57 protein-coding genes and 2 tRNA genes (1 of these 59 cut by a window edge) are annotated in these 56895 nt (G+C 58.4%); 21 read left to right on the forward strand and 38 right to left on the reverse strand.

Annotation, left to right across the window (positions count from 1 at the left end; genetic code table 11):
* The 7 genes from murA to AO068_RS06690 form a co-directional block, all read right to left on the reverse strand.
* A protein-coding gene (gene murA, locus AO068_RS06660; protein WP_058400834.1) for a UDP-N-acetylglucosamine 1-carboxyvinyltransferase crosses the window boundary here: on the reverse strand, positions 1–5 show its 5' end (the start). The gene continues 1261 nt to the left of window position 1, outside the view; the window shows 5 of its 1266 coding nt (coding positions 1–5); the start codon lies at positions 3–5; its stop codon lies off the left edge, out of view.
* 23 nt (positions 6–28) lie between these two features.
* On the reverse strand, positions 29–268 hold the full coding sequence (locus AO068_RS06665) for a BolA family protein (RefSeq protein WP_002555079.1): 240 nt from the start codon (positions 266–268) through the stop codon (positions 29–31).
* 114 nt (positions 269–382) lie between these two features.
* Positions 383–688 carry an STAS domain-containing protein gene (locus AO068_RS06670; RefSeq protein WP_005744995.1) on the reverse strand — a complete coding sequence of 102 codons (306 nt, stop codon included), beginning with the start codon at positions 686–688 and terminating at the stop codon, positions 383–385.
* The gene (locus AO068_RS06675) at positions 685–1335 is read right to left on the reverse strand and encodes an MlaC/ttg2D family ABC transporter substrate-binding protein (RefSeq protein ID WP_058400705.1); all 651 of its coding nucleotides are present in this window, start codon (positions 1333–1335) and stop codon (positions 685–687) included. Before AO068_RS06675 ends, AO068_RS06670 begins: the two co-directional genes overlap by 4 nt.
* A 19-nt stretch (positions 1336–1354) precedes the next feature.
* On the reverse strand, positions 1355–1822 hold the full coding sequence (mlaD, locus tag AO068_RS06680) for an outer membrane lipid asymmetry maintenance protein MlaD (RefSeq protein ID WP_002555082.1): 468 nt from the start codon (positions 1820–1822) through the stop codon (positions 1355–1357).
* Positions 1822–2619, reverse strand: coding sequence for a lipid asymmetry maintenance ABC transporter permease subunit MlaE (gene mlaE / locus AO068_RS06685; RefSeq protein ID WP_002555083.1), 798 nt, complete (start codon positions 2617–2619; stop codon positions 1822–1824). The genes mlaD and mlaE overlap by 1 nt, the downstream gene beginning before the upstream one ends.
* The gene (locus tag AO068_RS06690; protein ID WP_004656592.1) at positions 2619–3428 is read right to left on the reverse strand and encodes an ATP-binding cassette domain-containing protein; all 810 of its coding nucleotides are present in this window, start codon (positions 3426–3428) and stop codon (positions 2619–2621) included. The genes mlaE and AO068_RS06690 overlap by 1 nt, the downstream gene beginning before the upstream one ends.
* A 304-nt stretch (positions 3429–3732) precedes the next feature.
* Between AO068_RS06690 and AO068_RS06695 the strand changes: the two genes are divergently transcribed.
* The 10 genes from AO068_RS06695 to AO068_RS06740 all read left to right on the forward strand — a co-directional run bounded on the left by AO068_RS06695 (position 3733) and on the right by AO068_RS06740 (position 10773).
* Positions 3733–4707, forward strand: coding sequence for a KpsF/GutQ family sugar-phosphate isomerase (locus tag AO068_RS06695; RefSeq protein WP_005734538.1), 975 nt, complete (start codon positions 3733–3735; stop codon positions 4705–4707).
* Positions 4707–5246 carry a KdsC family phosphatase gene (locus tag AO068_RS06700; protein ID WP_058400704.1) on the forward strand — a complete coding sequence of 180 codons (540 nt, stop codon included), beginning with the start codon at positions 4707–4709 and terminating at the stop codon, positions 5244–5246. The genes AO068_RS06695 and AO068_RS06700 overlap by 1 nt, the downstream gene beginning before the upstream one ends.
* A gap of 8 nt (positions 5247–5254) precedes the next feature.
* Positions 5255–5827 carry an LPS export ABC transporter periplasmic protein LptC gene (gene lptC / locus AO068_RS06705; RefSeq protein ID WP_002555087.1) on the forward strand — a complete coding sequence of 191 codons (573 nt, stop codon included), beginning with the start codon at positions 5255–5257 and terminating at the stop codon, positions 5825–5827.
* On the forward strand, positions 5814–6362 hold the full coding sequence (gene lptA, locus AO068_RS06710; protein WP_002555088.1) for a lipopolysaccharide transport periplasmic protein LptA: 549 nt from the start codon (positions 5814–5816) through the stop codon (positions 6360–6362). Before lptC ends, lptA begins: the two co-directional genes overlap by 14 nt.
* Positions 6363–7088 carry an LPS export ABC transporter ATP-binding protein gene (lptB, locus tag AO068_RS06715; RefSeq protein WP_002555089.1) on the forward strand — a complete coding sequence of 242 codons (726 nt, stop codon included), beginning with the start codon at positions 6363–6365 and terminating at the stop codon, positions 7086–7088.
* A gap of 182 nt (positions 7089–7270) precedes the next feature.
* Entirely contained in the window at positions 7271–8764 is a 1494-nt protein-coding gene (locus AO068_RS06720) for an RNA polymerase factor sigma-54 (RefSeq protein ID WP_058400703.1), read from the forward strand.
* 75 nt (positions 8765–8839) lie between these two features.
* Positions 8840–9148, forward strand: a complete 309-nt coding sequence (hpf, locus tag AO068_RS06725; protein ID WP_002555091.1) for a ribosome hibernation-promoting factor, HPF/YfiA family — start codon at positions 8840–8842, stop codon at positions 9146–9148.
* Positions 9149–9159: 11 nt separating this feature from the next.
* Positions 9160–9624, forward strand: a complete 465-nt coding sequence (gene ptsN, locus AO068_RS06730; RefSeq protein ID WP_057403086.1) for a PTS IIA-like nitrogen regulatory protein PtsN — start codon at positions 9160–9162, stop codon at positions 9622–9624.
* A 2-nt stretch (positions 9625–9626) separates the two neighbouring features.
* The gene (gene rapZ, locus AO068_RS06735) at positions 9627–10484 is read left to right on the forward strand and encodes an RNase adapter RapZ (protein ID WP_002555093.1); all 858 of its coding nucleotides are present in this window, start codon (positions 9627–9629) and stop codon (positions 10482–10484) included.
* Positions 10485–10500: 16 nt separating this feature from the next.
* Positions 10501–10773 carry an HPr family phosphocarrier protein gene (locus tag AO068_RS06740; protein ID WP_002555094.1) on the forward strand — a complete coding sequence of 91 codons (273 nt, stop codon included), beginning with the start codon at positions 10501–10503 and terminating at the stop codon, positions 10771–10773.
* Positions 10774–10957: 184 nt separating this feature from the next.
* Here the strand turns inward: AO068_RS06740 and AO068_RS06745 are convergent, their stop codons facing one another.
* From AO068_RS06745 to pmbA, 5 genes are all read right to left on the reverse strand, one after another.
* Entirely contained in the window at positions 10958–11569 is a 612-nt protein-coding gene (locus AO068_RS06745; protein ID WP_058400702.1) for a superoxide dismutase, read from the reverse strand.
* Between the two features lies 1 nt (position 11570).
* A complete protein-coding gene (locus tag AO068_RS06750) occupies positions 11571–12032 on the reverse strand; it encodes a tetratricopeptide repeat protein (protein ID WP_005744988.1) in 462 nt (153 codons plus the stop codon).
* Between the two features lie 34 nt (positions 12033–12066).
* Entirely contained in the window at positions 12067–13443 is a 1377-nt protein-coding gene (locus tag AO068_RS06755) for a class II fumarate hydratase (RefSeq protein WP_058407955.1), read from the reverse strand.
* The gene (locus AO068_RS06760; protein WP_005744985.1) at positions 13436–13831 is read right to left on the reverse strand and encodes a hypothetical protein; all 396 of its coding nucleotides are present in this window, start codon (positions 13829–13831) and stop codon (positions 13436–13438) included. The genes AO068_RS06755 and AO068_RS06760 overlap by 8 nt, the downstream gene beginning before the upstream one ends.
* A gap of 316 nt (positions 13832–14147) precedes the next feature.
* Positions 14148–15494 (reverse strand): metalloprotease PmbA, encoded by a 1347-nt coding sequence (pmbA, locus tag AO068_RS06765; protein ID WP_058400699.1) that lies wholly within the window; start codon positions 15492–15494, stop codon positions 14148–14150.
* A 107-nt stretch (positions 15495–15601) separates the two neighbouring features.
* On the opposite strand from pmbA, the gene yjgA reads away from it, so the two are divergent.
* The gene (gene yjgA, locus AO068_RS06770; protein ID WP_058407956.1) at positions 15602–16123 is read left to right on the forward strand and encodes a ribosome biogenesis factor YjgA; all 522 of its coding nucleotides are present in this window, start codon (positions 15602–15604) and stop codon (positions 16121–16123) included.
* A 48-nt stretch (positions 16124–16171) separates the two neighbouring features.
* Here yjgA and tldD read toward each other — a convergent pair whose 3' ends face one another.
* From tldD to mreB, 8 genes are all read right to left on the reverse strand, one after another.
* The gene (gene tldD / locus AO068_RS06775) at positions 16172–17611 is read right to left on the reverse strand and encodes a metalloprotease TldD (protein ID WP_002555101.1); all 1440 of its coding nucleotides are present in this window, start codon (positions 17609–17611) and stop codon (positions 16172–16174) included.
* A gap of 2 nt (positions 17612–17613) precedes the next feature.
* A complete protein-coding gene (locus tag AO068_RS06780; RefSeq protein ID WP_058400697.1) occupies positions 17614–18459 on the reverse strand; it encodes a carbon-nitrogen hydrolase family protein in 846 nt (281 codons plus the stop codon).
* Between the two features lie 48 nt (positions 18460–18507).
* Positions 18508–22323, reverse strand: a complete 3816-nt coding sequence (locus tag AO068_RS06785; RefSeq protein WP_058407957.1) for a YhdP family protein — start codon at positions 22321–22323, stop codon at positions 18508–18510.
* Between the two features lie 181 nt (positions 22324–22504).
* The gene (rng, locus tag AO068_RS06790; protein WP_004666200.1) at positions 22505–23962 is read right to left on the reverse strand and encodes a ribonuclease G; all 1458 of its coding nucleotides are present in this window, start codon (positions 23960–23962) and stop codon (positions 22505–22507) included.
* Positions 23959–24561 carry a Maf family protein gene (locus AO068_RS06795; RefSeq protein ID WP_002555105.1) on the reverse strand — a complete coding sequence of 201 codons (603 nt, stop codon included), beginning with the start codon at positions 24559–24561 and terminating at the stop codon, positions 23959–23961. The genes rng and AO068_RS06795 overlap by 4 nt, the downstream gene beginning before the upstream one ends.
* A gap of 67 nt (positions 24562–24628) precedes the next feature.
* Positions 24629–25120 (reverse strand): rod shape-determining protein MreD, encoded by a 492-nt coding sequence (gene mreD / locus AO068_RS06800; protein ID WP_003364106.1) that lies wholly within the window; start codon positions 25118–25120, stop codon positions 24629–24631.
* The gene (gene mreC, locus AO068_RS06805; RefSeq protein WP_058407958.1) at positions 25113–26180 is read right to left on the reverse strand and encodes a rod shape-determining protein MreC; all 1068 of its coding nucleotides are present in this window, start codon (positions 26178–26180) and stop codon (positions 25113–25115) included. The genes mreD and mreC overlap by 8 nt, the downstream gene beginning before the upstream one ends.
* Positions 26181–26411: 231 nt before the next feature.
* Positions 26412–27449 (reverse strand): rod shape-determining protein MreB, encoded by a 1038-nt coding sequence (gene mreB, locus AO068_RS06810; RefSeq protein ID WP_002555108.1) that lies wholly within the window; start codon positions 27447–27449, stop codon positions 26412–26414.
* 205 nt (positions 27450–27654) lie between these two features.
* Between mreB and gatC the strand changes: the two genes are divergently transcribed.
* The 6 genes from gatC to AO068_RS06840 all read left to right on the forward strand — a co-directional run bounded on the left by gatC (position 27655) and on the right by AO068_RS06840 (position 33024).
* Positions 27655–27942, forward strand: coding sequence for an Asp-tRNA(Asn)/Glu-tRNA(Gln) amidotransferase subunit GatC (gene gatC / locus AO068_RS06815; RefSeq protein ID WP_058400693.1), 288 nt, complete (start codon positions 27655–27657; stop codon positions 27940–27942).
* A 14-nt stretch (positions 27943–27956) separates the two neighbouring features.
* Positions 27957–29408, forward strand: coding sequence for an Asp-tRNA(Asn)/Glu-tRNA(Gln) amidotransferase subunit GatA (gatA, locus tag AO068_RS06820; RefSeq protein WP_058407959.1), 1452 nt, complete (start codon positions 27957–27959; stop codon positions 29406–29408).
* A 10-nt stretch (positions 29409–29418) separates the two neighbouring features.
* A complete protein-coding gene (gene gatB, locus AO068_RS06825) occupies positions 29419–30864 on the forward strand; it encodes an Asp-tRNA(Asn)/Glu-tRNA(Gln) amidotransferase subunit GatB (RefSeq protein ID WP_002555110.1) in 1446 nt (481 codons plus the stop codon).
* A 267-nt stretch (positions 30865–31131) separates the two neighbouring features.
* On the forward strand, positions 31132–31500 hold the full coding sequence (locus tag AO068_RS06830) for a septal ring lytic transglycosylase RlpA family protein (RefSeq protein ID WP_002555111.1): 369 nt from the start codon (positions 31132–31134) through the stop codon (positions 31498–31500).
* Positions 31501–31577: 77 nt separating this feature from the next.
* Positions 31578–32609, forward strand: coding sequence for a calcium/sodium antiporter (locus AO068_RS06835; protein WP_058407960.1), 1032 nt, complete (start codon positions 31578–31580; stop codon positions 32607–32609).
* Between the two features lie 31 nt (positions 32610–32640).
* Complete coding sequence (locus AO068_RS06840; RefSeq protein WP_005733046.1) at positions 32641–33024, forward strand: carboxymuconolactone decarboxylase family protein; 384 nt, start codon at positions 32641–32643, stop codon at positions 33022–33024.
* On the opposite strand, the gene AO068_RS06845 is transcribed toward AO068_RS06840, so the two are convergent.
* Together AO068_RS06845 and AO068_RS06850 are read right to left on the reverse strand one after the other, a co-directional pair.
* Positions 33021–33962 carry an AEC family transporter gene (locus AO068_RS06845; RefSeq protein ID WP_058400690.1) on the reverse strand — a complete coding sequence of 314 codons (942 nt, stop codon included), beginning with the start codon at positions 33960–33962 and terminating at the stop codon, positions 33021–33023. The two genes, AO068_RS06840 and AO068_RS06845, sit on opposite strands and share 4 nt — an antisense overlap.
* 105 nt (positions 33963–34067) lie before the next feature.
* On the reverse strand, positions 34068–35642 hold the full coding sequence (locus AO068_RS06850) for an alkaline phosphatase D family protein (RefSeq protein WP_058407961.1): 1575 nt from the start codon (positions 35640–35642) through the stop codon (positions 34068–34070).
* A 157-nt stretch (positions 35643–35799) separates the two neighbouring features.
* Here AO068_RS06850 and AO068_RS06855 point away from each other — a divergent pair, with 157 nt between their 5' ends.
* The 3 genes from AO068_RS06855 to AO068_RS06865 all read left to right on the forward strand — a co-directional run bounded on the left by AO068_RS06855 (position 35800) and on the right by AO068_RS06865 (position 40240).
* Positions 35800–36816 (forward strand): class I SAM-dependent rRNA methyltransferase, encoded by a 1017-nt coding sequence (locus AO068_RS06855; protein ID WP_058407962.1) that lies wholly within the window; start codon positions 35800–35802, stop codon positions 36814–36816.
* A 123-nt stretch (positions 36817–36939) separates the two neighbouring features.
* The gene (locus AO068_RS06860) at positions 36940–39906 is read left to right on the forward strand and encodes a DUF748 domain-containing protein (RefSeq protein ID WP_058407963.1); all 2967 of its coding nucleotides are present in this window, start codon (positions 36940–36942) and stop codon (positions 39904–39906) included.
* A complete protein-coding gene (locus tag AO068_RS06865; RefSeq protein ID WP_177342354.1) occupies positions 39866–40240 on the forward strand; it encodes a DUF2845 domain-containing protein in 375 nt (124 codons plus the stop codon). Before AO068_RS06860 ends, AO068_RS06865 begins: the two co-directional genes overlap by 41 nt.
* Before the next feature lie 147 nt (positions 40241–40387).
* On the opposite strand, the gene AO068_RS06870 is transcribed toward AO068_RS06865, so the two are convergent.
* The 16 genes from AO068_RS06870 to rlmE form a co-directional block, all read right to left on the reverse strand.
* Complete coding sequence (locus tag AO068_RS06870) at positions 40388–40741, reverse strand: BON domain-containing protein (RefSeq protein WP_002555119.1); 354 nt, start codon at positions 40739–40741, stop codon at positions 40388–40390.
* Between the two features lie 288 nt (positions 40742–41029).
* Positions 41030–43135: a polyribonucleotide nucleotidyltransferase gene (pnp, locus tag AO068_RS06875; protein WP_057402164.1), complete on the reverse strand. Its 2106-nt coding sequence runs from the start codon at positions 43133–43135 to the stop codon at positions 41030–41032.
* Positions 43136–43310: 175 nt separating this feature from the next.
* Positions 43311–43580, reverse strand: coding sequence for a 30S ribosomal protein S15 (rpsO, locus tag AO068_RS06880; protein WP_002555121.1), 270 nt, complete (start codon positions 43578–43580; stop codon positions 43311–43313).
* Between the two features lie 159 nt (positions 43581–43739).
* Complete coding sequence (gene truB, locus AO068_RS06885; protein WP_004416157.1) at positions 43740–44657, reverse strand: tRNA pseudouridine(55) synthase TruB; 918 nt, start codon at positions 44655–44657, stop codon at positions 43740–43742.
* A gap of 3 nt (positions 44658–44660) precedes the next feature.
* Positions 44661–45077, reverse strand: a complete 417-nt coding sequence (rbfA, locus tag AO068_RS06890; protein WP_002555123.1) for a 30S ribosome-binding factor RbfA — start codon at positions 45075–45077, stop codon at positions 44661–44663.
* Positions 45078–45236: 159 nt separating this feature from the next.
* Entirely contained in the window at positions 45237–47768 is a 2532-nt protein-coding gene (gene infB, locus AO068_RS06895) for a translation initiation factor IF-2 (RefSeq protein WP_005744974.1), read from the reverse strand.
* Between the two features lie 27 nt (positions 47769–47795).
* A complete protein-coding gene (gene nusA / locus AO068_RS06900; protein ID WP_003418834.1) occupies positions 47796–49277 on the reverse strand; it encodes a transcription termination factor NusA in 1482 nt (493 codons plus the stop codon).
* Positions 49278–49336: 59 nt separating this feature from the next.
* Complete coding sequence (gene rimP / locus AO068_RS06905; protein ID WP_002555126.1) at positions 49337–49795, reverse strand: ribosome maturation factor RimP; 459 nt, start codon at positions 49793–49795, stop codon at positions 49337–49339.
* Positions 49796–49925: 130 nt separating this feature from the next.
* Positions 49926–50002: transfer RNA gene (locus tag AO068_RS06910), tRNA-Met, on the reverse strand.
* 95 nt (positions 50003–50097) lie between these two features.
* Positions 50098–50183 (reverse strand) — tRNA-Leu (locus tag AO068_RS06915).
* A 45-nt stretch (positions 50184–50228) separates the two neighbouring features.
* Positions 50229–50609, reverse strand: coding sequence for a preprotein translocase subunit SecG (gene secG, locus AO068_RS06920; RefSeq protein WP_058407964.1), 381 nt, complete (start codon positions 50607–50609; stop codon positions 50229–50231).
* A 4-nt stretch (positions 50610–50613) separates the two neighbouring features.
* A complete protein-coding gene (gene tpiA, locus AO068_RS06925; protein ID WP_058407965.1) occupies positions 50614–51369 on the reverse strand; it encodes a triose-phosphate isomerase in 756 nt (251 codons plus the stop codon).
* Positions 51370–51435: 66 nt separating this feature from the next.
* Positions 51436–52779 carry a phosphoglucosamine mutase gene (glmM, locus tag AO068_RS06930; protein WP_058407966.1) on the reverse strand — a complete coding sequence of 448 codons (1344 nt, stop codon included), beginning with the start codon at positions 52777–52779 and terminating at the stop codon, positions 51436–51438.
* A gap of 16 nt (positions 52780–52795) precedes the next feature.
* Positions 52796–53647, reverse strand: a complete 852-nt coding sequence (folP, locus tag AO068_RS06935; RefSeq protein ID WP_058407967.1) for a dihydropteroate synthase — start codon at positions 53645–53647, stop codon at positions 52796–52798.
* Between the two features lie 8 nt (positions 53648–53655).
* Positions 53656–55560: an ATP-dependent zinc metalloprotease FtsH gene (gene ftsH / locus AO068_RS06940; protein WP_058400684.1), complete on the reverse strand. Its 1905-nt coding sequence runs from the start codon at positions 55558–55560 to the stop codon at positions 53656–53658.
* 193 nt (positions 55561–55753) lie between these two features.
* A complete protein-coding gene (rlmE, locus tag AO068_RS06945) occupies positions 55754–56404 on the reverse strand; it encodes a 23S rRNA (uridine(2552)-2'-O)-methyltransferase RlmE (RefSeq protein WP_004666214.1) in 651 nt (216 codons plus the stop codon).
* A 103-nt stretch (positions 56405–56507) separates the two neighbouring features.
* Between rlmE and AO068_RS06950 the strand changes: the two genes are divergently transcribed.
* The gene (locus tag AO068_RS06950) at positions 56508–56819 is read left to right on the forward strand and encodes a YhbY family RNA-binding protein (protein ID WP_002555133.1); all 312 of its coding nucleotides are present in this window, start codon (positions 56508–56510) and stop codon (positions 56817–56819) included.
* The last annotated feature ends 76 nt before the right edge of the window (positions 56820–56895 follow it).

Genomic DNA, 56895 nt, shown 5'->3' on the forward strand with positions numbered 1-56895 from the left:
TCCATTAGAGTCTCGACACCAATTTGGCTCAGGAACGCTCGGCCCATGCAGCGCGGCTGAAAAATTTCATGGTCACCGCGTGGATGCTGCCATCGGCAATCCAGGGGTTCAGATGGGTATAAATCTGTTGCTGACGCTTGACCGGACTCAGGCCGGCCAACTCGTCGCTGATGATATTCAGCTGGAAGTTGCAGCCTTCGCCTTCGACTTCCACCTTGATTTCCGGCAGCTTTCCTTCAAGGAAGCTTTTAACTTCTACGGCCTGCATGCTTAACCTCGATCGGCGCTGTACGCGCGCGGGTCGGCCATCATACAAAAAAGCCCATGTTATGCGAAGCCCGACAAGCAGGTCCCGGATAAAGGGCTTCTTCGATGACGCCTGTCAGTGGGTGTCCAGTAGCTCGGTCAGACCTGATACACGGGCTATCTGACGCATGTCTTCAGGCAGCGAGCGGACGGTGATCGACTTGCCTGCTTCCTGTGCATCACGCATGAACGCCAGCAGCAGGGCAAGGCCCACGCTGCTGGACTTCTCGACGCCCGAGCAATCGAGTGTCAGATCGGCCAGATCACCCGACTTGATCAGTGCCGCACCCTGCTTGCGCAACTGCGGCCCGGTGCGGTAATCCAGCACACCGATCAGCCTGAGCTCGCCAGGCCCGACGAGACGGACGGCGGACTCTGTCATTGTGCAGGCTTCTGCGCAGCGTCTACGGTGGATTTGGTCTTGGCAACTTCGCCAGCCCAGTTGTTGATGGTGGTGTCCAGGTCGTTGCCATTACGCTGCATGGCGTCGGCGAACTGATCACGGAACAGTTTGCCGATATTGATACCGTTGATGACAACGTTACGCACCTTCCACTCGCCGTTCAGCTTGACCAGCGTGTAGGAAACCGGATAAAGCGCGCCGTTGTTGCCTTTGACCTGCATATCCACGCTGGTACGGTCATCACCTTCGTCCTTGGCAGGTGCTACGGTGATGCCCTGGTTGTTGAACTCAAGCAGCGCGTTACCGTAGAACTGCATCAGGCTGCGCTTGAAGTTTTCTTCAAAGCGCTTCACCTGCTCAGGCGTCGCCTTGCGGGAGTACTTGACGGTCATGATGCTTTTGGAAATGCCATCGGCATCGACGACCGGACCGACAATACGGTTCAGCGCATCATAGAACGCACTCGGATTGGACTTGTACTGCTCACGGTTGGTAGCCAGATCGCTCAACAGTTCCTTGGTGGTACGCTCCACCAGATCGTGAGCTGAGGGCGTTGCCGCAGCGTTGGCCAGCATCGGCAAGGTGGCCAGCAATATCAACAGACCACGGCGCAGGATAGAGATCATTTAAAGCTCCTTACTTGGCTTACTTGGCGTCTTTGCTTACGGTATTGAGCAGGAATTTCCCGATCAGGTCTTCCAGCACAAGCGACGACTGCGTGTCATGAATGGTTGCACCGTCTTTGAGCAGCTTGTCATCGCCACCGACGCTGAGACCAATGTACTTCTCACCCAGCAGGCCAGCAGTCAGGATCGACGCCGTGGAGTCGGAAGGCAGGTTATCGACCTTCTTCTGTATCTCCAGCGTGACGCGACCGGTGAAGGTGTCGTGATCCAGATCGATCGCCGTCACCTTGCCGATTGTGACGCCAGCCATGCTTACCTTGGCTCTGACAGTCAAACCGGCAATATTGTCGAAGTAGGCATAAAGTTTATAGGTGTCGGTGCTCGCACTGGTGCTCAGACCACTGACTCGCAGGGCCAGCAGGAGCAGAGCCAGTATCCCGGCCAGCAGGAACAGACCGACTCCGGTTTCGATGGCGCGGTTTTGCATCAGAAATCTCCAAACATCAAGGCGGTCAAAATAAAGTCCAGTCCCAGCACGGCCAACGAGGCATAAACGACGGTTCTGGTCGTCGCCCGGCTGATCCCCTCGGAAGTAGGATCGCAATCGTACCCCTGGAAAACGGCAATCCACGTCACTACGAAGGCAAATACGACGCTTTTGATCACCCCATTGAGCACATCGTTCGTGAAAGAAACGCTGTTCTGCATGTTCGACCAGAAAGAACCGTCATAGACGCCCAGCCAATCGATCGCTACCCAGGAAGCGCCCCAGATACCGACCACACTGAAAATCATTGCCAGAATCGGCATCGAGATGAAACCTGCCCACAGGCGTGGCGCAACGATGTACTTGAGTGGATCGACACCGATCATCTCAAGGCTCGACAGCTGCTCGGTGGATTTCATGTTGCCGATCTCGGCGGTCAGCGCAGAACCTGCACGCCCGGCGAACAGCAGGGCTGTAACCACAGGCCCCAGCTCACGCAGCAGGGTCAGTGCGACCATCTGGCCGACCGCCTGCTCGGAACCGTATTTGGTCAGAATGCTGAAGCCCTGCAGAGCCAGCACCATGCCGATGAACATGCCGGACACCACAATGATGACCAGCGACATGACACCCACCGAATACAGCTGCCTTACCAGCAGTTGAAAACTGCTGCCCGCACCGCCGCGGCCAAGCAGGGCGTTTACCAGAAACAGACCGGAACGACCCAGAACAGTAACAATATCAATGGCCGAACGCCCCAACAGGCGTACCCGGTCCATCAGTGACTTATTGCGCATCAGCGCTTCCCCAATAGATCTTCGCGAAAATCCGGCGCCGGATAGTGGAACGGTACAGGGCCATCAGGCTCGCCGGTCATGAATTGACGAATGCGTGGGTTGTCCGAGGACATCAGTTCCTCGGGCGTGCCCTGCCCCAGCACCTGCCCGTCGCCCACTACATAGAGATAGTCGGCAATGCTCGCTGTCTCGCTGAGGTCATGGGACACCACGATACTGGTGATGCCCAATGCATCGTTGAGCAAGCGGATCAGGCGTACGAGCACGCCCATCGCAATCGGGTCCTGCCCGACAAAGGGCTCGTCATACATGAGAATCTGCGGATCGAGAGCGATGGCCCGGGCCAGCGCGACACGACGCTTCATGCCACCCGAGAGTTCATCGGGCATCAGTTCGACCGCACCGCGCAGGCCCACAGCCTGAAGCTTGAGCAGCACGATGTCGCGGATCATTTCTTCCGGCAGTTCAGTGTGCACGCGCAAGGGAAAAGCGACGTTTTCGAAAACGTCCAGATCGGTAAACAGTGCTCCGCTCTGAAACAGCACGCCCATCTGCTTGCGAGCATCGAACAGATCACTGCGCGACAGCTCCGGCAGGTTCTGGCCATTGACCCATACCTGCCCTTCGCTCGGACGCAACTGAGCTCCCATCAAGCGCAGCAAGGTAGTCTTGCCACAACCGGACGGCCCCATGATCCCGGTGACCTTGCCACGTGGAATACGAATATCAACGTTATTGAAAATGCTGCGCGTACCGCGTTTGAAAGACACACCTTTCAACTCGACCGCATAGGCGTCATCAGGACTCATCTAAACTCCTTGCGATACAGCCTCCGCCCTCAGCCGTCGGTTCTTGGAGGCCGACCAGCTGTCCAGGCGCGCCGAACAGGCCGCGAACTATACCACCGCCGCCACCCGCCCCCAAGAAGAGAACCGAGCGGTTCAGGTAATCGTTGAATTATTCTGTACCACAATGTTATGGCATCAGGCGTGGATACAGACCCTCAAGCGCGTAGGAAATTCGTTTAAAAACAACACAACGACGATCAGACGTGAGGGAATCGTTCATTACCGCTATAATCGCCGCCTTTCAGCAGGCTGACCCTTTCCAGACATGAACCAATCCAGTGACCTGATCCAATCGGCGCAACGCACCATTCGCCTTGAGATAGAAGCCATACAAGGCTTGCTTGAACGTCTTGACGGCGATTTTGTGCGCGCGTGCGAAATGATCCTCGCCAGCAAGGGCCGAGTCGTTGTGGTCGGTATGGGCAAGTCCGGACACATCGGCAACAAGATCGCCGCCACGCTGGCAAGCACGGGTACTACCTCTTTTTTCGTGCACCCGGCTGAAGCCAGTCATGGCGACATGGGCATGATCACGCGCGATGACATCATTCTGGCCCTGTCGAACTCCGGCAGCACCCACGAGATCGTGACCCTGCTGCCGCTGATCAAGCGTCTGGGCATAAAGATGATCAGCCTGACCGGCGACCCCGAGTCCGTTCTGGCCAAGGCTGCAGACATCAATCTCAACGCCCACGTCGTGCATGAGGCCTGCCCGCTCAATCTGGCACCGACCTCTTCGACCACCGCGGCACTGGTCATGGGCGACGCTCTGGCCGTGGCGCTGCTGGACGCACGGGGTTTCACCGCTGAAGACTTTGCATTCTCCCATCCGGGCGGAGCGCTGGGTCGTCGCCTGCTGCTCAAGGTTGAGAATGTCATGCACTCCGGCGACGCACTGCCCAGCGTTCAACGCGGCACCCTGCTCAGGGATGCGCTGCTGGAAATGACCCGCAAGGGCCTGGGCATGACCGCGATTGTCGAAGCTGACGGCACATTAGCCGGTATCTTCACCGACGGTGATTTGCGCAGAACGCTGGACCGCCCTGTCGATATTCGCCAGACCATCATTGATGAAGTCATGACCCTTCATGGCAAGACGGCCCATGCAGAAATGCTGGCCGCCGAAGCGCTGAAAATCATGGAGGACAACAAAATCAGTGCGCTTGTTGTCGTAGACCAGTACGACCGGCCGGTTGGCGCTTTCAACTTGCAGGATCTTTTGCGCGCAGGCGTCATGTAATGGAAACCGAAACGATGACCCAGGACCTCATGCAGCGCGGCAAGGCTATCAAGCTGGCCGTTTTCGATGTCGATGGCGTACTGACCGACGGCCGCCTTTATTTCATGGAAGATGGCAGCGAGATCAAGACATTCAACACCCTCGACGGCCAAGGCATAAAAATGCTGATAGCCTCAGGCGTCACAACAGCCATTATCAGCGGCCGCAAGACTGCGATAGTCGAGCGCCGGGCAAAGAGCCTGGGCATTGAACACCTGTTTCAGGGACGTGAAGACAAGCTGGTGGTACTCGACAAACTGCTCGCAGAACTCCAGCTTGATTACGAACAAGTCGCCTATCTGGGTGATGATCTGCCAGACTTGCCAGTCATCAGGCGTGTCGGTCTGGGCATGGCGGTTGCCAATGCCGCAAGTTTTGTACGCGAGCATGCACACGGAATAACCAGGGCGCGAGGCGGCGAAGGTGCGGCACGCGAATTCTGCGAACTGATTCTGAGTGCGCAAGGCAACCTTGAAGCGGCTCACTCCGTCTATTTATAGAAGCCATTATGTTCACTAAAAAAATTCGCAAGTTCCTGCTGCTCGGGGTACTGGCGCTGCTGCTGGCAGCGGTCGGTTACTGGAATATCAGCCCGGAAAGCTTTATGGATCAGCCGGTATCGACCGTTGACGACACGGTCATCGACTACTATGCAATCAATGCGCACAGCGTGCAGTACCTGCCCGATGGCACGCTCCAGTACGACATGACCTCCGACAAGGTCGAGCACGTAAAAGCCACTGACGTGACCCTGTTGACCACGCCCGACCTGCATATGTACCGCGGCGGCGAGTTTCCATGGCACGTACAGAGCAAGAAAGGCGAAGTTTCGTCCGGCGGCGACCAGGTCGAGCTGATCGATTCCGTTCGTGTCGAGCGTACTGATGAAAAACAACGTACGACTATTATCACTACCAGTCGTATGACCGTATTCCCTCAGAAGCAATATGCGCAGACCGAGCAAGACGTTAGAATCGACGGCGCCGGCGGTGTGACTACGGCCAAGGGAATGAAAGCATATTTGAAAGACAGCAGGATGGACCTGCTGTCCAACGTAAGAGGACAGTATGAGGCTCGTTAAAACTCTTCCTTTATTGCTCGGCCTGGGCGCAGCACTGGGAAGCGCGAGCGCCTGGTCCCTGCCAACCGACCGCGATCAGCCGATCCACATCCAGTCTGACGATGCTCAGCTCGATGACAAGAAAGGCGTAGCAACCTACAAGGGCAACGTCATCATCACCCAGGGCTCGATGAAGATCACCGGTAACACTGTGACGATCACGCGTAATGCCCAGGGCGAAGTGGATGTGTTCACCTCTGTCGGCAATCTGGCCTATTACGAGCAGAAGCCTGCCGTAGACAAACCGATTGTGCAGGCCTATGCCGTCACTATTCAGTACTACGCCGGGCAGGACCGTATCGTCCTCATCGACAAGGCCAAGGTCATCAATGATGGCAATACTTCCGAAGGCGAGAAAATCGTCTATGACACGGTCAGACAGGTCGTCAGCGCCGGTCGGGCCAATGGCGGTGCCAAGGTGACCACACCACGTCCGCGTATCGACATGGTCATCCAGCCGAAAAAGAAAACCGACCAACCTCAGAAGGCCCAGTAAATGGCGACGCTCAAAGCCCAGCATCTGGCTAAAAGCTACAAAAGCCGGCAGGTCGTGCGCGATGTGAGCATTTCCATCGACAGCGGCCAGATCGTCGGCCTGCTGGGCCCCAACGGTGCCGGCAAGACTACCTGCTTCTACATGATCGTAGGTTTGGTCCAGGCTGATCAGGGTCGCGTGCTGATTGACGATCTGGATGTCAGCCATCAACCCATGCACGGTCGCGCCCGAGCCGGCATCGGCTACCTGCCGCAGGAAGCCTCGATTTTCCGCAAGCTGTCAGTGTCCGACAATATCATGGCGATTCTCGAGACCCGCAAGGAACTCGATGCCGGAGCACGCCGCAAGGAGCTCGAAAGCCTTTTGCAGGAGTTTCACATCACCCACATTCGCGACAACCTGGGCATGAGCCTGTCGGGCGGCGAGCGCCGCCGTGTTGAAATTGCTCGCGCCCTGGCCACTGCGCCGAAATTCATCCTGCTGGATGAACCGTTCGCAGGCGTAGACCCTATTTCGGTAGGTGATATCAAGCAGATCATTCACCACCTCAAGGCCAAGGGTATCGGCGTGCTGATCACTGACCACAACGTCCGTGAAACGCTGGACATCTGCGAAACTGCCTACATCGTCAACGATGGACAGCTGATCGCAGAAGGCGATTCCGAGACCATTCTGGCGAATCAACTGGTGAAAGAGGTCTACCTCGGCCACGAATTCCGCCTTTAATCGACTGCCCTTTGCGCTTGGCGGCCGATTGATGCCAGTGCAGTGTGTTGACAATATTTTATTTGTCATATCACTCTAGGCAAAGGTACAGGTTTCAGGCATATAATTTGCTTAAGTTGGCGCTCCGGCGCCTGTAGTAGATGGCGCATGCGCGCCGGCGAATAAGGTGTTTAGCCCCTGCCATGAAACCATCGCTAGTCTTGAGAATGGGCCAGCAGCTGACGATGACACCGCAGCTGCAACAGGCAATCCGCTTACTCCAGCTTTCCACACTGGACCTCCAGCAGGAGATCCAGGAGGCGCTGGAGTCAAACCCCATGCTGGAAAGGCAGGAAGAAGGCGACGACTTCGACAACTCCGACCCGCTTGCCGACAACATCGAACAAAAGCCCAATCCCGACGTTCAAGAGCCGACTTATCAGGAATCCGCACCCACTGTGGATAACCTTGAAGATGGCGAATGGAGCGAGCGCATTCCCAATGAGCTGCCTGTCGATACCGCCTGGGAAGACATTTACCAGACCAGCGCCAGCAGCCTGCCAAGCAACGATGATGACGAGTGGGACTTCACCACACGCACGTCTGCAGGCGAGAGCCTGCAAAGCCACCTGCTGTGGCAGTTGAACGTCGCTCCGATGTCCGACAAGGACCGCCTGGTGGCAGTCACGCTGATCGACTGCATCAATAACCAGGGCTATCTGGACGAAACCCTCGATGAAATTCTCGAGTCTTTCGATCCCGAGCTGGACATCGAGCTCGACGAAATCGAAGCCGTACTGCACCGCATCCAGCAGTTTGAACCGGCAGGCATCGGTGCCCGAAACCTGAGCGAATGCCTGCTCCTGCAACTGCGCCAGTTGCCAGCGAAAACACCCTGGCTGGCGGAAGCGCAACGACTGGTCACCGACTACATCGACCTGCTGGGAAGCCGCGACTACGGCCAGTTGATGCGGCGCATGAAGATCAAGGAAGACGAGCTGCGCCAGGTCATCGAGCTGGTCCAGAGCCTCAACCCGCGCCCTGGCTCACAAATCGAATCCACAGAAGCCGAGTACGTCATTCCCGATGTAATCGTGCGCAAGGACAATGAGCGCTGGCTGGTCGAGCTCAATCAGGAGTCCGTACCGCGCCTGCGCGTCAATCCGCAATACGCAGGTTTTGTGCGCCGGGCCGATACCAGCGCAGACAACACGTTCATGCGCAACCAGTTGCAAGAGGCGCGCTGGTTCATCAAGAGCCTGCAAAGCCGCAACGAGACACTGATGAAGGTCGCCACCCAGATCGTCGAGCATCAGCGCGGCTTTCTTGAGTACGGCGACGAGGCGATGAAGCCGCTTGTTCTGCACGACATTGCCGAGGCAGTGGGCATGCATGAGTCGACCATCTCGCGCGTGACCACCCAGAAGTTCATGCACACGCCACGCGGCATTTACGAGCTGAAATACTTCTTCTCGAGCCATGTGAGCACTTCCGAGGGCGGTGAATGCTCGTCCACGGCAATTCGCGCAATCATCAAAAAACTGGTTGCGGCGGAAAATCAGAAAAAGCCGTTGAGTGATAGCAAGATCGCTGGTTTACTGGAGGCACAAGGCATTCAAGTAGCCCGTCGCACAGTCGCCAAGTACCGCGAGTCACTCGGGATAGCGCCTTCCAGTGAGCGTAAGCGGCTGATGTGATGCAGGCCCAGCCACAGCGTCCCAGAGACAGGCGCCATGCCTGTCTCTTTATGCACTGGCAAAGGAGAAAGCTGTATGCAAGTCAACATCAGTGGACACCAACTGGAAGTGACCAAACCCCTTCGTGAATACGTTGAGCTCAAGCTCAAAAAGCTCGAGGGGCATTTTGACAAGATTACCAACGTGCAGGTCACGATGACGGTCGAAAAGCTCAAGCAGAAGATCGAAGCCACGTTGCACATCCATGGTGGAGAGGTCGTTGCCAATGCTGAACATGACGACATGTATGCTGCCATCGACCTGCTCACTGACAAGCTAGACCGACAATTGCTCAAGCATAAGGAAAAGCAGCAAAGCATCCTCAAAGGTGCGGCCGCTCGCTAACGCCCATTTAAATGATCCGAATCGAAAATATCCTGACCCCCGACCGCTCCCTTGTGAACGTGTCGGGTGGCAGTAAAAAGCGTGTACTCGAAGAAATTGCCAAACTGATCGGTCGTAAAGTACCGGGCATGGCTTCGGGCACAGTATTCGCAAGTCTTGTTGCCCGCGAAAAACTGGGTTCAACCGGTTTCGGCCACGGTATTGCCATCCCTCATTGCCGCCTTGCTGACTGCAGCGAGCCTGTCAGTGCAGTCATTCACCTCGCTACCCCCGTGGATTTCGACGCCATCGATGGCGCGCCGGTTGACCTGCTGTTTGTATTGCTGGTCCCGCAGGCTGCTACCGATGAGCACCTGGAGTTACTGCGCCAGATCGCCAGCATGCTTGATGACAAAGATGTGCGTAAGCGCCTGCGCAGTGCCAAAAGTGCTGAAGCGCTTTATCAAGTGGTGCTGGACGTGCAGAACGGAAACTGAACATGCGCATGATCATCGTCAGCGGCCGTTCCGGCTCGGGTAAAAGTACAGCCCTCGACGTGTTGGAAGACAACGGTTTTTACTGTGTCGACAACCTGCCGGCCGGATTGCTGCCGGAACTGGCCGAGCGAGCGCTGATCAATACTGAACTGGCCGAGCCCTTGCTGGCGGTGTCCATCGATGCGCGAAACCTGCCCAGTCACCTGACCCGCTTTCCGCAAATGCTGGATGAAGTCCGCTCACGCAACATCCAGTGCGACGTGCTTTACCTGGATGCGGATGAAGCAACCCTTCTCAAGCGCTTCTCGGAAACCAGGCGTCGTCATCCTTTGAGCACGGCAGATCGTTCGCTGGCCGAGGCGATACGCGACGAGACAACGCTGCTGGGCCCGATCATCGACCTGGCCGACCTGAAGATCAACACCACCCACCTGAACCTCTATCAGTTGCGCGACGCGCTCAAGCTTCGCCTGCTGAACAAACCCGAGCCAGGCACCGCGTTTCTGATCGAATCCTTTGGTTTCAAGCGTGGCATGCCCGTCGACGCAGATCTGGTGTTCGATGTGCGCTGCCTGCCCAACCCGTACTGGAAGCCTGAACTGCGCGACCATTCCGGGCTTGAACAACCGGTTATCGACTACCTGTCGGTGCAGCCCGATGTTGAAGAGATGTTTCAGGACATCTTCGCTTATCTGAACAAATGGTTGCCCCGGTTTGCAGCCAGCAACCGTTCTTACGTTACCATTGCCATCGGCTGCACCGGCGGACATCACCGCTCCGTCTACTTGACCGAACGGCTCGGCCAGGTCTTGCAACAATCACTCAAGAACGTTCAGGTTCGCCACCGCGACCTTAGCTGAAAGGATTTTCACTGCGATGCCCGCTCGTCAAATCACCATCATCAACAAATTGGGCCTGCATGCCCGCGCTGCCGCCAAATTCGTCGGCGTCGCAGGCAAGTTCCCTTGCACGATCAGGGTTGGCCGCTCTGAGCAGACCATGGTCGATGGTAAAAGCATCATGGCCGTGATGATGCTGGCGGCAGGCAAAGGCACCGAGATCCATCTGAAAACCGAAGGCGAATTCGAGCAGGAAGCGCTCGATGGCCTGGTTGAACTGATCAACAACAAGTTTGATGAGGGCGAGTAAGCCCTCAAACACGCCCCTTCGATGATCACCAGCAGTGCATCTGCAACCAGCTCAAACCGTGAGCAATCAGTAACGCCATACCGGCCAACAGCAGCCCGGTGCCTACAACGAGCCGCAACAACCGCACACTGCTGATAGCGAATATTCCTGAGCGCATAAGCTGCCTTGGGCCCGGTTACTGGAGTCAGACCAGAGCGGCCTGATAACGTCGAGACACTTCATCCCAATTGATCACGTTGTAGAACGCGTTGATGTATTCGGGGCGACGGTTCTGATAGCGCAGGTAGTAAGCGTGCTCCCATACGTCCAGACCCAGAATCGGCGTATTGCCATTCATCAACGGGCTGTCCTGATTACCGCTGCTTTCAACCACCAGCTTTTTGTCAGGGGTGACGCTCAGCCATGCCCAGCCGCTGCCGAAACGAGTCAATGCGGCTTTGGTAAACGCCTCTTTGAAGCTGTCGTAGCCGCCCAGCTGCTCGTCGATGGCCAAGGCGACAGGGCCTTTTGGCAAACCGCCCCCGCCTGGCACCATTACCTCCCAGAACAACGAATGATTCGCGTGACCGCCACCCTGGTTGATGACCGCCGGACGCAGGTTTTCAGGCAACTGCTTGATGCTGGCCACCAGTTTCTCGACGGACCAGTCAGCAAACTCCGTACCTTCGACCGCCGCATTAAGGTTGTTGATGTAGGTCTGGTGATGCTTGGTGTAATGGATCTCCATGGTTTGCGCATCGATGTGCGGCTCCAGGGCATCGTATGCGTAAGGCAATGCAGGCAAGGTATAAGGCATTTCAATGTGCTCCGTAGAAAAGTCCGGAAGTGGCTGCCGAGTGGCGCTGCAACGATGAGCGCGTGTGCTCGCTGCTGCTGTTCAGCAACCGATGAGTGCGCGGGTATTCGCCGTGTTCACTGATAAAGCTCAGCAACTCGGCGTAGGTTTTGCTGCTGTGGCGTAAGGCTGCCTCACGGAGCGCCGGAGGAAGACGCTGATCCTGCATGGTCCGCAACAGATGTTGATGAATGGCACACAGGTATTCGGCGCTTTCCTCAGGCTGACCGAGGCTCAGGTGCAGGTCCGCCAGGTTGTGGTGAGAAATCACACAGGCTGCGACGGCTTCGTCGACATCCGCCCAACGCTCGAACAACACTTGCGCCAACGCCAGCGCCTGAAGGTACAGCTCGCGGGCTTCGACCCACTCGCCCAGATTGAAACAGCGATTGGCCTGCTCGATGGTGCGTTTCCAATGCTGCATGGTCATACCTCCAGGGGACGTTGGCTGGCTGGAATCAAATACCGCCAGCGGTGAGTTTTTCAGGGTTGAGCAACACTTCCAGTTCGCTGCGTTGCAAATCGGTGTGCTCAAGGGCGACGTCAATGATCGGACGGCCCTGCTTGTAAGCGGTCTTGGCAATTTCGGCGGCTTTCTGATAGCCAATGATCGGGTTGAGGGCCGTCACCAGAATCGGATTACGCGACAGCGCTTCCTTGAGCTTGGATTCATTGACCTTGAAGCTCGCAATCGCCTTGTCAGCCAGCAGCCGACTGGAGTTGGCCAGCAGCTCGATGCTGCTGAGCAGGTTCTGGGCGATGATCGGCAGCATCACGTTAAGTTCGAAGTTGCCAGACTGCCCCGCCACGGTAATCGTCGCGTCGTTGCCAATCACCTGCGCGGCAACCATGGCGGTGGCTTCCGGAATGACCGGGTTGACCTTGCCCGGCATGATCGATGAGCCCGGCTGCAAAGCCTCCAGCTCGATCTCACCCAGCCCTGCCAGTGGCCCCGAATTCATCCAGCGCAGGTCGTTGGCAATTTTCATCAGCGACACCGCCGTGGCTTTGAGCTGGCCGGATACCGCAACTGCGGTGTCCTGCGAACCGATCAACGCGAACAGGTTCTTGCCGGGCGCGAATTGCATACCGGTCAACGTGCTCAACTGACGACTGAAACGAGCCGCAAATTCGGGATGCGCGTTGATCCCGGTACCGACTGCGGTGCCGCCCTGCGCCAATGATTGCAGACTCGGCTGGAGACCTTGCAGATGCTCGACGTTGGCGCGAATCTGCTGTGACCAGCCGTTGAGCACCTGGCTCATGCGCACGGGCATGGCGTCCATCAGATGTGTACGGCCGGTCTTGACGAAGGCATGGACCTGCTCGGCTTTGTGTTCGGTCACTTGCACCAGATGGGCCAGCGCAGGCAGCAGTTGTTCGTGCAGGGCCAGTGCAGCGCTCACATGAATCGTGGTCGGGATGATGTCGTTGCTGCTCTGCCCGCAGTTGACGTGGTCATTGGGATTGACCTCTTCGCCCAGCACGCGCGTGGCCAGCGTGGCGATCACCTCGTTGGCGTTCATGTTGGTACTGGTGCCGGAACCGGTCTGAAAGATATCGACCGGGAAATGCGCCATGTAGTCACTGGCCAGCAGGTCCTTCACGGCACTGACAATCGCCCTGCTCTGCCCCTCGCTGATCTGCTCCAGCTCCAGGTTCGCCTGCGCTGCGGCCGCCTTGGCCAGCAACAGGGCGCGAATGAATTGCCGGGGCATACGTTGATGGCTGATCGGAAAGTTTTCCACCGCACGCTGAGTCTGCGCGCCGTAAAGGGCCTCGGCCGGGACCTGTAGCTGGCCCATGCTGTCGCGTTCGATACGGGTATTACTCATCGCAATGTCCTTGCACCAGTTCAGAGAGGGAAATCGAGGGCTGTAGCACGCAGGTCGCCAGTTGATGAACACAGGCTTGCCAGCGCTGACGCCGCGCAGGCGTGGAGGCGATTGCCTGTAAATCACGCAGCGGACGCCAGGCCTGATCCAGACACAGGCAGCGCCAGTGCCACGGCAATGCCGTATCGCGTGCGGTGTCTATCAAAAGACGGAAAGTGGTTTCGGCAATCATGGGCTGGGGCGTGGCGGTAAAACGCGCCAGATAGCGCCCTTCGGCGAGGTAATGCTCGATCAGCCGAGGCTCGTCGGGCTCAAGGGCGCAACGAATCCGCAGACTCAATCCACGCCAGTTTTCCAGATAAGACAGCTCGTGCAGAACAGACCCCATGACCGCAGCTCATTTTAGAAATGATATTCATTATTAAATGAGATATGAACTCAATACAAGAGCGCAGATTTTCGGGATCGGGCCTTAAAGTGATATGCATGCCCCGGAGGTGCCGGAAAACAGGCCTGGAGCTGTCCGAGATGAGGTGCGCGATGCGCGCGTGGATGTGTGACGCAGAGCGTCACGAAATGCATTCCTACGCTGGAGCGTGAGGAACGATATTTTCGCAACTATCGTGCCCATGCTCCGCGTGGGTATGCAGGTCTGGACGCTCTGCGTCCAGGGGCACGATAGTCAGGCGAAGGTAGCGGTCAGGTCAGCTACCCGCTACGGTCATACGCTCGATCAGCACCGAGCCGGTACGGATGTTGCTGCGCAGTTCAAGATCGCTGCCAACGGCGACGATCTGCTTGAACATGTCACGCATGTTGCCGGCAATGGTCACTTCCTGAACCGGGAATTGTATTTCACCGTTCTCGACCCAGAAACCTGCTGCGCCCCGCGAATAGTCGCCGGTAACCATGTTCAGTCCGCTGCCCATCAATTCGGTCACCAGCAAGCCACGGCCCATACGTCGAATCAGCGCGGCCTGATCATCCGAACCATGGGTGACGAACAGGTTATGCACCCCTCCCGCATTGGCGGTGCTCGGCATGCCCAGCTTGCGGCCGGAATAAGTGCTCAGCACATAGGAAACCAGATCGCCACCTTCGACGAACGGCTTGGCAAACGTCGCCAGACCATCGCTGTCGAACGCCGAACTGCCCATTGCATGCTTCAGGTGCGGGCGCTCATCAATGGTCATCCACTCAGGGAACAGCCGCTGACCCAGGGCCCCCTCCAGAAATGACGATTTACGGTACAGGTTGCCACCGGAAATGGCACCGAGAAAGCTGCCGAACAGGCCACCTGCCAGTTCTGCGGCAAACAGCACCGGCACTTCACAAGTCGGCACAGGACGCGCGCCCAGACGGCTCGCCGCACGCAACGCAGCCTTGCGACCAATGCTCTGGGCATCGGCCAGCAACTCACCCTGACGATTGACGTCGTACCAGTAATCACGCTGCATCTGGCCTTCGCCCTCGGCGATCATCACGCAACTGAGGCTGTGCCGCGTTGATGCATAACCGCCGATGAAGCCGTTGCTGTTGCCATACACACGGCAGCCCTGATGGGTATTGAGCGTGGTGCCGTCGGCGTTCTTGATCCGGCTGTCGGCGTCGAAGGCCGCGGCTTCGCAGATCAGCGCTTTCTCGATGGCCTGCTCAGGCGTTATGTCCCAGGTGTGATAAAGGTCGAAATCCATGACCTCTTTGGCCATCAGCGCAGCATCAGCCAGCCCGGAGCTTTCGTCTTCGGAGGTGTGCTCGGCAATCGCCAGAGCGGCGGCGACGGTTTCACGAATGGCATCGGCACCCGTGGCCGAGGTGCTGGCAGAGCCTTTACGCTGCCCGACATACAGGGTGATACCGAAACCCTGATCGCGGTTGAACTCGACGGTTTCAACTTCACGCTGACGGACCGATGTCGACAGCCCCTGATCCACCGACACTGCGACTTCGCAGGCGCTGGCGCCCTGACGCCGGGCTTCGGCGATGATCTGCTCGACCTGTTCCTGCAGTTCGGGCAAGGCTTGCGGACCGACGCTTTGGGTTGCACTCATGACTTTCTCCATCAAATTCTTCTTTCAGCACAGGCCGAATACCGACCGGGCCGGACAAGCGGCCCACGACTGGTTATCATGGCGGCGTTTCTTTGCGGACTGCCCCCATGGTTGATTCTTACGACGACTCCCTCGACGGGGAGAAAAGCAAAACCCAGGTCAAACGAGAGCTGCATGCTCTGGTCGACCTCGGCGAGCGACTGACAACACTCAAAGCCGATGTGCTGGCCAAGCTGCCGCTGACCGAGGCTTTGCGCAAGGCCCTGGCCGAAGCGCCCAAGCACACGGCGAACATCGCGCGAAAGCGGCATATTCTGTTCATTGGCAAGCTGATGCGCGATCAGGACCAGGAAGCCATTCTGGTGTTGCTGGACCAACTCGATGCCTCCACTCGCCAATACAACGAACGTTTTCACAATCTGGAGCGCTGGCGTGATCGCCTGATCGCGGGTGATGACGCCGACCTCGAGAAATTCGTTGTCGAATACCCCGATGCCGACCGTCAGCAGCTGCGTTCGCTGATCCGTCAGGCGCAACACGAAGTTGCACGCAACAAACCGCCGGCCACCAGCCGCAAAATCTTCAAATACATCCGTGAGCTGGACGAACTTCAACGCGGTTTGCGTTGATTTCAACCGCGGGGCCGGCAGCAGCAAGCGGCCAGCCCCGACTCACCTTCAGCTACCCGTACCACCCACCGTGATTGCATCGATTTTCAGCGTCGGCTGGCCCACGCCGACCGGCAGCGACTGGCCGTCCTTCCCGCACGTCCCCACGCCGCTGTCCAGCGACAGGTCGTTGCCCACCATCGATACCCTGCTCATGGCTTCCGGCCCGTTACCGATCAAGGTCGCTCCTTTGACCGGCGCGGTGATCTTGCCGTCCTCGATCAAATAAGCCTCGCTGGTCGAAAACACGAATTTGCCGCTGGTGATATCCACCTGACCGCCACCCAGATTGGCGCAGTAAATACCGCGCTTCACCGAGGCGATGATTTCCTGCGGGTCGCTCTGCCCGCCCAGCATGTAGGTATTGGTCATACGTGGCATCGGCAGGTGAGCGTAGGACTCTCGACGACCGTTACCAGTGCGTGCGACACCCATCAAGCGGGCATTGAGTTTGTCCTGCATGTAGCCCTTGAGCACGCCATTCTCAATCAGTGTGGTGCACTCGGTTGGTGTGCCTTCGTCATCGACACTCAGCGAGCCGCGACGCCCTGCAAGGGTACCGTCGTCAACAATCGTGCAAAGTTTCGATGCAACCATCTCGCCCATGCGCCCGCTGTAGGCCGAGCTGCCCTTGCGGTTGAAGTCACCTTCAAGACCGTGGCCAACCGCCTCGTGCAGCAGCACGCCAGACCAGCCGGAACCCAGTACCACCGGCAATGTGCCTGCCGGAGCCGGAATCGCTTCCAGGTTGACCAGCGCCTGACGCAACGCTTCACGCGCGTAGCCCATGGCACGATCATCAGTCAGGAAATAACGGTAGTCCGTACGCCCGCCACCGCCATGCCCGCCCCGCTCGCGGCGGCCGTTCTGCTCGACAATGACACTGACGTTGAAGCGCACCAGCGGCCGCACATCGGCGGCCAGACTGCCATCGGCGGCGGCCACCAAAATGCGCTCCCAGACACCGGCCATGCTCACCGACACCTGCTGAATACGCGAGTCCAGCGCGCGCGTCGCGACGTCAATGCGTTTGAGCAGTTCGACCTTCTCGGCGCGGCTCAGTACTTCCAGGGGATTATCCGGGGCGTACAACTGGGCCACGTCCTGCGAGGTGAAGGCCTGCACCCGGCCATTCTGTCCAGCGCGGGAGATGGAGCGGGCAGCACGGGCAGCGGTGCGCAGCGCGTCTTCAGTGATCGCGTTGCTGTAAGCGAAACCGGTCTTTTCGCCCGACTGAGCGCGCACGCCCACGCCTTGATCGAGATTGAAACTGCCTTCCTTGACGATGCCGTCTTCGAGCGACCAGGACTCGGAGATCATGCCTTGGAAATACAGATCAGCCGCGTCGATACCCGGCCCGGCAAGCTCGCCGAGCACCGATTGCAGGCTGTCGAGGCTCAGGCCACCGGGTGCCAGAAGGTGTTCGCTGACTGAGGACAGATCACTCATATTCACTCCGAAGCAGGCCGCATGGCGTCCTGCGAAAAAAAGCGCCGGTGACTGGACACCGGCATCCGCGCCCGTATGGACGCCTGTTCTTCACTGTCGCGCTTGGCCAGCAGCACGGCTTCACCCTGTGCCTGCTCGGCCAGTACGCGGCCCCATGGATCAACGATGGCCGCGTGCCCGTAAGTCTCGCGAGGCCCCGGATGGACCCCGCCCTGTGCCGCCGCCAGCACGTAACACTGGGTTTCGATGGCGCGCGCCCGGATCAGAATGTCCCAGTGCGCAGCCCCCGTCACCGCAGTGAACGCTGACGGCGCGGTAATCAGTTCAGCACCGGCCTCCCGCAGCGCGGTGTACAGCTCGGGGAAGCGCAGGTCATAACAGACTGTCAGCCCCACGCGCCCTACGGGCGTATCGGCCACCACCACATTGTTTCCGTGAGCATAGTCATCGGATTCACGGTAGCGGCCCCGATTGTCAGCGACATCCACATCAAACAGGTGCAGCTTGTCATACCGGGCCACCTGCTCACCGTGTTCATCGATCAGCAGCGAACACGCCGTCACCTTGCCATCGGGTCGCTCATCCGGCGGCAGTGGCAAGGTTCCGGCAACAATCCATAACTTGAGGTCGCGAGCGGCCAGTTTCAACCATGGCAGGATCGGCCCTTGCCCATGAGCTTCGGCACGACCGATGGCGGCGACGTCACGCCGCCCCATCGCAACAAAGTTTTCGGGCAGCACCGCGAGCCGCGCGCCGCCTTCGGCTGCTTGCTCCAGCAACCGGCGAGCACTGGCCAGATTAGCCTGGACATCACTCTGGCTGACCATCTGAATCACAGCAAAGGACATGGCAACCCGCTCCTTGATGACCTGGCCACCACTGTACTCCATGAGGCGCTACTGGGGCTTTTCAAATGGCTTGTCGAAGGTGATCTTCGGTTCTTTCCAGGGCCCTTCGACCTTGTATTGCACGCTGGCGAAGCGGGCAACCCTGTCACCCAGCAACTTGTCGACCAGAAACAGCGCCCCGCCAATGGCGGGTGCACCGACAATCAGTGCCGCGATCGGCAGGTTGTTGGTCACCGGCAAGGTCACCAGCAGCTTCGCATCAACGCGGTCGCGGACCATGTCCAGCGTACCGTTGAGCTCCAGATTACTCGACGGCCCGGTCAAGGTAATCGGGTTGCGGGTCACATAAACACCGTCACTGGCGACCAGCAGCCCTTTGACCCGGTCGTAACTGAGCCCTTTGCCCAGCAGGTCGGAGAAGTCCAGGCGCAAGCGACGGCCGATGGAGTTGAAATTCAACAATCCAAACACCCGCAGCGCCTGAGCACCGCCTTCTACCTCGACAAACTGGCCTCTGTTCAACGTCGCATCCAGGCTGCCGGAATAGCGCTTGAGGCCCACCCAGGCAGGCGAACCTGGCCAGCGTCCGTCGACATTCATTTCGAAACTTTCACTGGTGACCGTCGGCGCGAAGTTCCAGGCCTTGAGCACGTCTGCCAGATTCTTGCCTGCCACACGCCCCTTGAACGAGCTGCTGCTGGACCCCGGAGTGCCCTCCCAGGCACCATCGCCCTCGAGCAAAATACCTTTGAGCCCCAGACTCAGGTCGGACATGCGCATACCGGTCGCCGTCGGGCGGGTTTTCAGCGACCAGGCACCCAGTAACTGGTCGCCCTGAAACAGCTGGGCAATCTTCACGTCCAGCGCCGGAATATTGTGCGGGTCGATATCCGCCAGAGGGTCAGGCGCGTTCTCGACCACCGCTGCATTCGGATCAGAGGCAGGCAGTCGCACGTAGAGCATGTTGATACCGATCGGCGCGGACTTCGCGTCGGGTAGCAAAGCAGTGCCCTTGGCCAGCGCACTGTCCAGCGACAAGGCCCAGGCCGCAGCATTGCGCTGCAATTGAACACGTACGTTATCCAGCGTGGTGCCCATCGCCGTCAGCTTGCCGATCTGCAGGTCGACGCTGTTGAGCAGTTGTTTTGCGCTGCCGCCCGGATCATTGCCGGTATATCGTCCAGCCAGCTCCTGCCAGGGCGCTACGTCCAGCTCAGACAATTCGCCACGAATCCGCAGCCCTTTGGCGTCCGGCACTATCGCCCCGCCGCGCCCGAGATAAAGCTCGCCGCGACCGTCGGCAAACTTGCCATTCGGTGCGGCAAAAGCAAAGTTGGCCTGATCGTTATACGCCGCGCCAAGCCTGCGCTCCGCGCCTTGCAGGGTCATGCGGAACTCGCTGGGACGCTCCTCCTCGGCAGTCTTGCCAAACGGTGCAGGCAGATCGATTGCCACGCCCTTGAGCGTGGAGTTGATCACCAGCGGGCTGTCCTTGCTGTCCAGAGTCAATTGCAGCTGATACGGCAAGTCACCCGACACCGGCAGCGGCTGGGTAACGCTCAGCCAGTCGGTCAGCCGCTTCACGGTAATCTGCCCGCTTGCCACAATGCGTGTCACGTTGTCGCCTGGCTTGCCTTCGGCGGAGATTTCTGCGGTCACGGGACGATCAAATGCCTGCGCCTTGATGCCCTTGCCGCTCAGCCCTCTGGCGCTGTCAAAGCGGAAATCGCCCTTGAGGCGAGTCAATTCCAGCACCGGGTCGACCAGCTTCAGGCGCGCATTGTCGGTACTGAAATCCACCACGACCTTTGGCTCGACGCCCTTGGCCAGCGGGATATCCAGCTTCAGCTTGCCATCCAGCGGACCTTCCCCGGTCCAACCGGCAAACGTGCTGGCCGTGCCGATGGGCGCTTGCTGGAGAATCTTCAGGCCATCAATCAGATTGCCGGAGAAACTGCCATCGACCAGCAGGTGGCTGTCCTGACCTGCAGGGACGTGGGGAATATTGACCAGCACGTTGCTTACTTTGGTATCAAGCAACTGCCCTTTGCTTGCCTTGACTCGCACGCCGCTGTTTTCGACGTAGACCTTGCCGTCGACCCCGGTCAACGAAGGCCAGCCCGGCTGGAAAGCCAGCGTTGCGTTGCTGACATCGAAAAACAGGCTGATGACGCGCGCGGTGTCGGGCGAACTCTTGTTCAGCGACCCTTGATACTGAAAGAAACCCTGCTTGACCGCACCACTCACCACGGCGGTGCGCAGCCAGTGATCAAGCTCAGGACTGAGGGCTGTAGGCAGGTACTTGCTGGTGTAACGACCATCGCCGTCGACCATGCCGACCCGCAGGTCCATGTAGTCTTCCTGCTCATGGCTGAGATGAATCCTGATCAGAAAGTCTGCCGCGATCTTGCCTTCGTCGCCGAGCACCTTGATATACGGCGCGATCAGGGTGAATGCCTGATCATCGAGCTTCCAGGTCAGACGGGCATTGGCCTTCTGGTAGCGCCAGGGCTTGGCGAAGATAGGGTCCAGATGAAGCATAAAGTCATGGGTGTCGAGCCGCAGTTCGCCCTGGCCCAGATCGCCGCTGATGGCACCGGTGACATTTCCGGCCGCCGGGGCCCCGCGATAGGCGTTGAACCCCACCTTGTCCAGATTGGCGGCAAAGCTCAGGCGCTTGTCGCCGGTTGCCTGTGGCCGGTAATCCAGCAATACGTTACGCAGCCCGCCCGTCACCTTGAGACCGTCGACCACTGCCATGGCTTTCTCCGGCAACGGCGCGAGGGAGTCGATCAGCGGCGTGAGCGGCGTCAGGTCCAGGCGATCGGCCTGCACATGCCAGAGTTCTTCGCTGTCGGGCGTCGCAGCGGTTTGCGTGAGTTGCAGGCGGCTTTCCCAGCGCTTGTCGCCCAGGCTCATCGCCAGTGAATCGAGGTTCAGGTCGAAACCTGTGTCAGTGCGCGCAAACCAGGCGTTGAGCGCGAGGTTGTCGGCAGTCGAGGGTTTGCGACCGGCATAAACGCCTTTGACATGCGGCGCATTAAGCCGCGCAGTCGCGCTTTGCACAGTGCCCTTGCCCCAGCTCATCCACAGCTCGCCACCGACCTGCAGCTTCGACAGTGTCCATTCCCGGGTGAGGCTTTTTGGCAACCACCTGGCCCAGTCGCTTTGCGGCAGGCTGGCGTAGAAATCTGCCTCGCCGTCCTTCCACTGACTGGCCTGGATACGTGAACGCACATTCAGGGCAAACGGCTGGCCATCCGGCAGCGTCAGGCGTGCATCAAGGCGCTGGTGATAACTGCCTGTGGCCAGACTGAGGTTTACATAGGTCAGGGTCAGCGGCGCGGCGTCAAACGGTTGCACAGTGACCTGGCTGTCGAGCAGCGACAAGTGCGAGACCATCTGCATCTGCTCAAGCACTTGCCCGGGGTCGAACGGGCTGTCGTTGCGCACTGGCAAGCCCTGTACCGACCAGTTGCCCTCCTTGTCCTGCCTGAGCATGAACTGCAGGCCGTCCACCTCGAGATGAGCAATACGCACTTGACGCGCCAGCAGGCTTTCCCAGAGGTCGGGAACAACCCTCACACGATCAAGACGCACAGCACTGGAACCTTCCCCGACCATGACGTCGTGAGCCAGAAATACCGGGGCAAACCGGCTCCAGCTGCCTTCCAGGCTACCAATACTCAACGGCATGCCCAGCGCGCTGCTGGCCCTGGTTTCCACATCGACACGGTATTCGGCAACCAGCGGCGCAAGCTGACGCCCGAGGCTTACGTACAACGCCGCGAGCACCAAAATCAGTGCGCACAGGCTCAGGCCCCAACGGGTCAGGGTTGCAACAAGACGAGGAAGACGTCCCATCTCAGGATGCCCTCCGCTGCGGGATGCAAGCAGCGGAATCAGCGAATCGATTCCGGCTCAGGTGTGCAGGTGCGTTCAGGTACAGGTTTTGCTCGTTTCCCACGCATCATTCTCGATCAAACGGCATACCTGCCAGAAACCCGAAGGGCACTTGTCATCATATTTCAAACGATCAGCACCCTCAGAGCAGCACCACGTCGTATTGTTCCTGCGAGTACATGGTTTCTACCTGAAAACGGATGGTCCGACCAATGAAGCTCTCCAGTTCAGCCACATTGCCCGACTCCTCGTCGAGCAAGCGGTCAACCACACGCTGGTTGGCCAGAACCCGATAACCCACCGCCTGGTAGGCTCTGGCTTCTCGCAGGATCTCGCGAAAGATTTCATAGCAAATGGTCTCGGGGGTTTTCAGCTTGCCCCGGCCCGCACAGCAATGGCACGGCTCGCAGAGCACTTGCTCAAGACTTTCACGGGTGCGCTTGCGGGTCATCTGCACCAGGCCAAGCTCGGTGATACCGATGATATTGGTCTTGGCGTGATCGCGCTCCAGCTGTTTCTCCAGCGTGCGTAACACCTGACGCTGGTGCTCACCGTCTTCCATGTCGATGAAATCGATAATGATGATGCCGCCCAGATTGCGCAGGCGCAGCTGCCGGGCAATGGCTGTCGCGGCTTCCAGGTTGGTCTTGAAGATGGTTTCTTCAAGGTTGCGATGCCCCACAAACGCGCCGGTATTGACGTCGATGGTGCTCATCGCCTCGGCCGGATCGACCACCAGATAACCACCGGACTTGAGCGGCACCTTGCGTTCGAGGGCTTTCTGGATTTCATCCTCGACCCCATAGAGGTCGAAGATCGGCCGTTCGCCCGGATAATGCTCCAGCCTGTCGGCAATTTCCGGCATCAGCTCGGCCACAAACTGGGTGGTCTTCTGAAAGGTTTCCCGCGAGTCGATGCGGATTTTCTCGATGCGCGGGCTGACCAGGTCACGCAAGGTACGCAGGGCCAGGCCCAGGTCCTCGTAAATCACTGTGGGTGGGCTGACGGTCTTGATCTGCTCGCCGATCTGATCCCAGAGCCTGCGCAGATAGCGGATATCCATGAGAATTTCATCAGCACCGGCACCTTCGGCGGCGGTGCGCAGAATGAAGCCTCCGGCCTCCTTGATACCTTCCAGGGCGACACAATCGCTGACAACTTTTTTCAGTCGTTCACGCTCGGCCTCGTCCTCGATTTTCAGGGAAATGCCTACATGCGCAGTGCGCGGCATGTACACCAGATACCGTGACGGAATGGAGAGCTGGGTAGTCAGCCGCGCGCCTTTGCTGCCGATGGGGTCCTTGGTGACCTGCACCACAAGGCTCTGGCCATCATGCACCAGCGACGCAATGCTCTCGACGGCAGGCCCTTCACGCATGGATATTTCCGATGCATGAATGAATGCCGCGCGGTCCAGACCGATGTCGATGAACGCCGCCTGCATGCCGGGAAGCACCCGCACTACCTTGCCTTTGTAGATATTGCCGACGATGCCGCGGCGTTGGGTACGCTCGACGTGCACCTCTTGCAGAACACCGTTTTCTACCACTGCCACCCGTGATTCCATCGGGGTGATGTTGATCAGGATCTCTTCACTCATGACTCGTCACCTTCCAGGCATTGCCAGCAGGGTATGCCGAAATGGCCAAGCAGTTCTGCGGTTTCACACAGAGGCAGACCAACCACCCCAGAATAGCTGCCTTGCAGGCCCTCGACGAAAATCGCCGCCAGCCCTTGAATGGCATAGCCTCCGGCCTTGTCAGCAGGCTCGCCACTGGCCCAGTAGGCTTGTGCCTCATGGGGTTGAATCGGGCGAAAGCGCACGCGACTGGTCACAATACGGGTTTCACTGCGATGCCGATCACTCAGCGCGACGGCGGTCATCACTTCGTGCTCGCGCCCGGACAGGGCCGTCAGCATGGCCAGAGCATCCGCCTCATCGGCCGGCTTGCCGAGAATGCGCCCATCAAGCACCACCGCCGTGTCAGCGCCCATCACGCAGGCCTGTTGTTCGGCCGCCAGCACAGACAGCCCGGCCTGGGCCTTGCCGAGCGCAAGACGCTCGACATAGGCAGCCGGGGTTTCGTGGTCGAAGGGAGTTTCGTCAATCTGAGCGTTCAGTACGGTAAAGGACACACCGATCTGAGTCAGAAGTTCGCGGCGGCGCGGCGAGCCAGAAGCCAGATAAAGCGAGGGCATAAGGACATCTCCGTGTCTGTTCGGGTGAGCGCCAGGGACGCAGCGGGGCGTCGCGCTCACCTTGCGCTTAATTGATTTTCAAACGTTTGCGCAATCCACGCAGGCCATAGCTGATCCAGGGCCACAACAGGGCACTGACCAGCGCGGGTAGAACCAGCGCCAGCGTAGGCTGACGGTTGCCGGTCAATGCACTCAGCCAGAGCTGCGCAAGCTGCGCCAGACCGAATACGACCAACAGCACCAGACATTGCTGCCACATGGGGAACATACGCAGACGCTGCTGCAGGGACATCACCAGAAACGTGATCAGGCTGAGGATCAGCGCATTCTGGCCAAGCAATGTGCCATACAGCACATCTTCCATCAGCCCCAGTATCCACGCAGTGGTCATACCGTATTTGTGCGGCAGCGCCAGAACCCAGAAGGTCAGCAACAGGGCCAGCCACAAGGGCCGGAAAATTTCCATGAATTGCGGCAGCGGCGAAACGCTCAGCAACAGACCGATCGCAAACGTCAGCCAGACCACCCAGCCATTGCGCCCGGAAACATGACTAACCATCGATAGGCTCCCGAGCAGTGGAAGGTCTTGAAGCAGGCGGCTGGGAAGCAGCAGGCCGGGCGGCAGGCCTTGACGGTGTCACAGGCGCTGCAGCCGGAGCAGGCGTTGTCGATTGCGCAGCAGGCTTGTGCGTTGCAGTGCTGCCCGGGAATACTGGACCAGTTGCTTGCGGCCACATCGGGAAAGCAGGTGTCGGCGGCGGCAGGGTCGCCATCACTGAAGGCTCGATACCCTTGTCGATGGATTCCTGCGCTTGCGCCGCGTCGGCAGCGCGCTCTTCCGGCGAACGGCCGTCCGAGAACACCAGCAGCAGATAACGGCTGCGATTCAATGCGGCGGTTGGCACGGCACGCACGATTGCGAACGGCTGCCCGGAGTCGTGGATCACTTCCTTGACCGTAGCCACCGGGTAGCCAGCCGGGAAGCGCTGCCCCAGGCCGGAACTGACCAGCAGATCACCCTCTTTGATGTCGGCAGTATCTGCCACATGCCGAAGCTCAAGCCGTTCCGGATTACCGGTGCCGCTGGCAATGGCACGCAGACCGTTGCGATTCACCTGCACCGGAATGCTGTGGGTCGTATCAGTCAGCAGCAGGACCCGCGAGGTGTACGGCATCAACTCGACAACCTGGCCCATCAGGCCGCGCGCATCGAGCACCGGCTGGCCCAGCACAACGCCGTCGCGCTCGCCCTTGTTGATGATGATGCGATGGGTAAAGGGGTTCGGGTCCATGCCAATCAACTCGGCGACCTCGACCTTTTCGTTGACCAGCGCAGAAGAGTTCAGCAACTCACGCAGACGAACGTTCTGCTCGGTCAGTGCCGCCAGCTTTTGCAGGCGACCTTGCAGCAGCAACGCTTCGGTCTTGAGTTTTTCGTTTTCGGCGATCAGCTCTGTACGGCTGCCGAACTGACTGGCAACGCCTTGATACAAACGTTGTGGCAGATCAACGATCCAATAGGATTGCATGAGCACCATCGACATCTGGCTGCGCACGGGCTTGAGGATCGTAAAGCGGGCGTCGACAACCATCAACGCAACCGACAGAACGGCCAGCACCAGCAGACGTACGCCCAGCGACGGGCCTTTTGCGAAAAGCGGTTTAATAGGCCGCTCCTCCGGGGCATGCGATCGTTGGATCGAACTTCGATTGGCAATTATTCATGCGGTATGTAACCGGCCTGGACAAATGAAAGAGACAGGCACCCTGTTTCGGTGTCAGCACAGTGCATACAGGTAGCACATACGCCACCTGCATACAAAAGACTCCGTGAAAGGCACCCCGGCGAATTACTCGCTGGAGAGCAGATCCATGGTGTGCTTATCCATCATTTCCAACGCACGGCCACCGCCGCGCGCAACGCAGGTCAGCGGGTCTTCGGCAACGATCACCGGCAGACCTGTTTCCTGAGCCAGCAATTTGTCCAGATCACGCAGCAATGCACCGCCACCGGTCAGGACCAGACCACGCTCGGCGATGTCCGAAGCCAGCTCCGGAGGCGACTGCTCCAGAGCGCTCTTGACCGCCTGAACGATGGTCGCCAGTGACTCCTGAAGCGCTTCGAGCACTTCGTTGGAGTTCAGGGTGAACGCACGTGGCACGCCTTCAGCCAGGTTGCGGCCGCGGACGTCGACTTCACGCACTTCGCCGCCCGGGTAGGCCGTACCGATTTCCTGCTTGATGCGCTCGGCAGTGGATTCGCCGATCAGGCTGCCGTAGTTACGACGCACATAGGTGATGATCGCTTCATCGAAACGGTCACCGCCGACACGTACGGATTCGGCATACACCACACCGTTCAGGGAAATCAGCGCGATCTCGGTGGTGCCGCCGCCGATGTCGACAACCATCGAACCGCGAGCTTCTTCCACCGGCAGACCGGCGCCGATTGCAGCAGCCATCGGCTCTTCGATCAGGAATACTTCGCGCGCACCTGCACCCAGGGCAGATTCGCGAATGGCACGACGCTCAACCTGGGTGGATTTGCACGGAACGCAGATCAGCACACGAGGGCTGGGCTGCAGAAAGCTGTTTTCGTGGACCTTGTTGATGAAGTACTGCAACATTTTTTCGCAGACGCTGAAGTCGGCGATAACGCCGTCTTTCATGGGACGAATGGCTGCAATGTTGCCTGGAGTACGGCCCAGCATGCGCTTGGCTTCGGTACCGACGGCTACGACACTCTTCTGGTTGCCGTGAGTACGAATGGCAACGACAGAGGGTTCATTCAGAACGATACCGCGCTCACGCACGTAGATAAGGGTGTTGGCAGTGCCCAGGTCGATGGATAGATCACTGGAAAACATGCCACGCAGTTTCTTGAACATGGGAAAGGGACCCTAGGGAACGCGTGGTAAAAAAAGTGCGGCAAACTCTAACAACGACAGGGATTTTGGGCAAGGAGCCAATATGCTAAATTGGCGGTTTTCCGAACACGACCCTCGACGTTAGCGGCTTGAGACAGTAATAACGCGATAGTGTTCCGCAATTGGCAACAAAGCAAATCCATAAGCATTCCACTGGAGATACCCCATGGCGCTTGAACGCTCCGACGTGGAAAAGATCGCTCATCTGGCCCGACTGGGTCTCAATGACGCCGATATCCCGCGTACCACCGAAGCACTTAACAGCATTCTCGGGCTGGTCGATCAGATGCAAGCGGTCGACACCACTGGCATCGAACCTCTGGCTCACCCGCTGGAAGCCACCCAGCGCCTGCGCGAAGACGCCGTCACCGAGCAAAATCGTCGTGACACTTACCAAGCCATCGCACCAGCGGTCCAAGACGGCCTCTATCTGGTTCCGAAAGTCATCGAGTAAGGGAAAGCGCCTGCATGCATCAAATGACTCTGGCCGAGATCGCTCGCGGACTCGCCGAAAAAAAGTTTTCTTCTGAAGAGCTGACCCGCGTTCTGCTGTCGCGTATCGCGACGCTTGACCCGCAGCTCAACAGCTTCATCAGCCTCACCGAAGACCTGGCCATCACTCAGGCCCAGGCGGCAGACGCTCGGCGCGCCGCCGGTGAGAACGGCCCGCTGCTCGGCGCCCCGCTGGCGCACAAGGACCTGTTCTGCACTCAGGGCATCCGTACCAGCTGCGGCTCGCTGATGCTCGACAATTTCAAGGCCCCGTATGACGCCACTGTGGTTTCGCGTCTGGCCTCTGCCGGTACGGTGACGCTGGGCAAGACCAACATGGACGAATTCGCCATGGGTTCGGCCAACGAATCCAGCCATTACGGCGCGGTGAAAAACCCGTGGAATCTGGAATGCGTGCCCGGTGGCTCTTCCGGTGGTTCGGCTGCGGCGGTTGCTGCACGCCTGCTGCCTGCGGCAACCGGCACCGACACCGGCGGCTCGATTCGCCAGCCAGCGGCACTGACCAACCTCACGGGCCTCAAGCCGACCTACGGCCGCGTATCGCGCTGGGGCATGATTGCCTACGCCTCCAGCCTCGATCAGGCCGGCCCGATGGCACGCACGGCCGAAGACTGCGCACTGCTGCTGCAAGGCATGGCCGGTTTCGATCCGCAGGACTCGACCAGTATCGACGAGCCGGTTCCGGACTACTCCGCCAGCCTCAATACCTCGCTCAAGGGCCTGCGTATCGGTGTGCCGAAAGAGTATTTCAGCGCAGGTCTGGACCCGCGCATCGCGCAGCTGGTGCATGAAAGCGTCAAGGAGCTGGAAAAGCTCGGCGCGATCGTTAAGGAAATCAGCCTGCCAAACCTGCAACACGCAATTCCGGCCTACTACGTCATCGCTCCGGCTGAGGCATCGTCCAACCTGTCGCGTTTCGACGGCGTGCGTTTCGGCTACCGCTGCGAAGACCCGAAAGACCTGACCGACCTGTACAAGCGTTCCCGCGCTGAAGGCTTTGGCCCGGAAGTCCAGCGCCGCATCATGGTGGGCGCCTATGCGCTGTCGGCGGGCTACTACGACGCTTATTACCTGCAAGCGCAGAAGATCCGTCGCCTGATCAAGAACGATTTCATGAGTGCATTTGCCGAAGTCGACGTGATTCTCGGCCCGACCACGCCCAACCCGGCCTGGAAGATCGGCGCCAAGACCAACGATCCGATTGCCGAATACCTGGAAGACTTCTACACCATCACCGCCAACCTGGCGGGCCTGCCCGGCTTGTCCATGCCTGCTGGCTTCGTCGACGGTCTGCCGGTCGGCGTGCAACTGCTCGCTCCGTATTTCCAGGAAGGCCGTCTCTTGAATGTGGCGCATCAGTATCAGCAAGTCACCGACTGGCACACTCGCGCACCTGAAGGCTTCTGAGGAGAAACACATGCAATGGGAAGTCGTCATCGGGCTGGAGATTCATACCCAGCTTTCGACCCAATCAAAGATTTTTTCCGGTAGCGCCACCACGTTCGGCTCCGAGCCCAACACCCAGGCCAGCCTCGTCGATCTGGGCATGCCCGGCGTTCTGCCGGTGCTGAACAAGGAAGCCGTGCGCATGGCCGTCAAGTTCGGCCTGGCGGTGGATGCCGAAATCGGTCAGCACAACGTGTTTGCCCGCAAGAACTACTTCTACCCCGACCTGCCCAAGGGCTACCAGATCAGCCAGATGGAGCTGCCGATTGTCGGCAAGGGCCACCTGGACATCACTCTGGAAGACGGCACAGTCAAGCGCATCGGCATTACCCGCGCGCACCTTGAGGAAGATGCAGGCAAAAGCCTGCACGAAGACTTCCAGGGCATGACCGGTATCGACCTGAACCGTGCTGGCACGCCGCTGCTGGAGATCGTTTCCGAGCCGGACATGCGCAGCGCCAAGGAAGCCGTGGCTTACGTCAAGGCCATCCATGCGATTGTCCGCTACCTGGGCATCTGTGACGGCAACATGGCCGAAGGCTCGCTGCGTTGCGACTGCAACGTGTCGATTCGCCCGAAGGGCCAGGTCGAATTCGGCACACGTTGCGAGATCAAGAACGTCAACTCGTTCCGCTTCATCGAGAAGGCGATCAACAGCGAGATCCAGCGCCAGATTGATCTGATCGAAGACGGTGGCAAGGTTATCCAGCAGACCCGCCTGTACGACCCGAACACCAACGAAACCCGCGCCATGCGCAGCAAGGAGGAAGCCAACGACTACCGTTACTTCCCCGACCCGGACCTGTTGCCGGTGATCATCGAGGATTCGTTCCTCGAGGAAACCCGCGCCACATTGCCGGAACTGCCGCCGCAAAAGCGTGAACGTTTCCAGAGTCAGTTCGGCCTGTCGACCTACGATGCCAGTGTGCTGGCCTCCAGCCGCGAACAGGCCGACTATTTCGAGCAGGTGGTCAGTATCAGCGGTGACGCCAAGCTGGCCGCCAACTGGGTCATGGTCGAGCTGGGCAGCCTGCTGAACAAACAGGGCCTGGAAATCGAACAGTCGCCGGTCAGTGCCGAGCAACTGGGCGGCATGCTCAAGCGCATCACCGACAACACCATTTCCGGCAAGATCGCGAAAATGGTGTTCGAGGCGATGGCCAATGGCGAAGGCAGTGCCGATGAAGTCATCGACAAGCGCGGCCTGAAGCAGGTAACCGACAGCGGTGCCATCGAGTCGATGCTCGACGAGATGCTGGCTGCCAACGCGGAGCAGGTCGAACAATATCGCGCCGCTGATGAAGCCAAGCGCGGCAAGATGTTCGGTTTCTTCGTCGGTCAGGCAATGAAAGCCTCCAAAGGCAAGGCCAACCCGCAGCAGGTCAACGAGCTGCTGAAGGCCAAGCTGGAGGGCTGATCCCGAGCACGCGGTGCAACACCAAGTTGTGACGCGGAGCGTCACGAAATGCATGCCAACGCGGAGCATTGGCACGATAGGTGTCCTCGCGCGCACCTATCGTTCCTCACGCTCCGCGTGGGAATGCAGTTCTGGACGCTCTGCGTCCGCTGTTGCGTGCGCGCTGCGACACCGAGTTGTGACGCGGAGCGTCACGAAATGCATGCCAGCATGGAGGATTGGCATGAGAGTCAACCACACCTACTCCGGCACTCAGGAACCCAACCCATGCGCCGCCTTATTTTTGCCTGCAGCCTGCTGACGTTACTGGCAGGCTGCGCCAATCACATCATCGACCCTCACGGTTATGACGAGACCGGCACAGCCGCTTATTACGGTGCCCGCCATCATGGCAATCGCACAGCCAGTGGCGAACCCTTCAATCAGAACGCCCTGACTGCCGCCCACAGGCAGTTGCCATTCGGCACGCGCGTCAAGGTCACTAACCTGGACAACGACAGGTCAGTGGTCGTACGCATCAATGATCGCGGCCCTCACACGCGTGGTCGATTGATCGATGTCTCTCGCGAAGCAGCCGAACAACTGGGTATGCTGCGTAGCGGCACCGCGCCAGTGCGTGTTCAGGCCCTCGATTAGCCTTAACCCCCATCAACACCAACAAGGACACTCGTATTCTCCAGCTATCGGCCCTGCCCGCCCCCGCGCTCATTCAAATGCTCAGCGGCCTGCTATTGCTGCTGATCGGGGCAGAACTTTCAGTGCGTGCGGCAGTGCATCTGGCGGCGATTTTCAAGGTCAGGCCATTGCTCATTGGCCTGACCGTTGTGGCGATGGGCACCAGCGCGCCGCAAATGGCGGTAAGCCTGCAAGCTGCGTTTGCCGATAACACCGACATCGCCGTAGGCAGCGTCATCGGTGGCAACATCTTCAATGTCCTGGTGATTCTTGGCCTATGCGCGCTGATCATCCCGTTACGCGTTGCCCGCCAGGTGCTGCACATCGATATTCCGCTGATGATCGGGGCCTGCCTGCTGGCCATCGGCCTGTCATGGAACGGCGAATTCAGCAAATTTGACGGTGCACTGCTGCTTGCAGGTTTGCTGGTCTGCCTGATTGTCATCATCCGCCAGGGCGGTCACACGCCGCGCCACGGCCATGCCGAAACAACAGAGAAACCACGCACCTTCACGCGCATCCTCATGCTTGCCGCAGGCTTGCTGCTGCTGACCGCTGGCGGGCACTTGCTGGTTGACGCGTCGGTCGTGATCGCCATCCATCTGGGGCTTTCCGAGCGCATTGTCGGCCTGACCGTCATCGCCATCGGCACCTCACTGCCTGCCCTGATGACCTCGCTGATAGCGGCGTTTCGTGGCGAACGCGATATTGCAGTGGGGAATGTGATCGGCAGCAATCTGTTCAACCTGCTGGGGGTATTGGGAGTGACTGCACTGTTCGCCCCCGTGCCGCTGACGATCTCGCCTAATGCAATGGTGTTCGACCTGCCGATCATGCTCGGTGTTTCGCTGCTTTGTGTGCCGCTGTTCTATTCCGGCTACCGGATAGACCGCATGGAGGGTCTGTTTCTGCTGTCGTTGTACCTGACTTACGGGCTGCATATTCTAGCGATCAGCACCGGAATGGCACTGGCCGAAAGGCTCGAAACGAAAATGCTTACCCTGGCTCTGCCTGTGCTCGGCGTTATTGTTGCCTGGGGCACGATCCGCGCCTGGCGACGCCAGCACTGACCTCAACCCGCATCGATACAAGGGGAATGCCATGACAGACAAGACAATCAGCGAAGGCGAGCAGATCCGTCGTCAGGTAATGGGCGATGTTTACGTCGACCGGGCGCTGGGTAACGCGACCGAGTTCAGCCAGCCGCTGCAGGACTTCGTCAACGAACACGCCTGGGGCAGCGTCTGGAGTCGTGAGGGTTTGCCGCTGAAAACCCGCAGCCTGATCACCCTGGCCACCCTCACCGCCCTGAAATGCCCGCAAGAGCTAAAGGGCCATGTTCGTGGAGCACTGAACAACGGTTGCACAGTGGAGGAAATTCGCGAGGCGCTGCTGCACTGCGCGGTCTATGCCGGCGTGCCAGCAGCCATCGACGCGTTCCGTGCAGCACAGGAAGTCATCGACAGCTACGTAAAGCCGGACTAGATCCAGCCGCCCCATTGCAGAATGAAAATTCCCACGTTGGTGGTGACCGCTGCGGCCAGTGTGGTGATGACGATGATCGCGGCGGCCAGTTCGTAGTTGCCGTTGGCGGTGCGCGCCATGATGTAGCTGGCAGCGGCCGTCGGGCTCGCGAAGTACAGGAACAGAATGCCCAGTTCCGCGCGGCGAAAACCGACCAGCCAGGCGGCCAGCGTGCAGAGCAGCGGCAGCGTGATCATTTTCATGACGCTGGCACTGATCGCCAGACTGCCACTTTTACGCAGCGAGGCCAGCGACAGCGTGCCGCCGATGCAGATCAGCGCCAACGGCAGGGTCATTTGCGCCAGATAACTGCCGGACGTCTCCAGCCACCTGGGCAGGCCTATGCTGAAGTAAGCGAAAGGCGATGCGATGATGACGCTGATGATCAGCGGGTTGGCCAACACACTTTTGAACACGCTCCAGGGGTCGGACTTGATCACCGGGCTGTAAACTGCCAGCACAATTGTCGACAACGTGTTGTAGAAGACAATGACCAGCGCGGCCAGAATCGCCCCCAGCGAAATGCCATAAGGGCCGTACATGCTGGCCGCCAGGGCCAGGCCGATTACCCCGTTGTTGCCACGAAACGCGCCTTGAACGTAGACGCCACGCTCTTCTTGCGGGCAGCGCCAGATCGCCCAGCCCCAGGCGAATGCGAAGCTCAGCAGCGTCGCGACACTGAAGAAGATCAGCAGCCTGGGTTGCAGAGCCGCGCGCAAATCAGCGTGAATGATGCCCAGAAACAGCAGCGCAGGCATCGTGACGTTGAACACCAGCCCGGAAGCCGCGACGATAAACCCGTCGTTGATAGCACCGATGCGCTTGAGCAATACGCCCAGAAACAGCATGGCAAACACCGGGGCGGTGATGTTCAGGGTTTGGAGAAAAATAGCCAGCATGCAACATACCCGGTCCCGTCGTTAGGTAGCTCATGATAGGCCACACGCGACAAGCATGTTGCAAGGATTTTCCGAGAGCCTTACCTGCACCACCCCGATTTTCTGTCAGACGATGCGGCTGATCTCCACGGTCGGCTGCAATTTACGCTCAAACACTGAAACGCCATCAAGATCGCGCAGGGCCACAGACATCTCGCCGGTCTGCCCGTCGATGTTCACTTCGCCAAAGAACTGATAACCCGCGAAAGGCGAGGTGTTCTGTGCAGGGGGCGCCTTCTGGAACACCAGCTCCGGACCGAACGTCTTGTCCAGTACATTGGGACCGAAGCTGCCCGCATTCAGTGGCCCGGCGACGAACTCCCAGAACGGGTCGAAGTCCTGAAACACGGCACGATCCGGCTGGTAATGATGCGCGGCGCAGTAATGGACATCGGCCGTCAGCCAGACACAATCGCGAATCTTCTGCGCGCGCAGGTACGCCAGCAATTCGGCAACTTCCAGCTCGCGACCAAGCGCCGGGCCGTCATTGCCGTTGGCGATGGCTTCCCAGCGCGCCACGCCCGGGCTCACCTCGCCATCCGGCACGCCAAGGCCTATGGGCATGTCAGCAGCAATGACCTTCCATTGCGCGCGTGACGCACTAAGTTCGCGCTTGAGCCAGTCAAGTTGCTCACGGCCAAGAAATGCAGTGGTAGGGCCCGGTTTTTCGGCCAGATTGGCATCATTGCCGTCGCGGTAGCTGCGCATATCGAGGACAAACACGTCGAGCATCGGACCGTAAGGAATCTTGCGATAAATGCGCCCGCCATTGTCGGCTTGCTGCAAGCGCAGCGGCGCGTACTCCAGATAAGCCTGGCGGGCACGCGAGGACAGCAACTGGATGTCCTTGACCTTATAACGCTCATCAAGCTGCTTGCTGGGCGACCAGTTGTTGGTGACTTCGTGGTCATCCCATTGCCAGATCTGCGGCACTTCTGCGTTGAAGCGGCGCAGATTTTCATCCATCAGGTTATAGCGGTAATTGCCACGGTACTCGTCGAGGGTCTCCGCCACCTTGCTTTTCGCTTCGGTGGTCAGGTTGCGCCAGATCCGCCCGCCTTCCGTGGTGATCTGCTCGGGCACTGGCCCGTCGGCGTAAATGGTGTCACCGCTGTGGATAAAAAAGTCCGGCAAACGCAAGCGCATCGCCTCATAGATACGCATGCCACCAATGTCAGGGTTGATGCCGAAGCCCTGCCCTACCGTGTCGCCACTCCAGACGAAGCGGATGTCACGACGCTGTTGTGGCGTGCTGCGCAGATGGCCGAACCAGGGTTCGCTGGCGACACCGCTCTGGGCATCCTCGAACGAGACGCGGTAGAAAATCGCCTGATCGACCGGCAGCCCGCTCAATTCGACCCGCGCGGTGAAGTCGGTACGCTGATCGGCTAGCGCCGAGACCACGCGCCGTGGCTGGGTGAACATACTGCGTGTGTCCCATTCGACCACCATCCGCGAAGGCCGGTCGCTGCGGCTCCAGACCATGGCCTTGTCGCCGAGTACATCTCCGGACTGCACACCATCGACCATTTTCGGGCGATCCTGCACCGAAGCGATCACCGCAGGCGCAAGCCCCGGCAACAGCAAACCGGCCCCCACGGCCTGGATGACACGGCGACGCTTGAGATCGAACTGGCTCACGGTTATCCCCTCGCTGACAGGCAAAAAAGTACCGTAACAGGGGAATGTTGGCGCTGTATGACAGCACAGGACCTGAACAACGCGGCTGACGCTAAAAACCGTCAGCGCCCGCTAGCTGTTAAACTCCCGCGCCTTATTCCAGCCCGAGGCGCTTAGCATGTCTTCCTTGAATCAGGCGCTCAGCGTCGCCTTCGATAATCGCCAATCGTTGCTGGGCGAACTGCATCAGCAGGGCACGGACTGCTATCGGCTGTTTCACGGCAGTCAGGAAGGCGCCAGCGGGCTGACCATCGACCGCTACGGCCCGCAGTTGCTGGTACAAAGCTTTCACACCCGCCTGGATCGCGATGCATTGCTTGCGCTGCACGAGCAGGTCAACACGCGACTGGGCCTGGAAACGCTGCTGGTCTATAACGATCGCTCACAAGGCAACTCGCGCGTGGATCGCCAGGATACGGTCTACAAGGCTAACGAAGCGGCGCTGGCCGACCACATCGGGCATGAGTGGGGGCTCAATTATCGAGTCCGCGGCCGGCATGCAGGCCAGGACCCGCTGTTGTTTCTGGACCTGCGCAACACGCGTGGCTGGGTCAAACAGCACAGCGCCGGCAAAAGCGTGCTGAACCTGTTCGCCTATACCTGCGGCGTCGGTCTCAGTGCTGCGGCCGGTGGCGCGAGCGAGGTGTGCAATCTGGACTTCGCCGAAGGCAACCTGGCCGTGGGTCGAGAGAATGGTGCACTTAACCCGCAACTGCCACCCATGCAGTTCATCCAGTCGGATTATTTTCCGGCGATCCGCCAACTGGCGGGGCTGCCGATTGCAGCGCGGCGCAGCCAACAATTGCCCAGCTACATGAAGCTGCAACAGCGCCAGTATGATCTGGTTCTGCTTGACCCACCTGCCTGGGCCAAAAGTGCGTTCGGCACCGTTGACCTGCTGCGCGACTATCAAAGCCTGCTCAAGCCGGCTCTGCTGACGACGGCAGAAGGCGGCGTACTGATCTGCTGCAACAACCTTGCGAAGGTCAGCATGCAGGACTGGCGTGAGCAGGTATTACGCTGTGCCACCAAGGCTGGACGCCCGGTACGCGACTGCCAGGAGATGCTTCCTGCCAAGGACTTCCCGTCTCTGGATAATCAGCCACCCCTGAAAACGCTGATCCTGCAACTCTAATCCGGCGGCTGTTATCGCAAAGCACTATCGGAAAGTTCCTACGAGCGGCGACGGCAGTGCCTTGGGAACCGAACAGGCATGCCATACTCCAAGGGCTTCCAAAAGAGAGAGACGCCGCTGCCCATGTCCAGAGGATTGAAACGCACACTTGGCTCCTTGCTGACTGTGATCGTGCTCTACAGCTTGCTGGGGTTCTTCATTCTTCCCGGTGTCGCTCTGCGGATCGCCAATCAGCAATTGGCCAACTACGCCACCGTGCCAGCGAAACTTGAGCGCCTGGAATTCAACCCCTACACACTGGAGCTGACGCTCTGGGGCCTGAACATCGGCACGCCGGGCAAGGAACAGGTCGCATTTGAAAAGCTTTATGCCAACCTGCAAATCAACAGCCTGTGGACACGAGCGCTGCATCTGCAACGCATCGAGCTGATCAAACCCAAGACCGAGCTGTTGTTCGACAAGCAAGGCAAGCTCAATCTGGCGCAACTGTTCAAGCTGCCAGCCAGCGAACCTGCCAAGGACGAACCCCCCGGCAAGCCGTTCCCGCTGCGTATCGACGAAATCAAACTGGCCGATGGCTACGTTCACTTTCGGGATATGCGCCCCAGCCAGCCCATCGAATTTCTCTACGACACACTCAATTTCGAACTCAAGAACCTCAGCACATTACCCGAAGACAATGCCGACATGACGCTGGTCGCGGCAGGTCCGGATGGCGGGCAGATCGACTGGGTCGGCCGTATCAGCCTGATACCGATCACCTCCGAGGGAACGCTGAAAGTTACCGACAGCAAGATGAAGCTGTGGTGGCCTTACGTGCGTGATGCCCTGCCGCTGGCGCTTGAGGATGGCGTACTGAATTTCAGCACCGCCTACACACTGAATCTGGCCAAGGAAACCGAGCTGAAGCTGACCAATGTGTCGGCCAGCGTCGCGCCCTTCGCGCTGAACACGCCAGACGGTCGCCCTCTTGTTCGCCTGCAACGCCTGGACGTGAGCGAAACTTCGGTCGATCTGGCAAAGCAGCTGGTGACCGTAGGCAAGATCCGCAGCCAGAAGCTGGAAACCTGGGCAGCGCGCGAAGCCGACGGGCAACTGGACTGGCAAAAGCTGTTTGCCAGCCAGCCGGGCAAGCCAGCGGCACCGCAAACACCGGCCGTGGACGACAAGGCGGCTGAACCGGCCCCAGCCACAGAGGCCTCTGCCAAAGCCAAGCCCGCCACGCAAAGCACGCCATGGCAGGTGCTGCTGCGAGATGTGCAGTTGCGCAATTACATGGTCCATCTGGCAGATCGCGTACCTCAAGAGCCCGTTGCTCTGGATGTTGGCCCGCTGAATCTGGACATCCAGAATTTCGACAGCCTGAACAAATCCCCCTTCACGCTCAAGCTTGATACCGGGCTGGGCAAACAGGGCAACCTCACTGCAGCCGGCGATGTGAACCTCAACCCGGTCAGTGCACAACTTAACGTAGCTACCCGCGACATCGACCTGCGCCTCGCCCAGGCCTACATCAGCCCATTCATTCGTCTGGAAATGCGCAGCGGCATGCTGGGCAGCGATCTGGCGGTCAACCTGAAAAGCACCGAACCGCTGGCGTTCAGCGTCACCGGCAAAGCGCAGGTCAATCAGCTTCACACACTGGACACGCTCAAACAGCGCGACTTCCTGAAGTGGCAACAACTGCAACTCGAAGGGCTGGACTACCAGCACGGCACGGGCCTTTCGATTGCCAAAGTCAACATGGATCAGCCTTACGCGCGTTTCATGATCAATGAAGACCGGACCACCAATATCGATGACCTGCTGATTCCGCAGCCTGATGACAAGACCGCATCGCAGCCAAAACCAGCCAGAACACAACCCAAGGCCAAGGCAGAGAACCCTCTGGCGATCTACGTCGGCGAAGTGAATATCAAGGATGGCTCGGCAAACTTTGCCGACATGACCCTGACCCCGAACTTTGCCACCGCCGTGCAGCAGCTCAATGGTCGTATCGGCACCATCGACAACCGCAAGGCGACACCGGCACCCGTGGACATCCAGGGCAAGGTCGATCGATACGCGCCTGTGACCATCAAAGGCAGCCTCAACCCGTTCGACCCGATGGCCAGTCTGGATATCACCACCAGCTTCAAGCGCGTCGAGCTGACCAACCTCACTCCCTACTCCGGCAAGTTCGCCGGTTTCAGGATCCGCAAGGGCAGGCTCAATCTCGACCTGCACTACCTGATCACCAAAGGTCAGCTCAAGGCGCAGAACAAGGTGCTGGTTGAACAGTTGCAACTGGGTGAACGGGTCGACAGCCCGGATGCGCTGGACCTGCCTATCCGTCTGGCGGTCGCGCTGCTCAAGGATACGCAGGGACGAATTTCCCTGGAGCTGCCGATCGAGGGCGATCTGAACAACCCGCAGTTCAGCGTGATGCCAATTGTCTGGCAAACCCTGCGCAATCTTGTGCTGCGTGCTGCGCAGGCTCCGTTCAAGATGCTCGGCGGTCTGGTCGCCGGTGGAAGCTCCGAGGACCTCGGCAGCGTGAGTTTCGCGCCGGGCTCCAGTGATTTGTCGGCAGAGGCGCAAAGTGCTCTGGACAAGCTCTCGGTGGCGCTCAAGGAGCGTCCGGACCTGAAGCTGGAGATCGAAGGCACCAGCGCTGCCAGCAGTGATGGTCCATTGATCGCCCAACAGCGGCTGGAGCGCGAATACCAGTACACGTATTACAAGATCCTCCAGCGACGCGGCGACAAGGTTCCAGCCAGGGCCGGTTTGATACAGGTCCCGGAAGAGGAGAAGGCGCCCATGCTCGAAGGTATCTACAGAACGCGCCTGAAACAGCAACCGCCTGCTGAATGGGCAAACCTGGGCAAGGAACAACGTGCAAACCAGATGCGTGCCGCCGTGCTCAAGTTCTGGAGCAGCAATGAGGTATTGCTGCGTGAGCTAGGCCAGGGCAGAGCCAGCAGCATCAAGGACTACCTGGTAGACAAGGGCAAGCTGGAAGACGCCCGCGTGTACTTCGTCGATGCCCGTCTGGGTCAGGCCCAGCCAGATGGTAAAGTCATCAGCCCCCTCCACCTCGACAGTGAATGAAGCCTTGGCACGTACCCGAATCAAACTGCTGATCAACCTGACCCTCGCCACCCTGGCCGGGTCAGTTGCCACCTCGTCATATGCCACGTCAACCCTGCGCTGTGGTAACCAGCTGGTCAGCACGGGGGACCGGGCATTCGAAGTGCAGCAGAAATGCGGAGAGCCCGTAAGCCAGGAAGTGCTGGGCACTCAGGAGACCTTCAATAGCAACTACCGAAGGTCCGAAGCCGTGAGGATCGAGGAATGGATCTACGGACCTGATAACGGCATGTATCAGTACCTGCGCTTCGAAGGTGGTCGCTTGGTCGGGATTGAAAGCAAGCGTCGTAACTGATGCTCCCCCCTACCCCCTGCACCCATTCTTCACCGCCATAGAAAAGGCCCCGACTCTTCAGTCGGGGCCTTTAATGGCTACATCCTTGTAGCCTCGCATGAACTTTCCATCAATCAATGACTGCGGCTGTTCATGGGCAGTATTCGATTACTCGGCTTTCAGGCCAGCAGCCGATACGTCTTTAACACCTTTGATTTTCTTGGTGATAGCGACGGCGGTGTTTTTCTGAGCTTCGGTAACTTTTACCATGGAGGACAGGGAAACCACACCTTTGTTGGTCTCAACCTTGATGTCCGAACCTGGGATGCCTTTCTCGGTCAGCAGGTCAGCTTTGACTTTGGTGGTGATCCAGGTATCAGAAGTATCTTCTTTGACTTCTTGAGTAGTGGTGTTAGCTGCCAGAACCATTGGCGCTTGAGCCGAGGTCTGTGCGAAAGCAGCGTTGGCCATGGTCAGAGTCAGGGCAGTAGCGGTAGCAGCGGCAATAGCGAACTTCTTCATACGATAACTCCTGTTTTTCTCAAAATCTGCACCAGCGTGTGGTGGCAGGGTTAACAGGTATATCGCAAGCGGTGTGCCAAAAACCAAAAACACTAAAAACCCTTTAAAATCATATAGTTAAGTTTTTTAATTTTTAACCGGGTCGTGCAGTTTGCCCGTTCCTCACTTATTGTGCTTGCAAGATGCATGTTTATACCGAGCAGTTTGCATGCCCCGTTTGTAACCCTCTAATTGCGCTCATAAAAAAAGGACTCCGAAGAGTCCTTTTTCACATGCCGCTCAGATCAATCAGACGCCCGACGCTTTCGCTGCCGCTACGTCTTTGATCGACAGCTTGATACGACCGCGGTTGTCCACGTCCAGTACCAGCACTTCGACTTCCTGACCTTCCTTGAGGATATCGGTCACTTTCTCTACGCGAGCATCGCTCAGCATCGAGATGTGAACCAGACCATCCTTGCCCGGCAGGATGTTGACGAATGCGCCGAAATCGACGATGCGCTCAACCTTACCGACGTAGATCTTGCCGATCTCCGCTTCTGCGGTGATACCCAGAACGCGCTGACGTGCTGCCTCAGCCGCTTCCTTGGACTCGCCGAAGATCTTGATCGAGCCGTCGTCTTCGATGTCGATCGAAGCCTTGGTCTCTTCGCAGATGGCACGGATGGTTGCGCCACCCTTGCCGATCACGTCACGGATCTTGTCGGTGTCGATCTTCATCGCGATCATGGTCGGAGCGTTGGCCGACAGTTCGTTACGCGACTGACCGATGATCTGGTTCATCTGACCGAGGATGTTCAGGCGAGCTTCCAGGGCCTGGCCCAGGGCGATCTCCATGATTTCTTCGGTGATGCCTTTGATCTTGATGTCCATCTGCAGCGCGGTAACACCTTTGGAGGTACCGGCTACCTTGAAGTCCATGTCGCCCAGGTGGTCTTCGTCACCCAGAATGTCGGTCAGAATGGCGAACTTCTCGCCTTCCTTGACCAGGCCCATGGCGATACCGGCAACCGGCGCCTTCATCGGCACACCAGCGTCCATTAGAGCCAGGGAAGCACCACAGACCGAAGCCATGGAGCTGGAGCCGTTGGACTCGGTGATTTCCGACACAACACGGATGGTGTACGGGAATACGTCAGCGCCCGGCAGCATGGCCTGGACACTGCGACGGGCCAGACGGCCGTGACCGATTTCACGACGACCTGCGCCGCCCATGCGGCCACACTCGCCCACCGAGAACGGAGGGAAGTTGTAGTGCAGCATGAAGGGGTCTTTTTTCTCGCCTTCGAGCGTATCGAGCAGCTGTGCGTCACGTGCAGTACCCAGCGTGGCAACAACCAGCGCCTGAGTTTCGCCACGGGTGAACAGTGCCGAACCGTGAGTCTTCGGCAGAACGCCAACTTCGATGTTCAGAGGGCGAACGGTGCGAGTGTCGCGACCATCGATACGCGGCTTGCCGTTGACGATGTTTTCGCGAACGGTGCGGTATTCGATTTCACCGAAAGCAGCTTTGACTTCGCTGGCAGACGGGCTGCCTTCTTCAACAGCCAGCTTGGCAACGACCTGATCTTTCAGCTCGCCCAGACGCGCATAGCGGTCGGCTTTGACAGTGATGGTGTAAGCCTGGGAGATCGCGTCGCCGAACTCGGCACGGATAGCGCCCAGCAGTGCGGTTGCCTCAGGCTTCGGCTGCCAGGCCCAGACAGGCTTGGCGGCTTCTGCAGCGAGTTCCTTGATGGCGTTGATCACCACCTGGAATTCGTCATGGGCGAACAGCACAGCGCCCAGCATCTGGTCTTCGGTCAGCTCTTTGGCTTCGGATTCAACCATCAGAACGGCTTCGGAAGTACCGGCTACGACCATGTCCAGGCTCGAAGCCTGCAGTTGCTCGTAAGTCGGGTTCAGCAGGTAGCCGGTGCTTTCGTGGAAAGCAACGCGCGCAGCACCGACCGGACCGTCAAACGGAATACCGGAGATGGCCAGTGCAGCCGAAGTACCGATCATCGCAGCGATGTCCGGATCAATTTTCTTGCTGGTGGAGACGACGGTGCAGACAACCTGCACTTCGTTCATGAAGCCTTCTGGAAACAACGGGCGGATCGGGCGGTCGATCAGGCGCGAGGTCAGGGTTTCTTTCTCGGAAGGACGGCCTTCACGCTTGAAGAAACCACCAGGAATCTTGCCGGCAGCGTAGGTTTTTTCCTGATAGTGCACGGACAGAGGGAAGAAGCCTTTGCCAGCGTCAGCCTGTTTGGCGCCGACCACAGTCACGAGTACGCTGACGTCGTCGTCAACGGTGACCAATACTGCGCCAGAGGCTTGACGGGCGATACGGCCTGTCTCGAGGGTTACGGTCGATTGACCGAACTGAAACTTTTTGATTACCGGGTTCACGGTTTCCTACCTTTCTTTGTGGCTCTTGGGGAACTGGTTTCTTGCGAATTCTTGGGCAGCGTGGGGAATCGGCCCCATCCACAGTCCAGATAAAACTTGAGGCTGGGAGCCTGCCAGAACCACCGGGAAAACCCGACGGATCGTGACAGACAACCAACCTCTAGCAACGTCGTTATTAGCGACGCAGACCCAGACGACCGATCAGGGCGCTGTAACGGCTAACGTCCTTACCTTTCAGGTAATCCAGCAGCTTGCGACGCTGGTTTACCATACGGATCAGACCACGACGCGAGTGGTGGTCCTTACCGTTGGCCTTGAAGTGGCCTTGCAGTTTGTTGATGTTGGCGGTCAGCAGTGCAACTTGCACTTCTGGCGAACCAGTATCACCAACAGCTTGCTGGTAGTCGGTTACGATCTGAGCTTTTTCTTCAACGCTGAGTGCCATGTGGGCAATCCTTTTGTTCAAGGAAGCGCTTCCGGAGAAACGTTTCCAACAGGCCGAGGACAGATCCTCGTATTAAAAAAGGAGGTATGACCGTGCCTGTTGACAGCCATCCTCATTCCACCCCGCTCGCAGGCTAGCCTGCGGACGGACTGGTTCCGGTCACTCTGACCGAATCAATCGACGCGGCGCAATACGCCCGTCTTCGGCGACTTCACCGATACCGATGAAGCGACCTTCGTGATCCTGCACACGAACCATACCGAATTTCGGTGCGTCCGGCGCGCGCACTGGCTGCCCGTGCAACCAGTAAAACGAACTGTGCTCCGAAAACTTCAGCAGCGGCCAGTCCAGCAGACCGCTGTCCGATGGCATCAGGAAGCGGTCAACCGCCTCATTGCCGCCGTCGGCATGCACTTGCTCCAGTTCTTCCAGCGTAACCGTCTGAGCCAGCGTGAAAGGCCCCGCCTGGGTACGGCGCAGCTCTGCGACGTAAGCACCACAACCGAGCTTTTCACCAATATCCTCGACCAGCGTACGGATATAGGTACCTTTGCTGCAATCGACCGACAGACGTGCTGTGTCGCCTTCGCAAGCAAGTAATTCCAGGCGCGCAATAGTAACAGAACGGGGCTCGCGCTCCACTACTTCCCCTGCACGTGCCAGCTTGTAAAGTGGCTGGCCATCACGCTTGAGGGCCGAGTACATGGGAGGTATCTGGCTGATTTGCCCACGAAAATGCGGCAACACCGCCTCGATATCGTCGCGACCAACGGTCACCGGACGCGTGAGCAAAACCTCACCTTCGGAGTCGGCAGTCGTGGTGGTTTTGCCCAACTGCGCCAGAGTCTCGTAGGACTTGTCCGAATCGAGCAGGTACTGGGAAAACTTGGTCGCTTCGCCAAAGCACAACGGCAAAACACCCGTTGCCAGCGGATCAAGGCTGCCCGTATGCCCGGCTTTCTCGGCATTGAGCAGCCAGCGAACCTTTTGCAAAGCGGCGTTGGAAGTGAAACCCAGTGGCTTGTCGAGCAGGATGATCCCGCTGACGTTGCGGCGTATACGCTTGACCTGAGCCACTCTTTATTCCTCGGTACTTTCAGGCTTTGCATCTGGCGATGCCGAGCCTTCCTGATGCTGACCGTCCTGTGCCACTGCACGCTCGATCAGTGCCGAGAGATGCGCACCACGCACGACGCTTTCGTCGTAATGGAAATGCAGTTGAGGCACGCTGCGCAGCTTCATTTCGCGTGCCAGCTGCATGCGCAGGAAGCCTGCGGCAGAGTTGAGCACCTTGATGGTCTGTGCGATCTCTTCCGCGCTGTCCTGGCCCATGACGGTCATGAAAATCTTGGCATGACCCACGTCACGGCTGACGTCTACGGCGGTGATAGTGACCAGACCCACACGTGGGTCCTTGATTTCGCGACGGATCAGTTGCGCCAGCTCGCGCTGCATCTGATCGCCAATACGTTGGGTACGGCTGTATTCTTTTGCCATGCTTGTTACCTGTTACTGATCCGGGACCAAACCCTGACAGTCTGAAAGCGGCAAACGCCCGGCCTGACAATTGCCAGACCGGGCGTTGCGTTTAGAGCCCATGGGGGAAGCAGGGCATTTGCATGCGAAGCTCCCACCATGACTCCTGAAGCTCGCGATTTAGAGGCTGCGAGCCACTTGGACCTTCTCGAAGACTTCGATCTTGTCACCGACCTTGACGTCGTTGTAGCTCTTGACGCCGATACCGCATTCCATGCCTGCACGTACTTCGGCAGCGTCGTCCTTGAAGCGGCGCAGGGATTCCAGCTCGCCTTCAAAGATAACGATGTCTTCGCGCAGAACACGAATCGGACGGTTACGGTAGACAGTGCCTTCCAGAACCATACAGCCTGCGATCGCGCCGAATTTCGGCGAACGGAACACATCGCGGACTTCGGCAATACCCAGGATATTCTCCCGGACGTCGCTGCCAAGCATACCGGTAAGGGCTTTCTTGACGTCTTCGATGATGTCGTAGATCACGTTGTAGTAACGCATATCCAGACCTTCCTGCTCGACAATCTTGCGCGCGCCAGCATCGGCACGCACGTTGAAGCCAAACAGTACAGCGTTGGAGGCCAGTGCCAAGTTGGCGTCGCTCTCGGTGATACCACCGACACCGCCACCGACTACGCGCACTTGCACTTCGTCGTTACCCAGGCCGCCGAGGGCGCCCTGCAATGCTTCCAGAGAACCGCGGACGTCGGATTTGAGGACGATGTTAAGCGTCTTCTTCTCTTCCTGACCCATGTTCTCGAAGATGTTCTCCAGCTTGCCGGCATGAGCGCGAGCCAGTTTGACCTCGCGGAACTTGCCCTGGCGGAACAGCGCGACTTCGCGGGCTTTCTTCTCGTCAGCCAGCACCGACATCTCGTCGCCAGCATCCGGAGTACCGTCAAGACCCAGGATTTCGACCGGAATCGAAGGACCTGCTTCTTTGACCGGCTTGCCGTTCTCGTCGAGCATGGCGCGGATGCGGCCGAAGTTCGAACCGACCAGAACCATGTCGCCCTGACGCAGCGTACCGTCCTGAACCAGAACAGTAGCGACCGGACCACGGCCCTTGTCCAGACGGGACTCGACAACAACACCACGACCCGGGGCCGAAGGAGTTGCCTTGAGTTCCAGAACTTCGGCTTGCAGCAGAACAGCTTCCAGCAGCTCGTCGACGCCAGTACCCATTTTCGCGGATACCGAAACGAAAGGCGTATCACCGCCCCACTCTTCGGACGTCACGCCATGGACCGACAGCTCGCTGCGGATACGATCGAGGTCAGCACCAGGCTTGTCGATCTTGTTCACCGCAACAACCAGCGGAACGCCAGCCGCAACAGCATGCTGAACAGCTTCGATGGTCTGCGGCATAACGCCGTCGTCAGCTGCAACCACCAGAATCACGATGTCCGTTGCCTTGGCACCACGAGCACGCATGGCGGTAAACGCGGCGTGACCAGGGGTGTCGAGGAACGTGACCATGCCGCGTTCGGTTTCAACGTGGTAGGCACCGATGTGCTGGGTGATGCCGCCAGCTTCGCCAGCTGCAACCTTGGCACGACGGATGTAGTCGAGCAGCGAGGTCTTACCGTGGTCGACGTGGCCCATTACGGTCACAACCGGTGCACGGGAGAACGACTCACCTTCGAACTTCAGCGATTCGGCCAGGGAATCTTCCAGGGCGTTGTCGCTGACCAGCGTGACCTTGTGGCCCAGCTCTTCGGCGATCAACTGGGCAGTTTCCTGATCCAGTACCTGGTTGATGGTCACCGGAGTGCCCATCTTGAACATGAACTTGATGACTTCAGCAGCCTTGACCGACATCTGTGCCGACAATTCGCCGACGGTGATGGTCTCGCCGATGGCAACGTCACGGATCACAGGGCCGGTAGGGCTCTGGAAACCATGTGCATTGCGCTTCTTCAGCTTGGACTTGCCGCGACCACCACGACGGAAGCTGTCGCTTTCTTCGTCGGTAGTACGAGGAGCAACGCGAGGGGCCGGAGCCTTCTCCTTGACCGAAGCGCGATGCGGAGCGTTTTTACGCTCCCCGTCGCCGCCGCGGGCATTGCGGTCGTCAGCACGAGGCTTGTCCGGGCGACGCTGTTCGTCACGCTTGCGAGCGTCAGCAGACGGCGCTGCGCTGGCAGGTGCCGGAGCAGCCGCTGCTGGTGCTGGCGCTTCACGCACAGGCTCGGCTGCAGCAACAGGTTGCTCAGGTGCCGAAGCAGGCTGGCCGGCGGCAGGCTGATTGCGCGCATCTTCTTCAGCGCGACGCTTGGCTTCTTCTTCAGCCTTTTGACGAGCGGCATTTTCTACCGCACGGCGTTCGTCCATCTCGCGCTTGCGCTCGGCTTCGATCTCTTCCGGGCTACGCTGCACAAAGACTTTCTTCTTGCGCACTTCAACGCTGATGCTCTTGCTGCCAGCAACGCGCAGGGTGCTGGTGGTCTTGCGCTGCAAGGTAATCTTGCGAGGCTCTTCCACCTTGGCCTTGTGACCGCTTTTCAGGTGCGTCAACAAGGCTTGTTTTTCGTTATCGGTCACAACTTGCTCGGCGGCGGTGTGCGGCAGACCTGCCTCACGCATCTGCTGTAACAGGCGCTCTACCGGTGTGTCGACCACTTTGGCCAGTTCTTTCACCGTGACTTGCGTCATGCACTTCTCTCCTCAGGCCGCGCCCAATTACTCGAACCAGTGGGCTCGGGCGGCCATGATCAACTTGCCGGCACGATCATCGTCAATGCCGTCGATGTCGAGCAGGTCATCTATAGACTGCTCGGCCAGGTCTTCGCGGGTAATTACGCCGCGCACCGCCAGTTCCATCGCCAAATCCTTGTCCATACCCTCAAGCGAGAGCAGGTCTTCGGCCGGATGGGCGTCTGCCAGCTTTTCCTCTGTAGCGATGGCTTTAGTCAACAAACGATCCTTGGCACGAGCGCGAAGCTCGTTGACGATGTCTTCGTCAAAGCCGTCGATGTTGAGCATTTCTTCCAACGGTACGTAGGCAATCTCTTCCAGGCTGGTGAAGCCTTCATCAACCAGCACCTGTGCCAATTCTTCATCGACTTCGAGTTCTTCGATGAAATTGCGCAGGATGTCACCGGTTTCAGCTTGCTGCTTGGCCTGGATGTCCGATTCGGTCATTACGTTCAGGGTCCAGCCAGTCAACTGGCTCGCCAGACGCACGTTCTGACCGCCACGACCAATAGCCTGGGCCAGGTTGTCCGCTCCCACCGCGATGTCCATTGCATGCGCGTCTTCATCTACGATGATTGCCGCTACTTCTGCAGGAGACATTGCATTGATCACGAACTGCGCCGGGTTATCGTCCCAAAGAACGATATCCACACGCTCGCCACCCAGCTCGCCGGAAACAGCCTGAACTCGCGAACCGCGCATGCCGATACAGGCACCTTGCGGATCGATTCGTTTATCCTTGGAGCGAACAGCGATTTTCGCACGAGAACCCGGGTCACGGGAGGCAGCCATCACCTCGATGAGACCTTCGGCAATTTCCGGCACTTCAATGCGGAAAAGCTCGATCAGCATCTCTGGCGCAGTACGCGACAGAATCAGCTGAGGACCACGGTTTTCAGTACGAATTTCCTTCAGCAAAGCACGGACGCGAACACCGACCCGGAAAGTTTCCCGGGAAATGATGTCTTCACGAGCCAGCAAGGCTTCGGCATTGTTACCCAGGTCAACGATGACATTGTCACGCGTAACCTTTTTAACAGTACCAGAAATGATTTCACCCAGACGCTCACGGTAGGCGTCGACTACCTGAGCACGCTCGGCTTCACGAACTTTCTGCACAATGACTTGCTTGGCGGTCTGTGCGGCGATACGACCGAATTCGATGGAATCGATTTTTTCTTCGATCAGGTCGCCCGCAACGGCACCTGGCTTCTTGACTTGAGCCTGGTCTACGGCCAATTCGTACGCAGGATCGTCCAGATCTTCGTCTTCGACAACTGTCCAGCGACGGAAAGTCTCGTAGTTGCCTGTCTGGCGATTGATCTCTACACGCAGTTCTACTTCATCTTCAAAACGTTTCTTGGTAGCGGTGGCAAGAGCCAGCTCCAGCGCTTCAAAAATTACACTTGCCGGAACGCCCTTTTCATTGGACACCGACTCAACAACCAGCAGTACTTCTTTGCTCATCGTACGCCTCGCCTTTCGCAAGCCATTGGATCCGCGGGATCCGCAGTAACCGGCACGTCTCAGTCAAACGTGGGAATAATGTTGGCCTTGTCGATCATGTCGATCGGCAACAGGAACTCATGGTCTTCAACCTGCACCACGACATCCTGCTCCTCCACCCCGCGGAGAAGGCCTTGAAAGTTGCGTCGCCCTTCGAAAGGTGAACGCAGCTTTATTTTCACTTGTTCCCCGGCGTACGAAGCAAACTGCTCAATAGTGAACAGCGGGCGCTCCATGCCAGGAGACGATACTTCAAGGGTGTATTCAGTGCTGATCGGATCTTCTACGTCCAATACACCGCTGATCTGGCGACTTACGATTGCGCAGTCGTCGACCAGAACACCACCTTCCTTATCAATATAAATGCGCAGCACCGAATGCTTGCCCTGGGAACTGAAATCGATCCCCCAGCATTGATAGCCAAGGGCTACGACCACCGGGGCCAACAAGTCCTGCAACTGTTCTAGCTTGCTCGACACCTGAACCCCCTCGTGCATGCTTTAGAAATAAAAAAATGGGCAAAAGCCCATCCCTGAAAACGCCGCTGAACATCGACGTCATGTACTGTCCAGCTAACAAAAAGCCCCTTAAAAGGGGCTCCGCTAAAACTGGTTGCGGGGGCTGGATTTGAACCAACGACCTTCGGGTTATGAGCCCGACGAGCTACCAAACTGCTCCACCCCGCGACAAAGCTGGGGCGGAAGTATACGACCGATCCATTGCTGGGTCAATCCAACATCCACCTACAAGAAAGCCCGCGAATGCGGGCTCCCTTGTTAATTGGTACCGAGAAGGGGACTCGAACCCCTACACCCATTGGGCACAACCACCTCAAGGTTGCGTGTCTACCAATTCCACCACCTCGGCATTACAACTTTTTGGCGACCTCACGAAACATCGCCGAATTCTTTTTTACTTCTTCCCTGGGGCTTGAGGTACGTCAGCTGGAACAACAGCTGGCTTTTGCCCTTCGAGAACCGGTACATCATCTGCTGCCGGCTTTTGCTTCACTTCCAGTACTGCGGGATCTGGCAAACCTACTTGAGTCAGCTGTTGAGCTTTCTCTTTAGCAAAGTAACCTAACCCCAAGCTGGTTATGAAAAAACATGCTGCAAGTATAGCAGTAAACTTACTGAGAAAGGTAGAGGTTCCTTGACCTCCGAAGACAGTATTTGATGCACCTGCTCCGAACGACGCACCGGCGTCAGCACCTTTACCCTGCTGCAGCAATACCAGAGCGACGACGCCCAGAGCGCCCAACAGGTGAAAAACGATTACGACTGTTTCCAGCATTTTTTCAGTTTCCCGCGGCGCGACAGATCGCACCGAACTCATCTGCATTCAGGGAAGCTCCACCAATGAGCCCCCCATCGATATCCGGCATGCTGAAGAGCTCGACCGCATTGGCCGCCTTCACGCTGCCGCCATAGAGAAGTCGCACGCCTTGTGCGACTTCGGCATTCTCTTTTGCCAGTTGCGCACGGATTGCTGCGTGCACTTCCTGCGCCTCTTGAGGCGAAGCAGTCAATCCGGTGCCAATGGCCCAGACCGGCTCGTAGGCAATTACGGCATTGATCAGTGCGCTGACGCCAAACTCGGCGATGACACTGTCCAGCTGACGCCCGACAACCTCAAGCGTCTGCCCTGCCTTGCGCTCTTCGAGCGTTTCGCCTATGCAAAGCACAGGTGTCAGACCGCTTGCCTGGATCGCCGCAAACTTCTTGTTGAGGACATGATCCTGCTCGCCGATCAACTGACGACGCTCGGAATGCCCGACAAGTACCAGCTTGCAACCTGCATCAGCCAGCTGACTCGACGCTACCTCACCGGTCAGCGCGCCCTGCTCAGCCTGAATGGCTGCATCCTGCGCACCGACGATGATCGACGTTGCCTGAAGCCCTTCGATCACCTGATTGGTAAACAGACTTGCAGGCATTACGGCGATATCGACGCTGCCAGGCAACACCTGCTTGCCCAAACCCTCGATCAGCTCAGCGACGCTGGCGCGGGTACCGTGCATTTTCCAGTTACCAGCTACCATTGGGCGACGCATGCTACACCTCGTGGGTCAAAGTGGGCGCAGATGTTACCCAACACTTCCGACACTGGCAAGCCGAAATCAGGCGCAAACTTCAGCAACCAGTTTTGCGAGCTCTTCGGCATACGATCTGACCTGGGGTTCATCCTCACCTTCGACCATCACGCGCACCAAAGGCTCTGTGCCCGACTTGCGCAGCAGCACCCTGCCCCGTCCTGCCATCTGCTCGGTAACACGTGCACAGGCTTGCTGGACCGAAGGGTGCGAAACCGGGTCTACACCTGAACCTGCAAAACGCACATTGATCAGGATCTGCGGGCATTTGCGCAGTTTCAGACGCGCTTCGGCGAGGCTGATGCCGCTGCGACGCAGAGCCAGTATCACCTGCAACGATGCAATGATCGCATCACCGGTAGTAGCGTGCTGGAAGCACACGATATGGCCGGAGTTTTCACCGCCAATCTGCCAGTTGCGCTCAAGCAGCTCGGCGATCACATAACGGTCACCGACATTGGCACGAACAAACGGGATGTTCTGCTCGGCCAAGGCCAGTTCAAGCCCGAGATTACTCATCAACGTGCCGACGACGCCACCCTGCAAGCGCCCACGCTCATGCAGATCACGGGCAATGATGTAAAGCAGCTCGTCACCATCGACGATGGTCCCGGTATGGTCGACCATCAACACGCGGTCGCCGTCACCGTCGAAGCCGATGCCCATGTCGGCATGCTCTGCGACCACTGCCGCCTGCAAGGCTTCCATGTGAGTGGAGCCGCAATTCTTGTTGATATTGAGACCGTCAGGCTGCGCAGAAAGCACCACAACCTGCGCGCCAAGCTCACGAAAGACGTTGGGCGCAACCTTGTAGGTCGCACCGTGCGCGCAGTCGATGACCACCTTCAGGCCGGCAAAGTCGGTGCTGGTCGGCACGCTGCTTTTGCAGAATTCGATGTAACGCCCTGCGGCATCGTTGATTCGCGAAACCTTGCCGAGGTTCTCGGACTCCGCCACGGTCATCGGCGCATCGAGCAGCTCTTCGATCATCATTTCGATCTCGTCAGGCAGTTTGGTGCCCTGACCGGAGAAGAATTTGATGCCGTTGTCGTAGTGCGGATTATGCGAGGCACTGATCACGATGCCTGCTTCGGCATGAAACGTACGTGTCAGGTAGGCAATCGCAGGTGTCGGCATAGGCCCCAGCAGGAGCACGTCAGCACCGGCCGCAGAGAGCCCGGCCTCAAGGGCGGATTCGAACATGTAGCCGGAGATGCGCGTGTCCTTGCCGACGAGAATCCGGCAGGCGCCCATCTTGCGAAAGGCCATGCCTGCAGCCCAACCCAGTTTCAGCATGAACTCGGGCGTGATCGGAAATTGCCCTACGCGACCACGAATGCCGTCGGTTCCGAAATATTTTCTGGTAGTCATGGATGCCCCACTGTTGTTATTCAGCTGCCTGGACAGCTGCGATCATGCGCACCACGTCAGCCGTTTCGGCGACATCGTGCACACGTAGAATTCGGGCTCCCTTGGTCATAGCCAAAGCAGCCAAGGCCAGCCCACCGGATAGACGCTGATCTACGGAGCGCCCCAATACAGCACCAATCATGCTTTTGCGCGAAACACCTACCAGCAAAGGCCTGCCGAGCGCTTGCAGCACCTCCATATGCTTGAACAGACTCAGATTGTGCTCCAGCGTCTTGGCAAAGCCAAAGCCCGGATCAAGAATGATCTGCTGCTGACCGATTCCCGCCGCAACACACTGTTTCATCCGCTCAGCCAGGAAGGCACAAACCTCGCCCACCAGGTCTTCGTAGTGCGGGTCATTCTGCATGGTTCCGGGCTCACCCAGCATGTGCATGAGACACACCGGCAAACCAGTGCTTGCAGCCGCCTCAAGCGCGCCTGGCCGCTGAAGCGAGCGGACGTCATTGATAAGCCCGGCACCCAGGCCAGCCGTCGCCAGCATGACCTCAGGCGTGGAGGTGTCCACAGAGATGATCACATCCAGCTCGCGCGCGATGACCTCAACCACCGGCGCCACACGCTCGACCTCTTCTGACGCAGACACCGGACGCGCACCAGGGCGCGTCGACTCTCCACCAACGTCGATCAGTGTGGCACCTGCCAGCACCATCGCCTCGGCATGACGCAAGGCAGCATCAAGCTGGCTGTAGCGGCCGCCATCCGAAAACGAGTCTGGGGTTGCATTGAGGATACCCATCACATGCGTACGGGCCAAATCAAGAACCCGATTGCCGCAAGGCAACCGGGTTGGGTACAGCGCAGATGTCATGTCAGACCTTAGTGCTCGGCAGCAGGGCCGCCAATCGGAGTTTCCGGACGAGGGTCAGGTGTGATCGGAGTACCGCTGGTACCCGAACCACCGCCCCAGTCACGCGGTTCACGAGGCACGCGACCGGTCATGATGTCGTCGATCTGATCGGCATCAATGGTTTCATACTTCATCAGCGCATCAGCCATCGCTTCAAGCTTGTCACGATTGTCCGTCAGCAACTGCTTGGCAGTGCCGTAGCAGTGATCGATGATGCTGCGCACTTCGGAGTCGATGAGCTTGGCAGTATCGCCGGAAACACTGGAGTTCTGGCTGCTGCCGCGCCCCAGGTAACCTGCATCTTCGTCTTCCGAGTACATCAGCGGGCCGAGTTTTTCAGACAGCCCCCACTTGGTGACCATGTTCCGGGCAATCTGGCTGGCACGCATGATGTCATTGGAGGCACCGGTTGTGACGCCATCGAAGCCAAGGGTCATTTCTTCCGCGATACGACCACCGTACAGCGAGCAGATCTGGCTGATCAACGCACGCTTGGACAGGCTGTAACGGTCCTCTTCCGGCAGGAACATCGTCACACCCAGCGCACGACCGCGCGGGATGATGGAGACCTTGTAAACCGGATCATGCTCAGGCACCAGGCGTCCGACGATAGCGTGTCCTGCTTCGTGGTAAGCCGTGTTGCGTTTTTCCTTTTCGGACATGACCATCGATTTGCGCTCAGCGCCCATCATGATCTTGTCCTTGGCCAGTTCGAACTCTTTCATCTCTACGACGCGCTTGCCGGAGCGAGCAGCGAACAGCGACGCTTCGTTGACCAGGTTAGCCAGATCGGCACCGGAGAAACCCGGCGTACCGCGAGCGATAACGCCTGCGTTGACGTCTTCGCCCATCGGAACCTTGCGCATGTGAACCTTGAGGATCTGCTCGCGGCCACGAATGTCCGGCAGACCTACAACTACCTGGCGGTCGAAACGACCTGGACGCAGCAGCGCCGGGTCCAGTACGTCAGGACGGTTGGTTGCGGCAATGACGATGATGCCGTCATTCATTTCAAAACCGTCCATCTCGACCAGCAACTGGTTGAGAGTCTGTTCACGCTCGTCGTGACCACCACCCATGCCAGCGCCACGATGGCGACCGACCGCATCGATTTCGTCGATGAAGATGATGCAAGGAGCATGTTTCTTGGCCTGTTCGAACATGTCACGGACGCGGCTTGCACCAACACCCACGAACATCTCGACGAAATCAGAACCGGAAATGGTGAAGAACGGCACTTTCGCCTCGCCAGCAATGGCCTTGGCGATCAGTGTCTTACCGGTACCCGGAGGACCGACCATCAGCACACCACGCGGGATGCGGCCGCCCAGACGCTGGAACTTGCCCGGGTCACGAAGGAACTCGACCAGTTCGCCGACTTCTTCCTTGGCTTCGTCACAACCGGCAACATCGGCCAGAGTGGTCTTGACCTGATCTTCAGACAGCAGACGCGCCTTGCTCTTGCCGAAGCTCATCGGGCCGCCCTTGCCGCCCGCCCCGCCCTGCATCTGGCGCATGAAGAACATGAACACCGCAATGATCACCAGGATAGGGAAGCTGGCCACCAGTAACTGAGTCCAGATGCTCTGCTGCTCAGGCTGCTTGCCTTCGATCACGACGTTGTTGCTGACCAGATCACCGATCAGACCGTTGTCCGGAATGTTCGGGCGGATGGTCTTGAAGGTGTCGCCATCACTGCGCTTGCCCGTAATGACGTAGCCGTCGACGGAAACCTTCTCGACCTTGCCATCCTTAACCTGCTGGATGAACTCGGAATAGTTGAGGTTCTGCGGCTCGTTAGGGCTGGAGAAGTTGTTCATCACCGTCACCAGGACAGCCGCGATGATCAACCACAGGATCAAATTCTTTGCCATATCGTTCAATTAGCTACCCTCTGAAGCAAGCTCCACGCAGCAAGCGTGCCTCGCATGATATTCACCGGCCTAACTTACTACAGAACCTACAGATACGGCAGACACCGTCTGTAACCCTTTGTGAAACTTTGACAACACAATGTTCAGTCATGCTGCATCGGTAACGCCATTTGAAAAAAGCTATCGTGCCCCTTCAAAAGCGCTCAATGCTGGCTGCCCCGTCGATTCCACGAAAGCCGCGAGCCAGCAGGTATTGCTCACGTGACCTGTCGCGGGATGACGAAGGCTTGCGCATCTGCACCTTGTCAAACAGCTTGCGAATATCCTTGTGGTAGACATCGAAGCCTTCACCTTGGAAGACCTTGATCAGAAAATCGCCACCGGGACGTAGTACCCGACCGGCCAGATCGAGCGCCAATTCACAGAGAAACATTGCACGCGGCATATCTACAGCGCTCAATCCACTCATATTGGGGGCCATATCGGAAATCACAAGGTCTACCTGCGTATTACCGACTGCCTCAAGGATCTGCTCGAGAATCTTGTCCTCGGTAAAATCCCCCTGAATGAAAGTCACATCCGGGATGCTGTCCATTTCAAGGATGTCGGAAGCAATCAGACGACCTTGACCGCCGATCAGACGACTGGTCACCTGCGACCAGCCTCCCGGCGCAGCACCAAGGTCGATAACGGTCATGCCCGGACGGATGAGTTTGTCCTTTTCCTGGATCTCGAGCAGCTTGTAGCTGGCACGCGAACGGTAACCGTCCTTCTGCGCCATTTTGACGTATTTGTCGTCGAAGTGTTCTTTGAGCCAGTTATGGCTTGTCTTGGAACGGGCCACGGGGCACCTCAAAAATAAACGAGTCGTGATTAACTGGGCGGTCCCGGACTCGCTCGGGTAAACTGGCCGCCGCTTTTAAAAGATCAGACGCAGAGGTCAGATTATGCCGCTCACTCCAGAGCAGAAGAAACAATACAAATCCATTGGCCACCATCTGAAACCGGTGTTGATCGTGGCTGACAATGGTTTGACTGAAGGTGTACTTGCAGAGCTTGAACGCGCATTGAGCGATCACGAGCTGATCAAGATCAAGCTCAACATCCTTGACCGTGAAAGCCGCCTGGGTGCCGTTGCAGAACTGTGCAAGGCCGGTTCGGCGGATCTTGTACAGGTCATCGGCAAAATGGCGCTGATCTACCGCAAGAACCCAAAGGTAAACAAGCAGCTCTCCAACGTCCACCGCGCACACGGATAAAAACAGAAGTCAGGGCCGCCAAAAGGCGTGCCCTGACTCTTTTTTGCTGCTGACTGTGCCCGCCAAAGCGGGCGAC

The sequence above is a fragment of the Pseudomonas sp. ICMP 3272 genome (assembly GCF_001466905.1).
Taxonomy (GTDB): domain Bacteria; phylum Pseudomonadota; class Gammaproteobacteria; order Pseudomonadales; family Pseudomonadaceae; genus Aquipseudomonas; species Aquipseudomonas amygdali.

Coding starts and splice junctions, on each gene's coding strand:
- AO068_RS06665 (WP_002555079.1), bottom strand. CDS start 268: ATGCAGGCCGTAGAAGTTAAAAGCTTCCTTGAAGGAAAGCTGCCGGAA.
- AO068_RS06670 (WP_005744995.1), bottom strand. CDS start 688: ATGACAGAGTCCGCCGTCCGTCTCGTCGGGCCTGGCGAGCTCAGGCTG.
- AO068_RS06675 (WP_058400705.1), bottom strand. CDS start 1,335: ATGATCTCTATCCTGCGCCGTGGTCTGTTGATATTGCTGGCCACCTTG.
- mlaD (WP_002555082.1), bottom strand. CDS start 1,822: ATGCAAAACCGCGCCATCGAAACCGGAGTCGGTCTGTTCCTGCTGGCC.
- mlaE (WP_002555083.1), bottom strand. CDS start 2,619: ATGCGCAATAAGTCACTGATGGACCGGGTACGCCTGTTGGGGCGTTCG.
- AO068_RS06690 (WP_004656592.1), bottom strand. CDS start 3,428: ATGAGTCCTGATGACGCCTATGCGGTCGAGTTGAAAGGTGTGTCTTTC.
- AO068_RS06695 (WP_005734538.1), top strand. CDS start 3,733: ATGAACCAATCCAGTGACCTGATCCAATCGGCGCAACGCACCATTCGC.
- AO068_RS06700 (WP_058400704.1), top strand. CDS start 4,707: ATGGAAACCGAAACGATGACCCAGGACCTCATGCAGCGCGGCAAGGCT.
- lptC (WP_002555087.1), top strand. CDS start 5,255: ATGTTCACTAAAAAAATTCGCAAGTTCCTGCTGCTCGGGGTACTGGCG.
- lptA (WP_002555088.1), top strand. CDS start 5,814: ATGAGGCTCGTTAAAACTCTTCCTTTATTGCTCGGCCTGGGCGCAGCA.
- lptB (WP_002555089.1), top strand. CDS start 6,363: ATGGCGACGCTCAAAGCCCAGCATCTGGCTAAAAGCTACAAAAGCCGG.
- AO068_RS06720 (WP_058400703.1), top strand. CDS start 7,271: ATGAAACCATCGCTAGTCTTGAGAATGGGCCAGCAGCTGACGATGACA.
- hpf (WP_002555091.1), top strand. CDS start 8,840: ATGCAAGTCAACATCAGTGGACACCAACTGGAAGTGACCAAACCCCTT.
- ptsN (WP_057403086.1), top strand. CDS start 9,160: ATGATCCGAATCGAAAATATCCTGACCCCCGACCGCTCCCTTGTGAAC.
- rapZ (WP_002555093.1), top strand. CDS start 9,627: ATGCGCATGATCATCGTCAGCGGCCGTTCCGGCTCGGGTAAAAGTACA.
- AO068_RS06740 (WP_002555094.1), top strand. CDS start 10,501: ATGCCCGCTCGTCAAATCACCATCATCAACAAATTGGGCCTGCATGCC.
- AO068_RS06745 (WP_058400702.1), bottom strand. CDS start 11,569: ATGCCTTATACCTTGCCTGCATTGCCTTACGCATACGATGCCCTGGAG.
- AO068_RS06750 (WP_005744988.1), bottom strand. CDS start 12,032: ATGCAGCATTGGAAACGCACCATCGAGCAGGCCAATCGCTGTTTCAAT.
- AO068_RS06755 (WP_058407955.1), bottom strand. CDS start 13,443: ATGAGTAATACCCGTATCGAACGCGACAGCATGGGCCAGCTACAGGTC.
- AO068_RS06760 (WP_005744985.1), bottom strand. CDS start 13,831: ATGGGGTCTGTTCTGCACGAGCTGTCTTATCTGGAAAACTGGCGTGGA.
- pmbA (WP_058400699.1), bottom strand. CDS start 15,494: ATGAGTGCAACCCAAAGCGTCGGTCCGCAAGCCTTGCCCGAACTGCAG.
- yjgA (WP_058407956.1), top strand. CDS start 15,602: ATGGTTGATTCTTACGACGACTCCCTCGACGGGGAGAAAAGCAAAACC.
- tldD (WP_002555101.1), bottom strand. CDS start 17,611: ATGAGTGATCTGTCCTCAGTCAGCGAACACCTTCTGGCACCCGGTGGC.
- AO068_RS06780 (WP_058400697.1), bottom strand. CDS start 18,459: ATGTCCTTTGCTGTGATTCAGATGGTCAGCCAGAGTGATGTCCAGGCT.
- AO068_RS06785 (WP_058407957.1), bottom strand. CDS start 22,323: ATGGGACGTCTTCCTCGTCTTGTTGCAACCCTGACCCGTTGGGGCCTG.
- rng (WP_004666200.1), bottom strand. CDS start 23,962: ATGAGTGAAGAGATCCTGATCAACATCACCCCGATGGAATCACGGGTG.
- AO068_RS06795 (WP_002555105.1), bottom strand. CDS start 24,561: ATGCCCTCGCTTTATCTGGCTTCTGGCTCGCCGCGCCGCCGCGAACTT.
- mreD (WP_003364106.1), bottom strand. CDS start 25,120: ATGGTTAGTCATGTTTCCGGGCGCAATGGCTGGGTGGTCTGGCTGACG.
- mreB (WP_002555108.1), bottom strand. CDS start 27,449: ATGTTCAAGAAACTGCGTGGCATGTTTTCCAGTGATCTATCCATCGAC.
- gatC (WP_058400693.1), top strand. CDS start 27,655: ATGGCGCTTGAACGCTCCGACGTGGAAAAGATCGCTCATCTGGCCCGA.
- gatA (WP_058407959.1), top strand. CDS start 27,957: ATGCATCAAATGACTCTGGCCGAGATCGCTCGCGGACTCGCCGAAAAA.
- gatB (WP_002555110.1), top strand. CDS start 29,419: ATGCAATGGGAAGTCGTCATCGGGCTGGAGATTCATACCCAGCTTTCG.
- AO068_RS06830 (WP_002555111.1), top strand. CDS start 31,132: ATGCGCCGCCTTATTTTTGCCTGCAGCCTGCTGACGTTACTGGCAGGC.
- AO068_RS06835 (WP_058407960.1), top strand. CDS start 31,578: ATGCTCAGCGGCCTGCTATTGCTGCTGATCGGGGCAGAACTTTCAGTG.
- AO068_RS06840 (WP_005733046.1), top strand. CDS start 32,641: ATGACAGACAAGACAATCAGCGAAGGCGAGCAGATCCGTCGTCAGGTA.
- AO068_RS06845 (WP_058400690.1), bottom strand. CDS start 33,962: ATGCTGGCTATTTTTCTCCAAACCCTGAACATCACCGCCCCGGTGTTT.
- AO068_RS06855 (WP_058407962.1), top strand. CDS start 35,800: ATGTCTTCCTTGAATCAGGCGCTCAGCGTCGCCTTCGATAATCGCCAA.
- AO068_RS06860 (WP_058407963.1), top strand. CDS start 36,940: ATGTCCAGAGGATTGAAACGCACACTTGGCTCCTTGCTGACTGTGATC.
- AO068_RS06865 (WP_177342354.1), top strand. CDS start 39,866: ATGGTAAAGTCATCAGCCCCCTCCACCTCGACAGTGAATGAAGCCTTG.
- AO068_RS06870 (WP_002555119.1), bottom strand. CDS start 40,741: ATGAAGAAGTTCGCTATTGCCGCTGCTACCGCTACTGCCCTGACTCTG.
- rpsO (WP_002555121.1), bottom strand. CDS start 43,580: ATGGCACTCAGCGTTGAAGAAAAAGCTCAGATCGTAACCGACTACCAG.
- rbfA (WP_002555123.1), bottom strand. CDS start 45,077: ATGGCAAAAGAATACAGCCGTACCCAACGTATTGGCGATCAGATGCAG.
- infB (WP_005744974.1), bottom strand. CDS start 47,768: ATGACGCAAGTCACGGTGAAAGAACTGGCCAAAGTGGTCGACACACCG.
- nusA (WP_003418834.1), bottom strand. CDS start 49,277: ATGAGCAAAGAAGTACTGCTGGTTGTTGAGTCGGTGTCCAATGAAAAG.
- secG (WP_058407964.1), bottom strand. CDS start 50,609: ATGCTGGAAACAGTCGTAATCGTTTTTCACCTGTTGGGCGCTCTGGGC.
- tpiA (WP_058407965.1), bottom strand. CDS start 51,369: ATGCGTCGCCCAATGGTAGCTGGTAACTGGAAAATGCACGGTACCCGC.
- glmM (WP_058407966.1), bottom strand. CDS start 52,779: ATGACTACCAGAAAATATTTCGGAACCGACGGCATTCGTGGTCGCGTA.
- folP (WP_058407967.1), bottom strand. CDS start 53,647: ATGACATCTGCGCTGTACCCAACCCGGTTGCCTTGCGGCAATCGGGTT.
- ftsH (WP_058400684.1), bottom strand. CDS start 55,560: ATGGCAAAGAATTTGATCCTGTGGTTGATCATCGCGGCTGTCCTGGTG.
- AO068_RS06950 (WP_002555133.1), top strand. CDS start 56,508: ATGCCGCTCACTCCAGAGCAGAAGAAACAATACAAATCCATTGGCCAC.